Raw genomic sequence first — 57,671 nt, 5'->3', positions numbered from 1 at the left:
TATATGTCTTGAATAGGAGGGAGTTTGAAGTGCAAGCGAAAGCAGTGCAAATAAAAGAAATCTATCAAGAAATATTAGACGGTAAAAGAAGTAGGTTTCCACCGAATACATGGAAAGAAGATAGCAATAGAGAGCTATCTAAAAGGGTCACAAAATATTTAATTGAAACAATTTTAAAATAGAAATTAACAAAGTCTTGAAAGGAGAGAGTTTAAATGATGATTGTTCTTCAGGTAGTTTTAGCAATTTTTATTGTAGTAGGGGGATTCATAAAAATTTTCCGTATATCTTTTCAGGTAGAACATTGGCAACGATATCAATATTCATTATGGTTTATGTCTATAATTGGTTTTGTTGAAATTGTTGGAGCAATAGGTATAATCGGTGGTATTTGGAATCAATACTTAGCGATAGGAGCAAATACATTATTAGCAGTTCTCATGATCGGAGCCATTCATGCTCATATTTTTCGAGCAAAACAATCTATTTTAATGATAATTCCTGCATTACTTTGTTTCATACTATCTACGGCGATAATTATTTGGAACTTAAATACATTTTCTTAAGCGTAACTATAAATTTTGAAAATAAGTAATTATTAGAGGAATATGTAAGCTCTATTTAAAATGGTGAATAGTTAAAGAATATTAATTCCGAAAAATCATCACCATTTTACTCTTGTTTTTAATAGTTCTATGAATAGAAAGTCTCTACATTTTTTAAATGCATGCTTGTAAAGTACATACAAAAGTATAGCTCATTATAGGAAGGAGAATTTTTAAATTCTATTGATAAACCCAGTAATTGTAATAGCCCTAACTTAGAATAATAATTTCAAAATCAATAAAGTTTAGAATAAAAGGAGCAAGATCAAATTATTATGAATAAACAAATAGGATTTATCGGATGTGGAAACATGGGTATTGCTATGATAGGTGGGATGATTAATAAAAATATAGTGTCTCCAAATCAAATAATTTGTTCAGATTTAAACGTCAGCAATTTAAAAAATGCTAGTGATAAATATGGCATAACTATAACTACTAACAATAATGAAGTCGCTAACAGTGCTGACATTTTAATTTTATCAATTAAACCAGACCTATACACATCGGTAATTAACCAAATAAAAGACCAAATAAAAGATGATGTAATTGTTGTAACTATTGCTGCAGGAAAAAGTATTAAGAGCACTGAGAATGAATTTGATAGAAAGTTAAAGGTTATTAGGGTAATGCCTAATACACCGGTACTTGTTGGGGAAGGAATGTCTGCATTATCTTTTAATGAAATGGTTACAGAAAAAGATATAAAAGAGGTACTAAATATATTTAATATTTTCGGCCAGACGGAGGTCGTAAATGAAAAACTAATGGATGTTGTTACATCTATTAGTGGTTCTTCTCCAGCATATGTGTATATGTTTATAGAAGCCATGGCAGATGCTGCTGTACTTGACGGTATGCCGAGAAAACAAGCTTATAAATTTGCGGCTCAGGCTGTATTAGGTTCTGCAAAAATGGTATTGGCAACGGGAATACATCCAGGTGAATTGAAGGATATGGTTTGTTCTCCAGGTGGAACGACGATAGAAGCTGTAGCAACACTAGAAGAAAAAGGTTTAAGAACAGCTATCATTTCAGCTATGAAACGTTGTACGAAAAAATCTATGGAAATGTCTCGTTTAACTAGTAAGTGAGAGGCTTTGTTTAGGCGTAACTTCACATCCATTAATGTAAGTAGTTATTTAAATTGAAAATTTGTTGCTATTCTCTTATAGGGAGCGGGGGCATACATTGCCTTCCGCAACGGTGCTCTAGGATATAATTAAATAGATTGATATATAAATTATAGGAAAAATAAAAAGTGTATACAAATGTATAATCGGAGGAGTTGTTATGTCAAATAAAGTTCCTACTTCCTTTATCATTATTATAGGATTGATGCTGTTTGCATTGTTTTTTGGAGCAGGAAATTTAATTTTTCCACCTATGCTTGGTCAAATGGCTGGAAATAATGTATGGATAGCCAATGCAGGCTTTTTAGTTACTGGAGTTGGTTTACCATTGTTAGCAATAACAGCATTTGTTTTTTCAGGTGAAAATGATTTGCAATCTTTAGCTAGTCGTGTGCATCCGGTGTTTGGTATTGTATTTACGACCGTTCTCTATCTAGCGATTGGCCCCTTTTACGCCATCCCTAGATCTGGTAATGTATCGTTTGAAATTGGAATTAAACCTTTTTTATCACATGATGCAGGTCCTGTTGCCTTAACTGTATTTACAATCTTATTTTTTACAGTTACATGCTTGTTATCCCTTAATCCTACAAAGATTATTGACATAGTTGGGAAAATTTTGACTCCTATCAAATTGACTGTTATTGGGATGCTCGTAGTTGTGACTTTTATTCATCCAATTGGAAGAATTCAAGCGCCTATTGAATTGTATGCATCAGATCCATTTTTTAAAGGTTTTCAAGAAGGATATTTAACATTAGATGCCCTTGGAGCTTTTGTTTTCGGAATCATTATCGTGAATGCAATTAGAGAAAAAGGGGCTACGACTAAAAAGCAGCTTATGATTGTTTGTGTAAAAGCAACGGCTATTGCTGCTACACTTTTAGCTCTTATTTATACTGCCCTTTCCTATATGGGCGCTTCTAGTGTAGAAAAACTAGGTCGTTTAAATAATGGGGCTGAAGTTTTAGAAAAAGTTTCGGACTATTACTTTGGTTCGTATGGTGCAATTTTCTTAGGTGTAATGATTATAGTAGCATGTTTAATTACAAGCGTAGGACTTATCACTGCTTGTTCTTCTTTTTTTCATAAATTATTTCCAAAAATTTCTTGCAAAAAACTTGCTATTATTTTGTCTGTTTTCAGTACACTAGTTGCGAATATAGGGTTAACACAATTAATTAAGATTTCAATCCCTGTATTAATAACTATGTATCCAATTGCTATTACCTTAATATTCCTAATATTTTTACACTCTGTATTCAATGGTAGATTTGAAGTATATCAAGGGAGTTTGATATTGACATTTATTTTTAGTTCGTTAGATGGATTAAAAGCTGCTGGAATAGAAAGTGAAATAATACATAATTTTCTTGAACATTTTCTTCCTTTATATAGTGTAGGTTTAGGGTGGGGGGTTCCGGCTATTATAGGCGGTGTATGTGGGTATATTGTTAGTGTATTACGGAAGAAAAATAACTTAAGTTCTAGTGAAACTCAATTAAATAAATAAATTATTTTTGTTTATCATACCATTATCGAACATAAAAAACTAATTATCTCTTTGGAATGACAAAATCTTTTATTTATATCTTTGGAGGTAAATTGAATGAGTTATAACACATTATAGCTGATGTTTGTTGAACAGTGGAGGAAAGAGAAAAAATAGAATGTTACAAATTTATTTAACGTAAAAGAAATATTATAAGACTATGTAATAACTAAGTAAATTTATATACACCAATAATGAGAAGAGCAAACCTTATTTTAAAGGGGATACAGAGAATATGAGTAAGTTATTAAAAAAAAAATCCGTTACACAATTGTTAGAGCATAATCAAAGCAAGACCTTAACGAAAACATTAGGAGCATTTGATTTAATTATGTTAGGGGTAGGCTCAATAATTGGAACGGGCGTTCTTGTGTTAACTGGATTAGTAGCAGCAAGAGATGCTGGTCCAGCAGTTATTTTTTCATTTGTACTTGCAGCAATTATATGCGGATTTATAGCATTATGTTACGCAGAAATTGCTTCCACACTCCCGGCATCTGGTAGTGTATATACGTACTCATATGCAACAATTGGTGAGTTTGTTGCTCATCTAGTAGGTTGGTCTTTACTGTTAATATATATCGTGGCAACAGCGGCTGTCGCTGCTGGATGGACAGGCTATTTCCACAATTTAATAAAAGGATTTGGATTAGAGATACCTAAAGCTCTAGTAACGATCCCTTCACATGGTGGTATTGTAAATCTACCAGCAGTAATCATTACATTGATATTAGCATGGATGTTATCCCGTGGTACGAGGGAAAGTAAACGAATCAATAATATAATGGTATTGATTAAAATTGGTATGATTTTATTGTTTATTACAGTTGGTATATTCTATGTAAAACCAATGAACTGGGTACCAATTGCACCATACGGTTTAAGTGGGGTTTTTACGGGTGGAGCAGCTATTTTATTCGCTTTCACGGGTTTTGATATATTAGCAACTTCAGCAGAAGAAGTAAAAGATCCGAAACGTAATCTTCCCATCGGTATTATTGCATCATTAATCATATGTACAATTATTTATGTTATGGTATGCATTGTTATGACAGGAATGGTTTCCTATAAAGAATTAAATGTTCCTGAGGCAATGGCTTATGTAATGGAAGTGGTAGGACAAGGAAAAGTCGCTGGTGCAATTGCTGCAGGTGCTGTAATTGGCCTTATGGCTGTTATTTTTTCAAATATGTATGCGGCAACACGAGTTTTCTTTGCAATGAGTCGTGATGGATTGTTACCGAAATCATTTGCGAAAGTTAATAAGAAAACGGGAGCACCCACTTTTATAACTGGATTGTCAGGAATAGGGAGTTCTATAATAGCTGGGTTTATTGATTTGAAAGAATTGGTTAATTTAGTTAATATCGGTAGTTTGGTGACGTTTGCGTTAGTTTGTCTATCAGTTATTATTCTCCGTAAATCACACCCAAATTTAAAACGTGGATTTATGGTACCTTTTGTACCTGTATTACCAAGCGTTTCAATTGTTTGTTGTGTGTTTTTAATGCTAATTTTACCGTTAAGAACATGGATGTACTTTAGTATTTGGATTACTATTGGGGCAGTCATATATTTCTTTTATTCGATAAAACACAGTAATTTAAATGAGGAAACGATCTCGAAATTACATGATAAAATTGCGAGATAATAACGAGAGAAAATTGTATTAATAATCATATTGATAGTTGAGTAACATAGAAGCAGTTTTTTGATATTTAGCAAGAAATAAAATGAAAAATCCTAGGACAGCTGAGTGCCTTTTTTAGAAACCTTGCCTGTTTTTCATGATTTAAAACTAATAAGGAGAGGAAAGTATGAGTGAATTGCATTTTATGAGTCTAGAAGAACTGGATAATGAATTAGAAAAAGATGACAGTGGTATTTATTTTATTAGAGATTATAATGACAATATTATTTATATAGGTAAGGCTTTTAGTATAAAAAGTAGAGTATTAGCTCATTTTAATAGTTATTCCAATATTAAGGAATATGTACATTTATTTAATAAAGTAGCGTATCTTATTGAAGATAGCTTGTTAAAACGCTCATTGTTACAAGTTACTTATATGATTAAATATAAACCAGTATTAAACAAAGAAGTCCAAAAAGAATTCCCAGAGTTATATACTCAATACATTAAGCAAACAAATAAAAAATCCATGTTGTTAGAAATGGATGAAGCTAAAGAAAAAAGGAATGAGTTAAAGAATAGATTAGTAAAATTAGTAGGCGGAAAAACTATGTTTTATGACATAATTTCTCTGTTAAACAATGGATATAACTATCATGTTCTCGCAAAAGTATTGAGCATAGAACTTCAAACTTTAATTATAATGAAAGAACACCGAAACAAATTTCCGATACCACATAATTATAAGAGGACAATAAAGCATCAAGATATAATGTATGCTTTATCTGGAAAAAAGAATTTAAGTACTTCAAGGTTAAACACTTAACTTTAAAGTAGTAAATTCGTAGCTTTTGTAGCTTTTATTGTTATATTGAAATGCAATGTACATTTGTGTTTCAAATTCAATTGGTAGAATAAGGGGAGGGAAAGGGTTCCCATAAAAGTACTAGAAGAAATTAGGTTACTCATGCGTAAATAGCATAATTAGGCACATGTTATTTATAAATATTCAAAGATACGAAAGTAATACAAATGAAATTCTTATTTCTGCTACTACAAGTACTATTGAGCAAATGAAGTATGAAATTGCTTTTGAACTAGGAGTCACACTGGGACCTGATACATCACATCATCTGCAAATGGTTCGGATCGGTGGAGAGATTACAAAACGCTTAGTTCGAATGGCTGAAAAATAGTTAACAGGTCAATATAGATTACACTAAGAAAATAATCCGTATATATACGGATTATTTTCCTTTAATTTACAAAAAAACAAATTTCGAAATTGAAAAGACCTCTCAGATTACTTTGTAACAATCTTTTTTAGTTATGTTAATGACATAGGTATCTAAAGGTGATAAATTCGGTATGAACGATGTATGAGCCCTTAAAAGTATTTTGGTGTTATTTGCAATTTTAATTCTATAATACTTAAGCTGATATAATAAAATGTTTTATGTCTAAATCGATATAAAATAATAATTATTAAGTGATATTTCTTTTTTTATAGAATAAGTAAAAACTGATACTGTAGTAATTACTGTTTTGAGATCAATTTACTGTGTACCTTAATTATTGAAGTTTTTTGTTGATTAACAACTATTGTATTTGGAAATTAATAATAAGTTTATCCCGCTATTTGCCGGGCAGTAAGACCCCGATTGGTATGGGCTAATAATCAGTGGGGGATGAACAAAACCCCCACTGATTAAAGTTTCACTTTATGTGATACGGTAATAAAACTAGCTAGTTTGCTATTCTTAGTATTTGTAAAGTCTATATATTTTTTCCTCTTTTGTGGAAAGTAAAACTAATGTTACGACCAGTAATATAGTGTCATTTTTTGAATATTCCATTCGTTTTTTATTTTTAGTTGATGAAAAGACCTTTCTCTCAATTAAATGTTTAATTGAGTACTTGAATTTCCTCTACCTTGTATTTTTCAAAGCATAGTGCTTCAAAAATAGCCGTATCGCTTTCATCTGTTTCCAATTTCACAACTTCTTTATTATCTTTTTCTAAAATTTGGAGCAAAATAGTTTTTCAGTTTCACATTTAAATTAGCAGTATTTATTTTTTGAATTCAATTTGTATAAATGATTGAATTGGAACTTTGACTGTTATTTCTTGCGGTGGTACAGTATCTCCTGTAACTTTCGCTGCATTTTAAACCTTTTTCCAGCTTGGTCCTCGCATTGACTACCACTGTATTTTGTAGTACTTCACTGTTTTCTCAAGTTCAATAATTATATCTTGTAGAATTAAGAAAAGAACTTAGTGTATTTCATTTACTTATCTACTCTGATATTTAGATGCTAACTACAATTAAATAATATATGATTTTTATAAAAAAGATATAGTAATATTTTGTTGTGAATTGTACTAATTTGATATTTTATAGTATTATTTGTCATGAATTATATCTAACAGAATATATTTTATGGATCTATAAAGGAGAATGTAATGAATACTTCTATCGATATACAACACTTGTGTGATCTTGCACATAAAGCATTTAATGCCCCTGTACATATTTTATCTGCAGACAGAAAAATTTTATATCATTCTACATCTGATAATGTTTGTAGTCCTTTTTATTCTTCAAAAGAAGAACATCTTAGTGATATTTATCAAGAAAACGATCCCTTTAACTTGCCACTTTTTCGAAGTAACAACTATCTTGAAAATTTTGTTCTAATTCATATAGAAAATCATGATGATATTAAAGGGACTATTATAATCGGTCCTACTATACATCCAAAAGATTCAGATGATATGATCATAAAATTTCAGAAAGAATTTAAATCAAATGATAACATTCAAGAAAGACTTGCCTATTATCAGTGTTTATCTGAGATTAAAAAAACTACATTAATTGATATGGGAATTTTATTACATTACATGATTTTCAATGAAAAGTTAGATGTAGATATTGTCTTGGAAAAAAATAGAGTACTAGAGGAAATTCCTAATAAAAATGTGAAACCTGATTTATATATTTTAAAACGCCGACAAAACAAACCTAAAACGCACAATATGGCATTAGTAAATGATTTCTTTTCGACTATTAAAGAAGGAAATAAAAAAAAGTTAATACAGTATATGTATGCGGTTTCGCAAGAAGATGTTGAACTTATGCTAATAGAGGATCCGCTCAGGAATCAAAAAAACCTTGGAATTATTGCGATTACCTTAGCCACTCGATATGCAATAGAAGGAAACCTGCCACCAGATATTGCTTTTGCTCATAGTATTTTATATATACAAACCCTAGAACAATTAGATAATGTAGAATCTGTAAAGCGATTGTCAGGGGACGCTTTACGTACCTTTGCAGATCGTGTGAAAGAATACAATGCAAAAAAGTATTCTTACGCGGTTACTACATGTATAAAACATATTAATAAAAATGTTTACGATGGAATATCTCTGAATGAACTTGCTAATCAATTAGAAATTACGCCTACTTATCTGTCTAAACTATTTAAAAAAGAAATGGGAATCACTTTCAGCGAATATATTCAAAGGGAACGAGTGGAAGAAGCAAAAAAATTATTAACACTTACTACTTATTCTTTATCAGATATCTGTGCTTGGCTTAATTTTAATGACCAAAGTTATTTTATAAGAGTTTTCAAAAAAAATACTAGTATGACTCCTAGGCAGTACCGTGAAAAATATACAGTAATATAAGCTTGATATCTGCTGTCTCCAATGTAAAGACTTAAACATGGGTATAAGTATCCTAAAAAATAAAAATTCACTAACCATTATTTTGCTAAAGGAAACAAAAAGATAGAAGGCTGCAAAGTGTTTCAAGGAGGCTTTGCAGCTTTTTTGTAATTTAGAACCTACGTTTATAACGAAGATAAGTTTATAGATTAATATCTTCATATTAGATATTTAATAATGATGATATCAGGATGTTTTTTAAAAAAATCAACAATATAACATATATTACTAAATATATCTACATTTTATGCAATTATACATAACTAAATAAAGGTAAAAAAGTATAAAAAAACCTATTATATTATTCTATAAGTATTTTTTCTAAAATAAAATTTCTTGGTTGAGCTAAAATAGTTATTTTTAACCGTATACACATTAATTTGTAATCATTACAATTACAGAAATGAAATTTACGAATAACTATATTTATATAATTTTTTTGGTTCATATTTTTATTTAACAGTAAATTATCGAGCATAATCGACAAAATTTTTCTATTTACGCATTGAAAATTTAATGTTTTAATGAACAACATAACTGGTATGACCAGACAGAAAGGAGAAGGTTACGCTAATAGGAATTATAGTGAAGTTATAAGTAACATTATGTCTTTGATATTTTTCTGAATAGTAAATTTATTTACAAGAGGTCAAGAATCAAATTGGTAATAAACGTGTTCTAAGTTTCTGCATAACAAAAGTGAAGTTATTCCGCAATAAAAGTATAAGCAATGTACAATATAATTTCACCTTTTGTTGTCTAGTAAGGAGTTTGCTGACAAAACTAAGAGGGATATTATTAAATTGGAATTAAACAATGTTATGACAAGATTAACTGTAAGCATTGGTTTATTGATCCTCACGATTCTGTAAGTTAAACCGCAACTTTAGGAAAGAATTAATAATTTACTACTCATAAGGTGCCTGATTCAAATATAGTTAATAAATTTTTGTTATTTATATTTAAAAAAATAGAGTATCGAAATGAGAGATAAATAAAATCCTTACATCCTATTAGAAGTAAAAAACAACGATATTAACGTATCTGAAAGATTTCTCCTTCTTATCCAGTTTACAAAGAGAGCGGTCGTACAAGTTATATGAATTAAGTTATAAAAACAATGGTAAAGGAGTGTACGGAATGAAAACTAAAATAATGACAGGATTATTAGTCACATCCATTGTAACTGGAGCAACTATTCCTATCAATACTCTCGCAACACCAATCGTTCAAGCGGAAACTCAACAGGAAGGCATGGATATTTCCTCTTCATTACGAAAATTAGGTGCGCAATCTAAATTAATCCAAACGTATATTGATCAATCTTTAATGAGTCCTAATGTACAGCTAGAGGAAGTCCCAGCTTTAAATACCAATCAATTCCTAATCAAACAAGATATGAAGGAATGGTCATCGGAACTCTATCCACAGTTAATTCTATTAAATTCAAAAAGTAAAGGGTTTGTAACAAAATTTAATAGTTATTACCCGACATTAAAATCGTTTGTAGACAATAAAGAAGATAGAGAAGGGTTTTCGGATAGACTTGAAGTACTTCAAGAAATGGCTATGACGAATCAAGAAAATGCGCAACGACAAATCAATGAATTAACAGATCTTAAATTACAGCTTGATAAAAAATTAAAAGATTTTGATACTAATGTGGCAACTGCGCAAGGCATACTAAGTACAGATGGAACAGGAAAAATAGATCAGTTAAAAAATGAAATATTAAATACCAAAAAAGCAATTCAAAATGATTTACAGCAAATTGCATTAATACCAGGGGCTTTAAATGAACAGGGATTTGCTATATTCAAAGAAGTTTATAGTCTTTCAAAAGAAATTATTGAACCAGCTGCGCAAGCAGGGGTGGCAGCGTATAACAAAGGAAAAGAAATTAACAACTCTATTCTAGAAGCTGAGAAAAAAGCAGTGCAAGAAGCAACAGAGCAAGGTAAAACTGCTCTAGAGATTGAATCAGCAAAAAGAGCAGCTCGTGAAGCAATTGAGAAAAGCAAACAAGGTGAAATAGCAGCCGCAGCCGCAGCAAAAACACAAGAGTATGACCTGATGAAGGTCATTGATACCGAAAAGATTAAGAAAACATTTGGCGTTTTTGCTGAAGTAAATAAATTAACAGCAGAACAGCGAGCATATTTAGATGATTTAGAGAAACAAAATCAAAAAATATATGATTTAACAACGAAATTATCAATAGCTGATTTACAAAAATCAATGCTTCTTCTTACACAAAATGATTTGCATACGTTTGCAAATCAAGTAGATTTAGAACTTGATCTACTAAAGCGCTATAAAGAAGATTTAAATCTAATAAAAAATAGCATTACAAAATTATCTACTAATGTTGATACAACTAACGAGCAGTCTCAAAAAGATACATTAAGACAATTAAAAAATGTAATAAGTTACCTTGAAGAGCAAGTATATAAATTTTGATATTACGTTTTTGGAAATCTATAAAGAGTATAAGTATTTAGCGAAAGAAGGAGAATAGTCATGAAAAAATTTCCATTCAAAGTACTAACTTTAGCTACATTAGCAACTGTTATAACTGCTACTACCGGTAACACTATTCATGCATTTGCACAAGAAACGACCGCTCAAGAACAAAAAGTAGGCAATTATGCATTAGGCCCCGAAGGACTGAAGAAAGCATTAGCTGAAACAGGGTCTCATATTCTAGTAATGGATTTATACGCAAAAACAATGATTAAGCAACCAAATGTAAATTTATCTAATATCGATTTAGGCTCAGAGGGGGGAGAGTTGCTCAAAAATATTCACCTTAATCAAGAGCTGTCACGAATCAATGCAAATTACTGGTTAGATACAGCGAAGCCACAGATTCAAAAAACTGCTCGTAATATTGTAAATTACGATGAACAATTTCAAAATTATTACGACACATTAGTAGAAACTGTACAAAAGAAAGATAAGGCAGGTCTAAAAGAGGGTATAAATGATTTAATTACTACAATCAATACAAATTCAAAAGAAGTTACAGATGTGATTAAGATGCTACAAGACTTCAAAGGGAAACTATATCAAAATTCTACAGATTTTAAAAATAATGTTGGTGGTCCAGATGGGAAAGGTGGATTAACTGCAATATTAGCAGGTCAACAGGCAACGATTCCACAACTTCAAGCTGAAATTGAGCAACTTCGTTCTACTCAGAAAAAACATTTTGATGATGTATTAGCATGGTCAATTGGTGGTGGATTGGGAGCAGCTATTTTAGTTATTGCAGCTATTGGAGGAGCGGTAGTTATTGTTGTAACTGGCGGTACAGCAACACCGGCTGTTGTTGGTGGACTCTCGGCTCTTGGTGCAGCTGGTATCGGTCTAGGAACTGCGGCTGGTGTCACAGCATCTAAGCATATGGACTCCTATAATGAAATTTCTAACAAAATCGGAGAATTAAGTATGAAAGCAGATCGTGCTAATCAAGCAGTTCTTTCGCTTACTAACGCGAAAGAAACATTGGCATATCTATATCAGACTGTAGATCAAGCGATATTGTCTCTAACAAATATTCAAAAGCAATGGAATACAATGGGCGCAAATTATACAGATTTACTGGATAATATCGATTCTATGCAAGACCACAAATTCTCTTTAATACCAGATGATTTAAAAGCCGCTAAAGAAAGTTGGAATGATATTCATAAAGATGCAGAATTCATTTCAAAAGATATTGCTTTTAAACAGGAGTAGAACTGAAATTTAAAACCTAAATTGGAGGAAAATGAAATGATAAAAAAAATCCCTTACAAATTACTCGCTGTATCGACGCTATTAACTATTACAACCGCAAATGTAGTTTCACCAGTAACAACTTTTGCAAGTGAAATTGAACAAACGAACAATGGAGATACGGCTCTTTCTGCAAATGAAGCGAGAATGAAAGAGACCTTGCAAAAGGCTGGATTATTTGCAAAATCTATGAATGCCTATTCTTATATGTTAATTAAGAACCCTGATGTGAATTTTGAGGGAATTACCATTAATGGATATGTAGATTTACCTGGTAGAATCGTGCAAGATCAAAAGAATGCAAGGGCACATGCTGTTACTTGGGATACGAAAGTAAAAAAACAGCTTTTAGATACATTGAATGGTATTGTTGAATACGATACAACATTTGACAATTATTATGAAACAATGATTGAGGCGATTAATACAGGGGATGGAGAAACTTTAAAAGAAGGGATTACAGATTTGCGAGGTGAAATTCAACAAAATCAAAAGTATGCACAACAACTAATAGAAGAATTAACTAAATTAAGAGACTCTATTGGACACGATGTTAGAGCATTTGGAAGTAATAAAGAGCTCTTGCAGTCAATTTTAAAAAATCAAGGTGCAGATGTTGATGCCGATCAAAAGCGTCTAGAAGAAGTATTAGGATCAGTAAACTATTATAAACAATTAGAATCTGATGGGTTTAATGTAATGAAGGGTGCTATTTTGGGTCTACCAATAATTGGCGGTATTATAGTGGGAGTAGCAAGGGATAATTTAGGTAAGTTAGAGCCTTTATTAGCAGAATTACGTCAGACCGTGGATTATAAAGTAACCTTAAATCGTGTAGTTGGAGTTGCTTACAGTAATATTAATGAAATGCACAAGGCGCTTGATGATGCTATTAACGCTCTTACTTATATGTCCACGCAGTGGCATGATTTAGATTCTCAATATTCGGGCGTTCTAGGGCATATTGAGAATGCAGCTCAAAAAGCCGATCAAAATAAATTTAAATTCTTAAAACCTAATTTAAATGCAGCGAAAGACAGTTGGAAAACATTACGAACAGATGCAGTTACATTAAAAGAAGGAATAAAGGAATTAAAAGTGGAAACTGTTACTCCACAAAAATAGGGAAATATTAATTCTGTTGTAAAGTGAACTAAAACATAGAAAGTCTATGATTACACTGTTAAACAGAAAAGTAATAATTGATAAATCCTTATATAACAGAAAGGCGGAGTCTCATTAAAGACTTCGCCTTTCAATTATATATAAGTATGATTCTAATAAAAGAATAACCTTGTAGTTTAATTGCTTTTTTTAAATTTGCAACAGAATCGGTTAATTTGAAGCTGATTATATACATTTTCTTTAATACTTAATGATTTGAAGACTGCTAAAGAAAGTTCAAACGATACTGATAAAAGGTGTAGAACTTATTTTGAAAGACATCGCTTTTTAATAAGATTAGAACTTGAAACCATACCCTATAGAGGAGGAATACGAAATGATGAAAAAAATCCCTAATAAACTACTCGCTGTATCAGCGTTTTTAACTATAACAACTACTTATGCAGTCATACCACTAGAAACTTTTGCAATTGAAATTGAACAAACGAACACTGAAAATATGTCTCTTTCAGCAAATGAAGAACAGATGAAAAAAGCTTTGCAAGATGCTGGTTTATTTGCAAAAGCTATGAATGAATATTCTTATTTGCTAATTAATAATCCAGATGTGAGTTTTGAAGGAATAACTATTAATGGAAATGCAGATTTACCTAGTAAAATTGTACAAGATCAAAAGAATGCAAGAGCACATGCTGTGACATGGAATACACAAGTAAAAAAACATCTTTTTGATACATTGACAGGCATTATAGAATACGATACAAAATTTGAAAATCATTATGAAACATTAGTAGAGGCGATCAATACTGGAAATGGAGATACTTTAAAAAAAGGGATTACAGATTTACAAGGAGGAATTCAACAAAATCAAAAGTCTGCAAAAGCATTAATAGAAGAATTAATTCAATTAAAAAATGCTATTGGAGAAGATGTTAGAACATTTGGAAGTCATAAAGAGACATTGCAATCGATTTTAAAAAACCAAGGTGCTGATGTGGAGGCTGACCAAAAGCGTCTAGAGGACCTTTTAGGACAAGTAAAATATCAGAAAGACATAGAATCTAAGGGATTAGACATGGTGAAAATCCCCTTTATTCCAACCTTGATTGCTGGTGGCATAATGATAGGTGATGCAAGAGGTAAGTTAGGTTGGCTAGAACCTGAATTAGCAAAATTGCGTCAGACTGTAGATTATAAAATAACATTGAATCGTGTAGTTGGAGTTGCGTTTCATAATATTAGTGATATGCATAGTATGCTTGATAGTGCTATCACTGCTCTTACTTATATGTCTACGCAATGGGAGGATTTAGATTCTCAATATTCGGGTGTACTGGGACATATTAGTAAAGCTGATCAAAAGGCTGATCAAAATAAATATAAATTCTTAACCCCTAGCTTGAATGCAGCGAAAAACAGTTGGAAAACATTAAAAACAGATGTTGTCACTTTGCAAGAAGGGATAAAAATTGCAGAGAAAAAAGAACAGGATTTTTTGAATCAGCTTCGTCCATCAAACGTTTTCTACTTTTATAAAAAAATTCATAACGCATACACTTTTGAAATAAAGACTGGAACAAATGCGCCAAATGCGTCTTATAAAGTTATGAATTTAACTAAAAACACTGTTCATAATATGTGGAGTGGAGGGGCTAATACTAACATGTGGGCTGATTGGCTTTCATTCAATCCAAATGATGAATTTGCGGTAGTAGCAGTAGTGGATGGTAAGGAATATGTTGTGTATAAAGACAAAGTACAAAATATAATGAACTGAATCTGAAAGTAACGAAGTAATTGGAGCTGGAGAATAAACTAGACACCAAGTTAATTGAAAAATCTCCTTATATCCTAGAATATTTTGCTCAAGAAAAAGAATTTGTTCAGCGAAAAAGTAAATATTGAACCAAGGAGTTAGTTGTATTATGTGTATGGTTTTACCGAAATGTTTCAAGTACATTACTCATACAATTATGTAGTTATCCTGAAGCATCTACAGGTGTTCTTATCGACCTTGAAGAACTACTTAGCTTCCTAAGTGGAGTGACTTTATGCAAAATTAAGTGAACGTTTTTGTACATAGATTAGTTGACATTTATATAGATTTTTTCCATTTTCAAAGATAGTTTTGTTTTTTATGTTATTTTTCAAAAATTACTGTTGAAGTTTCTATATTCATGACTCAGCATATAATCATTGTTTGATGAAATGACATACCACGTCCCTTAGAGTTTCATACGTATTACGATAACTTAAAGAAAAAAGATAATAGTAGTCAACGGTTACTATTATCTTTTTTGAACTATTTTTCATTAAAATATCTCATCTGCTGTGCTCCTTATTTACTTTTCCAGATTTTATCCTAGTTTAAAATTTATGCATTTGAACTGTTTATACAATTTGTAGGATTTTTAGCTTTTTTGTCGAATACACTTAATTCAAGGAGGGACATTACATGATTATTAAAGATTATTTCATCAACCTTTCTATTTTTTCTTTATTAGTTAGCGCAGCAATATTTATTCAAGTGTTTACAATTAATTCTAGTCGATATTTCGAAAAGCTCTATGGAGGGATTATTGCAGTTACGTTAATGTTCTTTTCTTTTCCATACATGGGATTTTCCTACGATCTTCGAGTTGTTCCTCTTATTCTATCTTTTATTTACTTTGGTCGTATTGCTGGTTGGATTACGTTAATTAGCATAATTGTAATGCGTATCTTTTACACTGGAGGGTATTGGGAACCTCCTGTGATTGCTTATTTAGGTATGGGGATTCTATTTTCTACCTTTAAAACTTATTTTAAAAAACTACGTCCTTTTAAAAGTGCATCGTTATATTTTTCTGTTTTTATTGGAATAAAGTGGTTAGTTGGCGTATTATTTAATACTACATTACTTTACACAGGAGGCCTATTATATATAGCGTTAGGACTTTTAATTGGGCTATTCCTTATGGAAGCCTACCAGAGATTGTATTATTTAACACAGGACTTATCTAAAATGAATCGAGAATTAAAAAAATCGAAGCAAGAACTTGCAGATACCGTACATGAGCTTCAAGGAGGAATTTTTAAATTTAAAAAAGTGGATAAGCACTTTATACACACTTTATGTGATGGACAGTTTTATTATCAAAACGGATTTTATTCTGAACAGGTGGTAGGAAAAAGCTTACGTACTATTGATGCTTCTATTGTTCCTCCACATTTAGTTCCACAATTGATGAAGTACTATCTTCAGGCATGGGAAGGAAAAGAAATTATATTTGAATTACCTTGGCCAAATGATAAAACTATTATTCTTATTGCGCTTAGGCCAATTAAACGAAATGGACAAGTTATTGAAGTTGTTGGTTCTACAGTTGATATAACCGAAAGGAAAAAGGTAGAATCAGAATTAAGCGCTACCAAAGAATTATTGGAATCATTTATAAAGCACAATCTAGATGCTATTACCATTTCTGATCGAGAAGGGCATATTTTACAAGCCAATAAAGCTTATGAAAAGATATTTGGGTGGTCATCACAAGAAATCATAGGTAAGAGATTACCTTGTGTACCAGATTTTTTAATGGAAGAATCGCTCAAAAATATTCAGAAAATTCTAACAGGTGAATCTGTGGTTACTAAATTAGAAACTGTTAGACAAAGGAGCGATGGGAGTCTTCTTGATGTTAGTCTGACAGTTTCTCCTATACTAGATGTAAGAGGAAATGTGATAGCTTTATCAGCAATATGTAGAGACATCTCTGAAAGAAAACAAGCAGAAAGAGAACGGCATCGATTACACCGGCAATTAAGAGATAGTGAAATGAAGTACCGTGCACTAATCGAACAAGCAACTGATGCGGTATATGTAGTAGAGCTGAATGAAGATAATGCTCCAAGTCGATTTATTGAGGTGAACCCTGTTGGGTGTAGAAGATTTGGATATAGTAGAGAAGAGTTGCTCTCATTATCATTTTCAAATATAGTACCACAAGATTCTCAAATGATCGTAAGGCTATTAGAAAAAATTAAAAAGGGACAAACTTCCTTCACTTTGCAAGATGAATATGTTTTTCCAACAGGAAAAGTAATAACAACTGAGTTTAGTGTTCGTGTTTTTAACTTAAATGGTAAAAAGGTTTTCCTAAGTATTTCTCGTGATATCACTGAACGGCTAAAAACAGAAGAATTATTACGAAAATCTGAAAAACTTGCTGTTGTAGGACAATTAGCGACTGCAATGGCTCATGAGATTAATAATCCATTAACTGCAATGAAAGGGTTCATGCAATTACTAAAATCAACAGAAAATGAGAATAATCAGGGTTATATTAATATAGTATCATCAGAGATTGAGCGTATAGAGAGCATTACAACTGAATTTATGGCGGTAGCCAAACCACAGGTGGTAAAAATACAACATAATGACATTAGTGTGCTAATGGATCAAGTTTTAATGCTACTACAACCTCAAGCAATGATGCATAATATAAAATTTAGAATCGATCTTAACCCTGGTATTCCATTGATTTCATGTGAAGGAAATCAATTAAAACAAGTATTTGTTAATATATTAAAAAATGCAATTGAATCTATGCCGATGGGAGGAGAAATTCTCATTCAATTAAATATACTTGATAATAATCAAGTAAGCATTCGTTTTATCGACGAAGGGTGTGGGATTCCAAAAGAACGTATACCATACCTCGGAGAACCTTTTTATAGTATTAAAGAAGAGGGGATTGGCTTAGGGTTAATGATCTGTTATAAAATCATTGAAACACATCAGGGAAAGATATTTATTGAGAGTGAAATGAATAAGGGGACTATAGTTGAAGTCACTCTCCCTATTTGTACACTTCAAAATTAAGATATTCTCTTACTGAAATTTTTTAAGAAACCATACAGAATGTAATGCTAATGTTACTTAATGAAATAATAAAGAGAAGAACACTGGTAAATGTACCCTATAGAATAGACACTTGAAAAAGCCTGTTATAAAAACATCCTTTCTTTAGAACCAAAAGAAAGGATGTTTTTAATATTGTAATTTTTCTTGGGGACATTTAAAATTTTTACTCGTAATACATTTTTTAACTAATTTTGGTTAAGTTAGTTAAAAAGGTATTATTTTTAATGAGCATATTGACATATAAATATCCCTCATTTTTAAAATAGAAATTTCTAAAAACTATATATAGGTTCTTTTTGAAAGGAAGGGTATTATCAATTGAAACCACATGAAAAAGTACCTGTTCACTCTATAAAATCTTTGCAGGAATTAATGCAATTACTAAAAAAATCTAAAGATTTTATAACGTTGGAGATCGCTTCAAACAAATCCTCTATAGTCATTTCATATTTTAGAACCTTAATCGATGTAAATATATTTCATGAAGAGGTTTTAACTTATATAAAAGAGAAGAGCTTCGATTCATTACAAGATATTCGGTCTGTCTTACCCTTTGAAAATTCAAAAATAACAAATCAAATGGAAGATATTCAGGATAGTATTTTAAACGGCTATATACTTATTCAGTTCGATACAGATAAATTAAATGGCTTGTTAATTAATGTGGCAAAGAAAGAAAAAAGAGATATTACAAAAGCTGAAATTGAATACAATATTGTGGGTCCACAAATCGCGTTTGTTGAAGATTTAGATGTAAACTTAAATTTAGTACGTAGAAAGCTTCCAACACCTTATTTACAAATGAAGGAATTGAAAGTAGGCGCGCTATCTAACACAACCGTTGCGATTGTATATATTGAGGGAATTGTAAATGATCAAAATCTACAAGAAATTATAAAACGGGTGAGTCTAATAAAAACAGACCACGTTTTGGATAGCACGTATTTGATTCAGTTAATTGCAGACAACCCGAATTCTATATTCCCTCAATTTTTGAATACAGAACGTCCGGACCGTGTGGCAGCTGTATTAGCAGAAGGGAAAATTGCACTTTTTGTAGATGGCTCGCCTTATGCTATCACTCTTCCAACAACATTAATTGACTTTTTTTCTACGACAGAAGATTACACCATGCCTTGGATTATGGCCTCATTTTTTCGACTGTTAAGGATTTTTGCTTTTATCTTTTCTGTTTTAACGACTCCATTATATGTTTCGATCTTAACATATCATTATGAGCTAATTCCAAAAGAACTTCTTGAAACGTTGATTATATCGAGAAGTAAAGTACCTTTTCCTCCAGTCATTGAAGCACTTTTTTTAGAAATAACGATTGAATTACTGAGAGAAGCGGGGACACGTTTACCAACTAAAGTGGGTCTAACTGTCGGTATAGTAGGGGGTATTGTTATTGGACAAGCATCGGTAGAGGCAAGTCTTACAAGTAACGTACTTATTATCATTGTTGCACTTTCAGCTCTTAGTTCATTTACAGCACCAATATATCGAATTGGTAATACAATTCGAGTAATTCGTTTTCCTTTTATAATAGCTGCACACCTGTTGGGCTTATTAGGAATTGTTTTAACAAGTTCTTTACTTTTAGCACGCTTATTACGTACAGAATCATTAAAACGTCCTTATTTGTTTCCTTTTTATCCTACACGCCCTACAGATTGGAAAGACAGCATTATCCGTTTGCCAATCTCAGCGATGTTCCGACGCCCAATTTTTTCAAGATCTAAACAGCGTTTTCGTTTTAATCCAGAAGAGGTAGAGAAAAATAAAATCAAATCACGAAATGATTTTGATGATTGAAATTAACAGGGAGGAGCATTATGAAACAGGTCCCAATTGAGTATCAAGTCTCTCCATATATGGTGTTTTTTTTAATTATTACTATACAGATGGGGGTTGGTATGCTTGGTTTTGAAAGGATTAGTGCAAAATTAGTTGGAAATGATGCGTGGATTAGTACGCTACTTTTTGGAATATCTGTTAATCTTATGATTTGGATCATATATCAGATTTTAAATCAGGGTAATGGAGACATCATTGCAATCAATCAAGACGTACTTGGAAAATGGATTGGTGGATTGTTCAACTTCATTTTTTTATCCTATATTGTATTGTTAGGTGCAACAACACTACATACTTATATCGAAGTAGTACATGTTTGGATGTTTCCTTCCATTTCATCTTGGGTTATAGCTGGGGCTTTTTTAGGCTTATGTTATTACATTGTGACTGGAGGATTTCGTGTAGTTGCCGGAATTGGCTTCTTTGGAATCGTTATCCCAAGCATTCTAATCTTCACATTTTTTTATCCTTTGCAGTATGCAGATTTTCGAAATTTATTTCCAATTGCACAGCATTCATTCCTAGAAATTATGAAAGGAATGAAAGGAAATATGTTTAGTTTTTTTGGATTTGAAATGTTATTGTTGTACTACCCATTTATTAAAAAGGCAAGAAAGTCTCAAAAATATGCGCACTATGCAAATTTAGTAACGACTATTGTCTACACATACCTTATGATTTTAACTCTTGCGTTTTTTAGTGAAAAACAACTCGCGAGCGCGATATGGGCATATTTAAGTATGATTAAAATTATACAATTTCCCTTTATAGAGCGGTTTGAATACATTATTGTTTCTGTTTGGGCTTTTTTTATATTACCTAACGTTTCCTTTACATTGTGGGGAGTAAGTCGTGGTATAAAAGAGGCGCTGGGGATAAAGCAAAAATATGTTTTGCCAGTTATCATCGTATTCATCTTCGTTTTATCATTTTTCTTGAATAACCGTAATAAAATTAACTTATTAAATACTTGGACAGGTCAAATTGGCTTTATATATATATATGTATACTTACCTGTACTATGGCTAATTCAAACCGCCAAAATAAAGTTAAGGAGATAAACATGAAGCGATGGATACTTTTCATTATAGTAAGTGTCTTCTTAATAGGTTGTGCTAAAACGAAAATTGTGGATGACATTGATTTAGTTCAAGTTGCGGCATATGATACTGAAGCAGAAGGTAAGCTAAAAGGAACCTTTGCGATTTCAGCTTATAAAGGAGGGGGGGAAGGTGAAACGAAAATCTATTCAGCATCAGGCCAGACTGGTAGAGAAGTTCTTGCAAGAGCATCCGAAAAATCTTCTGGACCTCTAGAGTTGGGTCAATTGCGTGTGATTATATTTAATGAAAAAATAATTGAAAAGGGAATGCAGGAAATTTTAGAGACTTTGAACCGAAATCCTAGTGTAGGAAATGCAATTTATTTAGCAATTACAAATGTAAAAGGGGAATCACTATTAAAGGGGAACTATTCTAAAGAAAAAGAAATTTCTTCCTATCTATCCTCTTTACTGGAGCAAAATATGGACAACGGAACGCAGCCAAAAACAAATTTTTTTATGTTTTTAAACCAACTTAATGATGATGCGAGAGATTCATATTTACCGATGATATCTAAAAAAGGTAACGTGTTGGAGTTAAATGGAATAGCACTTTTTAAAAGATGTAAAATGGTTGATAAAGTGAACCCTAAAGATTTATTTGTATTTAAATTGTTGACAGATAATTTTAAACAAGGTACATACCAATTCAAATTACCTGGTTCTTCAAATACTTACGCCACGATAGAGAATATAAAAGCTAGAACAAAATATAAGATGGAGGGGAATAGTAAGCATCCATTCGTAAATGCTCATATTCAAGTTAAAGCTGAAATTCAAGAATTTACAAAAACAAAAAATCTAGATAATCCTAAAGAAATAAAAAAATTAGAAAAAATTATGGAAACAGAAATAGAAAAAAAGGCAACTACATTGATAAAGAGATTTATTAAAAAAGACACAGATCCTATAGGACTTAGAAAGCTTGGTAGAACTCACGTAAGAAAATGGAACAGCCAAGAATGGGAAGAATCCTATAAACATTTACGTTTTCGTGTAACAGCTGATGTAACAGTAACCCAATCTGGTGTTACAGAATAAATAAATCAAATAAGATATGGAAAATTTCAATAAAAAAATATAGTCTCGCAGGAGATTAGGGAGAAGAGAAACTATTAACAAAGTATTTCATAAACATTAAGATGCTTTGTTAATAGTTTTTATACTTTTATAGCCAATATCACCTATGGTAAACATTAGCATTCCATCACGTATAACTTCATAAGCTTTAGATTGATGACAATGTATGACGTCCCCAGGAAGCTATCTTATTTGTTGCACATACATAAAATGTTACTCCACTGTCTTTCAAATATATGTTTATTGTATAAAAGACACATGCCGAAATGGAACTGAAATGAATGATAATTAATAAAGCATATAACTCTCGTATCTATCCAAATAAAACACAAGCAACTCTAATTGTAATACTATATGGGAACATTATTAAATTTGAACGATATTAACAGAAATTTGTTGATAATTAGTTAAAAAAGTATTGTACGATTAAATGTAGTATGTTACAGTTGTGTTACAAAATTATTACTCAGTGTTAAAAATATTTCTGTTTTGTTTCTTGTAATTTCTGTATTGTTACAAAAAACTATAGATGTTTTTATGTGTATAGGAGTGTGTGTAGTAAAGAGTCTGAGTAAAAATACGTGCACACTTTAAATTTCCTTTCTGTCTGAATGAAGAAGACTACCAACTAATTAAGGGGGTTAAAGTAACAACTTTAAATACAATGTGCTTCCTTTCCCACACACAATTTAGTACATATTTAAAGTACAGCCTAGTTGCTACACAGACTCTTGTACATATAAACATTAAGGTGAAATAGAGATAAGGATTTATTACATAATAAGCATTACTTAGCTAAACGTAAAAATATTATCTGTGCATTTTTATGAAATGTTAAAATGCCTAGATGATATTTTTTGAAGATTTCTTGGATATGTTTATGAATAACAATTTCTAATACTTAATGATTCTCTACAACTAAAATATCCGATAATTTATGTAATTGGATTTACAAGGTGTATGTACATTCACTTATATAGGGAAAATGAGGTTTTTCATATGAAGTATAGTTATAAAGTGTTTATATTTATTTGGACAATTATTTTATTGTTTTTTCTACTTTATTATGGTTACAGTGAAATTTCCGAAACTGAGCAAGTGCCAGTCATAACAATCAAAAAATAGAAGTAAAAAATATTGAGAAAACCAAATGAGATAAAAGCAGATACAGTAGAAAGACTACTACAGGAAGTAATTAATCGTACGAAGTTAGATGAAATATTGGAAAGAAAAACTTTAATGGAAAATAGGTTGATTGCTGCTTGGGGAGAAAATTATAAATTTCATAATCGGTATAAAGATATTCGTGAATTATTCAGAGGTTACCATTTACACTACCTTAGGAAAAAAAGGATGTGTTAACGAGACACCCTTTATATTTAAGTAACGATTTAAGCCAATAGATTACATAAAACCAGAGCGGATTATGTATCGTCTTATTCGAACTACAAGAAACCATGAACGAACAAGTAAAGCGGGACTTACAGCAAACTGTAATGGTGAACCAGGAGGGGACGCATGGGTGTGGTGTTCAATTTGTCATGAAGAACATCCCGTTCTTTTCTGATATGTTTCAATATGATCAAGGAAACCCCTATCATTCCTTACCATTATGTCAGCACACATATATGGTATACGCTCATTTAACAGAGAATTATGTAGGGGAAGATTTATTTCTTCTGCAAAGTCCTGCAGCACTCCATGATACAGGTAAACCGTTTGCTGTGTATTTAAAAAGCTCAAAGGGTACTATTCGTATTACGGTCATGAATAGTACCCTTTGAGCTTGCCACTTTTTAATGGAACTTGGTTTCGAGTGGGAGTTTATTGAGAAAGTATTAATGATTACAGAGTTTCATATGAAGGTGTTACATGGGGGGAAAGAGGCAGCACGTGAAATCTATCATTACTGCGGTGATGAGATGATTACGAAATTATATTTTTTCCGAGATGCATTTGCAAAGTAGAGAGGTGAAAAAAAGCTTGTAAAATATCCACGAATATTGCACGTTCCTTGGTCGATAGGGGTACGATAAGGGTAACAAGTGATGACCGTGTTCTACAAAATATGGACGTATTTGAAACTCAAGATGTGGTCGCACTAGAAAAGTTAGATGGTGAAAATACATTCCTTTATAAAGATGCTATTCATGCAAGGTCGTTATCAAGTGATCATCACCCATCGAGAACATGGGTAAAAACGTTACAAGGAAGTCTGGGATATAGAATTCCAGAAAGACGAGCTCTCTAAGAAAGCAAAAGAAAAACTAAGTGTAAAATAATCAGTTATTTGTGATGGTGGATTCTCCTAGGTGGAGGGTTTACCGTTTTTTATTATATGTTACGTTGTAGTTTTTATATAAAGCATATTGAAAAGATAGGTTAATTCTTCTGGAATGATATCTCCATAATTAATAACTTGTACAATAACTTTTCAATTATCACTAAATCCATTCATATCAACAAATTGTCCCACATATCCCTTTGTAGCAATATCTTTTAAAGTAGGCTAAAAAATACCCTTTATTTTATCTTTATCTTATCTTTACCTTATTTTTAAATTTTTATATTAAACTTGAAACCTTAAAGTATTGATGTATAAGTCTAAAAGGGCGGGAGATAGATGTTCATTACATAGTTTATGTATAACCAATTACCTTTGAAAAAATTGAATTTCTTATACGAGGAGGAATATATGAAGGATACAAGTAAAAAACAAATTATAAAAGTGTTCCTTATTAGTATTTTAGGTTTAGGAACAATACTTGGAATGCTATATTTTAATCATAAAACCAATATTCAACAAAATAAAGCGCTAGCCACCGAGAAACGTGTATTGCAATATGAGTCTACCTTAAAAAAAGAATTAGAAAAATATAATTTAGGAGAGAAAACACCAATTTTATTAGGAATTATGTATCAAGAGAGTAGAGGTGAGGGAAACGACCCTATGCAGTCATCCGAATCACTTGGATTAAAGCCAAATGAAATTCAAGAGACAAGCTTGAGCATTAAACAAGGGGTAAAGCACTTTGTTAAAATGTACAAGTATGGAACGGAAAAAGATGTTAGCATGGATACAATTATTCAAAGCTATAATATGGGGCCAGGGTATATTGATTTTATTGCTAGTCAAGAAGTTAAACAACACTCGGAGGATTCGGCCAAAAAATTTTCTAAGATGAAAGTTGATCAAAATCCAGCAATGTACACTTGTGGTGGAAATAAAAATAATTTTAGGTATCCATATTGTTATGGTGATTTCAAATATGCCACAAAGGTAAATGAAAAAACAAAACTTATTGAAGAACTTCTTCGAAATGTACATAGCTCTTCTAAATAAGTTGCAGAATGAAATATAATGATACCCAGTTATTAACAATAATATCTAAGAAAAAACTATTTTATTTATTAATTCACATAATTTTCAAAAATAAATTCTGTAGATGTTAATATTTGTTATATAATATATTTGTCAAAGCATTACCCTTGAAGTTTCTACGGTCAATTTGTAAGATAGTTTGTTTGGTCCTTATATTCGCCTTAAACTAAAAAGAACTTGTAGAGATTCCTACAAGTTTTTTTGTTTTAAGGGTTAAATGTGAATTTCAAATATAGTTGTAATTTTTTGAGGGGGAAAAGTAAATGTTTATAAAAACAGAAAGGTTATTAATACGGAGATTTGAGTTCAAAGATTGGCAAGCTGTTCATGAGTATACATCAGATATCAATGTTATGAAATACATAACTGAAGGGGTTTTTACTGAAGAAAATACAAGAAACTTTGTGAATGAAAACATTGGTGAAAATGCTAAGAACTTTCCTGTAGTATTAATAGATAGGGATATCCTGATTGGTCATATAGTTTTTCATAAATATTTTGGTGAGCATACATATGAGATTGGTTGGGTGTTCAATCCTAAATATTTCAATAAAGGATATGCTTCTGAAGCAGCACAAGCTACATTGAAATATGGCTTTAAGGAAATGAAATTACATAGGATTATAGCTACATGTCAGCCACAAAATACCCCATCATATCGAGTAATGGAGAAGATTGGAATGAGAAGAGAAGGCTATTTCAGGAAGTGTATACCACATGGGAATGAATGGTGGGATGAATATTATTACGCTATTTTAGAAGAAGAGTAGTGTTTCAGAATGCATCATTTAAATTGACACTCTTATTCCTAAATAGGCAAGTTGACTATCTTTATTGGGGATTCTTGCTACTAAAGGCGAAGTTTATTTTCAGTATCGCTGACGTGCAAAACTTTGTATAATCTGATCTTATCTCTAAATCACAACTGTTACCCCATCACCATCAAGTTAAAGTTTCATTTTATTTTGCTAACTTGATCGTGATGTGACGTAACCTTAATTATTTAAAAATTTTAAAAAGGCCCCTTAGTCATGTTAAAGGGACCTTGATCACGCAAATGATCTGTAAACCAATTCATTTTTTATATATAGATCATTTGTATGATAATTTTTATAAATAATTGCTAAATAGTGAATTTACATAAATGCTTTTAGTAGTTCTTGAATTAATGGGATTGCTCCACCTATAAATTTTAAAACTGCCATTGCGATTTCCATATTATTCTCTCCTCTTTTTCGTATTAAGATGTAATAAATCTTTATAACCTTATTATAGTAAGCGCTTACAATTATAACAATACATTTTCGTATGCAATATTGCATATTTATACATTAGATCTCTATTATTCATTTTTTAATGGTACTATAGCGAGGTGAGAGTCTTTAAGGGTTCTGCTTAATAGGAGGAAATATGGAAAGAGTGCAAGCGATTTACAGTAATCAAAAATTTAAGAGTTGGGTTAAACAGGTATTAGCTGTAGGAGGAGTAATAGGGTGCTGTTATTTGGTGTTATATGTTTTCTGTTTCTTAGTTATCATGTAAATAGTATACAACTAAACTAGTAGAGTCTTGCCTAGAAAGGTAAGGCTCTTTTATTGTAGTACCTGGAGATGAGCAAACTACATACAATATCTCTCAGGTTTTTCAGATCACTTTGTACGGTTTCTTGTTTAGAACACTAATTCCTATCATTGAAAACAGAATTCTATGGATAAAAAATATGTTTTTACTAGATACATATTAAAAAGACAAGCATAAATTATATTAGATTTTGACAAAGTCTTTTTGATTTCGAAAAGGATTTAAATCTTACTTATAGATTTGATTCCTTTTTATATAATATAATCCTTATATTGATACGTAAATATAATACAGTAATAATGATTTAGAAGCAAGAATTTTAGTAGCGGTACGTTCGCACATCCATCAACTTAAGATTTTAAAGTAGCTCTTAAACAAAAAAATTCTTTTTTTAATTAATTAATAATAAACAAGAAAGATTGGCAAATTAACAACTAAGAGATTTCTTCAGGTAAGCTAATAAGGAGTTATTACAGAACAGTGCAGTAGATTTTGCATTAACGGCTGAGGATGCAAAAAAGGCCCTTGAAAGAAAAGGGGAATATATGAAAGCTCTACAGCTTACAAGGTGAAAAATAAACTCATTTTAAAACTGTTTTTAATATTTTATTCTTGTACCGGAAAAACATGGGAGGTTAAGGGTGGTAGTTTACATTTAATGAGGGATAAGCAAAAATAATTGTTAACAATATTAAGTGCAGCATCTTAATTGTAAAATCTTTTATATCCCTACCTTTGATTTTATTGAGTTTAGCATCTATGATCTAAATATCACAGAAGGTAGTTTTCTTTTATACTTCTATATCTTTCCCTTCTGCTACTACTGTATCTCGCCACAACACAAGTAGTTTTCTAAATTCAGAGGTCTCAATTTTACATTGGTTATTTGGAGCACTCATAAATAAGTTAATAGCACTGGTGTAATTAGGTTCAATGTAGACTGCTGCTACGTTCCCTTCTATTTCATATTGCGGAACTTTTTTGTCTACTACATTATCTAAAATTTGTATATACTCATCTGCTTCATCATCTAAAATATCTTCCAAGAAATGAGAAATTATAGAAATTTCTTTTGGCAAACGTATTCTTAATCCGCCAAGCCCATCACGATAAAATTCGTATGTATATTTCATTTTTTACCTCCTAGTATAAACAGGATATGCTGTTATTATCTCATTATTTTGTATAATCATTTCTACTTTAAATCAGTGGGATGTTTGTCCTACATATCTAACTGTATCGACTTGAATCTTATTATCGTATGCTTCTTTGATAGAATCAAGTATCTGTACTCTATCCCAATCCTTAGGGAAAAATGAAGAAAGCGCATTTTTTGTTTCTCTTGAATTAATATTTCCTTTTGTTCTTCTAATTTATAAGAAAGGCTTCTTTCAATTTGTTGAGTGTCTAATTGTATATTGGTAAAAAAGCGAAAGAGTTCTTTATCACCATGCCATGTTTCTAAAATACGATGAAAAAAGCGATGGCTGCGTATTTTTAATTCTTGAAAGTCTGCTTCTGCTTGTTCTTGTATTTGTATTGCGCGTTGATTTTGGTATTGTTCCTCGGATAGATTCATTAGATTTCGACTCAAGACCTTCATTTTTTGTTCTATTTCTTGATTCATTTTTTCCGCCTACCTTTTTGCTTATATATAAGTTAATAGAAGGGATAAAGGAAAAATTCTTAAAAAAGCTAAAAATTCTTCTGTAATTCGTTGTCCATTCGTTCAAACTCTGTTGCTACAGACTGTATATTGTCAATGGATTGCTGAAAGGCAGCAAGAAATTGTCTAGTTAATTCTAAGGCTTGTTGGTTTGCTTCCTGTGCTTTGGAATTAACGGTTAAAGTTGTACGCGTTGCGTGCGTTATTGATTTACCTGTTGCATTTTGAATTGCGTCAGAAGCTGATCTCATTTGAGTAGCAATTTGTTCAACTTTTAGAACATTACTTTGAAAGATTGCCATTATAATATAACTCCTTACTTCAATATGTTTTTTAATAGTAAAAAGAAAGGGCTATGTATTTTATTATGTTTAATATTAAATTAGCAGTATTTTCATATGTTTTAAAACATAGCCTTATATTAATTTGTTTATCCATAAAATGGAATACGATATTGATTATACCAATAAATCACTAGATTTATTTAGGCTAATTTTAGCTTTCATACAAAATAATTCATTTTATAATGAATTATTTTGTAGCCTAGAAGGATAGTAGAGCTGTGGAAATACAAAAATTAATGAAAGAGTTTGAAATAGCCCCTAACTCTGCTGTTGCAGCAATTCACAAAATCAGAATAGAGTTATTGGAGAGCAGTATAAAAATAAATCAACCAAGGAATGGAACTTGAGTAAATAACAGAGCATATAAGAGGGAAAGTATGAAGATTTGGCAATAAAACTTTCTGATTTATACATAAGTCAATTATAAATCAATGCAAATATTATGCATTTTTGTAAAATAAATTCATTGACACTTGTGTATATAAGTAACTATACTCGTTACATCAAATTGAATGAGTGATAATACGATTTTATTTTTATTACAAACATGTAAATATAAAAATAGAAAATCTCAATTTGATAAATACAATGGTAGAGGTGTTTATTTTAATGAAGCACAAATTAATTGCAACAGGTATCCTTGCAGGAGCTATATTATCCTATTCTTCTAATATTTTAGCAGATACTCATAAATTCCCTGATGTTCCTGCCTGGGCTGATAAATCTGTTAATTATTTAGTTAATAAACAGGTATTGAATGGTTATCCAGATGGAACTTTTGGTTCAAATGACTCATTAGACAGAGCTTCGGCTACAAAAATTATGACAAAAGTTTTAGGGATACAAATTGATCCTAATGCAAAACCATCTTTTACAGATTCACAAAACCACTGGGCTACTCCTTATATTGCTGCTGCTGAAAAAGCCGGTATTGTTAAAGGGGAAGGTAATGGAATCTTCAATCCATCCGGAAAAGTAACTCGCGCTGCTATGGCTACGATGCTAGTAAATGCATATAAACTACAAAGCACACCAAATCATAACGAGCAGGTTAAATTTGAAGATTTAAAAGGGCATTGGGGAGAAAAATATGCTAATATTTTAATCGGTTTGAAAATTTCTAATGGTACTGAGAACGGTTGGCAACCAAATAGATTTATAACACGTGCAGAAGCTGCTCAACTTACTGCAAAAACAGATATGTTACAACAAAATTTAAACGATGAAAAAGAGGTTATTACTGCTACGTCATATGAAGATCTAAATTTAACAGTAGCTTCGAAAATTACAGCTCAAGAGATTGATAGTTTTATTGCAAAATATCATTCAGATAGTCCCTTAGTTGGACATGGGCAAGATTTTATCAATGCGCAAAATCAATATGGCGTGAGTGCTCATTATTTAGCGGCGCATGCGATTTTAGAATCTGGATACGGAAAATCAGAAATCGCATATCAAAAACATAATTTATTCGGTCTACGTGCATATGATGGAGATCCGTTTAAATATGCGAAATATTTACCAAGCTACGGCGATAGTATTGCTTATAACGCTAATTATGTACGAGAAAGATATTTAGAAGAAAGTGGTATGTATTATAACGGGCCAACATTAACTGGCATGAACGTGAAATATGCATCAGATAAAGGCTGGGCTAAAAAAATTGCGGGTATTATGGAACGTATTAAACCGTTTCGTGCAGAAGACTATACATATGCAAAAAAATTACCAAAGAATGCTGAAACATTAGATGTCGACGCGTTATCTAATGAAATTCCGTATAAAATGTATGCAAACGGTTCAAGCTCAAATGTTGTATCATCAGCTACTTACTATCAGGTACCTTATCCATTTAATTTAAAAATTAAAAGTAGACCAGATGTAGCTGTCGAGGAGAATAAAGTTGGTACAGTAACTCCTGGAACAACCATCTTTATTTATCGTGAAGATCCAAATGGATGGGTAGAATTCTCTTTTGAAGCGAATGGAGAAAAATACTGGACATTAAAAAATAAATTAAGTATGTAATTAAAAAGATATATTTCACTACTTTTAATCTCATATAATTATGAGACAAGTTTTTTACTTTCTTACAATAAAGTTATTTATACAAGAAAAGTTAGAGAATTATTTTCTCTAACTTTTCTTTGCTAGTATTTGAAATTAAAAAGATGGTGGGGTTACTCCAAATATAACAGTGACTTTGTTTAAAGAAGTGTTTTCCCATTTATGTTTTGCATAAGGTGGGATTTTAACGCTATCACCTGTATTGAGAAGTAAAACCTCATCATTTAGATGTAGTTTTACTTGTCCTTCCATAATAAATGCTATTTCTTCCCCTTTATGCGCCACAGGCTGCATAGATGAAGCAGTTTGAGGTAACAGATTCATTAGAGCCAATTCTAGTGATCCATCTAGATTAGGAGATAATAGCTCATACGAAACATTGCCGCTTTCAGGAAAAGTTATTTTTTTTCTTTGGTTAGCTCTTACAACTAATTCTTCTGTATTGGTATCCTCTAAGAAAAAATTAAACAATGGAATATTTAATGCTACAGAAATTAATTTTAGTGTTTGTAATGATGGATTTGTGATTCCTTTCTCAATCTGACTTAACATGGAAGGTGTTATATCAGCTAACTCTGCTAAACGTTTACTGGTTAATCCGGCACCTTTTCTAAATGCCATAATTTTTTGACCAACATTAATATTGTTCATATATGTAACCCCCTTTAAATAAGTAATAAAATTAAATTTTAATTAATTTTATTTACTTATACTTAATATATTGTTAATATATACTTAATTATAATAAAGTATGATTAATTTTAAAACATCATATGTACATATGTCAGCAGCTGCTTCTCGTTTGAATAATACATATGCAAATAAAAGTTGCTGAATCTCATCCTCTATTTGTATATCTACTATGTGGAGTAGGATATGGTGATGTTTATTGTATGAAGATCATGTACATGTATTTTTTGCTGTAATTCCCCATTCTTCGTATATGCTATTAGGTATGATGACCGGATTATTTGATGGTATTTCCATACAAGATTCTGAATGAAAAGAATTCTAATAAGTAAAGAACAACTTAAGAGTAAACATCAATGCTGTATTATAAAATTTTTAAGGAAGTGAAAATATTATGAAATCAGCTTTAAATAGTATTATGATCTCCTTGATTCTTGCAGTAGGAGGGATCATTGCGTTTTTGTTTAATTTAATGGGAAATCAAGATTGGGTCTTGAATTGGGTAGGGGTATTGCTGGCATATCTATCTTTAAGTATTTTAATAGATTTATATAATGAAACTGTGAATTATAAAACATTTTCTAAAATACTAAAAAGAACTTTGTTTATTTCCTTTAATGTTACAGTATTAGGAATAATAATAGGGATAACATACCAACTATTAGGAAAGTGGAATCTTACTATAATGATGTATTATTGGTTGATAATCTTATTACTACATTTAATTACTGTAATAACATTGGTCGTCCTGGTATTTGTAAATCGAAATGATAAAAATTATAGCTTACTATATAAATTTATTATACTTTTAAACATTTTCCTTACCTTAGGACCAGTATTATATCCTGTGGTTCTAACTATTATAGGAAATGGCATGAACGCTAGTGCAGGCCACTAACTTTCACCTAAATAGATTATTAAAACGATTAGTCCAAAAGTGAGTTTGGTTAAGCTAATGAATCTATAAGCAAATAGAATAATAAAAATAACAACATAAAGTGGGATAATAAGATAGGAAGAGAATTATAATATGAAAATTAAGCTTAAGAAAAAGAGAATTATAAGTGTATTGTTGTCTATTACATTAGTAGCAATAGGATATTACATGTTTCAATCTATTACGAATCCTAAGCTGGTAAACGCGGAAGAGGCAAGTAGTGTTCAACAAGTGAGCAGTCTACCTAAAAATGAATTGAAAAAATCCATACCTAATCGTTTTGATGGTAAAGAAAGAAAAGTTGCATATTTAACTTTTGATGATGGACCAGGAAAATATACAGCTAATCTATTAGATGTATTAAAGAAAAATGATGTGAAAGCAACATTCTTTTTAATTGGCGATAATGTGAAAAGGTTCTCAGATTTAGTGAAACGAGAGCATGTAGAGAACCATTATGTGGGCATGCATAGTATGACACATAATTTTAAAAAGCTATATACCAATCAGGAATATGTGAAGGAAATGAAAGAGGATCAATCTTTAATTAGAAATGTTATTGGAAACTCCCCGAAATTAACACGCCCACCATATGGATCAATGCCTGGATTAAATGAATCACTTCGAAATGAGGTGGTCGGAAATAATTTAAAAGTATGGGATTGGACAATTGATTCTCTAGATTGGAAATACAATAAATTACCTGTGGATGTAGCAGCCGCAAAAATTGTTCAAAATGTCTTAGCAGGTGCGACGTCTTCAAAGGAAATTGTTTTAATGCACGATATTCATCCACAATCTGTTGCGGCTGTTCCAGCAATTATAAAAGGATTAAAAGAAAAAGGGTATGAATTTGAAGCTTATGATGAGAACAATCATCTTCCAATAAACTTCTGGCATGATAGCCGGATATAAAAGTATTATCTGGTATCATTAAACAGAAATTGCAGATCTAGTCTGGAAAGATATGTTTGTTCGTCTGGAAAAACATTAGTTTGAAGTGAAGAAGTCCTACGAAGAAATAGTAACAGAAGCGGTATTAAATCATAATTGGTTCCATTTCAACAGGCTCCAAATCCGACAGTAATTTTGTTCTGTTTATTTATGAGGTAACGGAAGGGAATTTAGAAGAACTTGCTACAATTGCTCATTAGTATACATACAATCACGGCATTGTAGAAGAAATAGGATAACAGAAGAACACATACGGTTCTAAATTAATATTACGTGTGTTTTTATACATACATTCCTCATTTAAATGTATATGTTGAATATATAGATATATAGTGATATAATGTGAATTAGAAACTCGCGTGTTTCAAATACAACATTTTTATCTTCTTGATGACCTCTTATCTTTCCGTAAGAGGTCTTTTTTTATGCCTCCTTATTGCATAGCCGTTAAAATACTATGAAAAGATACTAGAGACTACTACACTATGACATTCATGTTGAAATCTTATCAAACGTTATCTCACTTGTATGCATTAGGACTAGGCTGGAGACTTTGGAATAGAGAGGATGTAATTTCATGGTGTGATAGGTTGATCGAAGCAACTGATTACCCACCATATGAAATTATAGAGATATCCTTAATGTCTAAAGAAAAACGGATATATATAGAATCGGCTTTACTATCATATAGCCGCATAGTTGATGAAAAACACTCGGTAAACATCCTTCTTTCAGTCTTAAATGAAAAGTTAGTAGCTCAGAAATGGAATGTAAAACAAGCTCTTACCTGCTCCACTCGTTTACTAGTAAACAGTGGCCTGTATTGGGATGAGGAATATTTTAATTTATACAGTCTGGATGATAGCTATGATATAGTACAGAAAGGGCTCCATTTTAATAAAGAAGATGTGATTTCTGCTTATATCGATACATTAGGTGCTTTTCGCGTCCATTTTAACGAGTTTGAAGATCTCTATTTACAAGTCATGAAACAGAAGTGGCAAGTGTAGAAGGCAGGAAAAGGAATCATTGAATCGTAAGAGTTACTTCCTGTATTTATCACCAAATTTATCTAGCTAAGACAAATCTGTCTTGGCTAGATAAATTTTTGTCTCTTAATAACTTAATTCTATCATCTTTAATTTTTCCGACAGCAAGCAAAGCTAGCGGTTTTTATGCATAATCAGACGCTTGTAAAGGAGAATCACTATATAAATTTTTACCAGAGAGTAATTTATTTAACTAGTAGAAAAAGGAAGGGGCCTATTTGGCTCCTTCCTTTTTCTCATACATAAAGCTTGTTGACAACTTATGAAATAATAGCATTCATCGCTATTAAAATATAGCACTAAAAGCAATTAAGCGGATATGTAATTATACATATCCGCTTAATTACATGGATGGGAACAAAACTATTTATCTCTTCCGGTATGGAAACAAATAGATTTAGGTTTACTTAGGGTAAGAGGACCTGATCACTGATTGATGGTTAAACCATATTTCTACATATCTGAAACAAATTATTTTATTGGATTGTATGTTAATAGGGTGAGGGCTTTATAAAAGTTAGATTGTTCCTTGGTTTCATGCTCTTGATTTTACTTGAAGTACGCATTGGAAAACTACACTTAGCATCATTAATACAGAAACCGATAAGATTATAAAGACAAAATTATTTTCAGATTTAATTACCCCGGTTCATGTAACGAATGATGGGAAAGTATTGATAGGGCATACATGTTTCCAGAATAAGAATGGAGAGAGAACAAGAAATATGTTTTCTCCATCACCAGGGTATGTTTCTGTTCTTGATGGAGAATCGTTAAATGTGTTAGGTACAATAGAAGGAGATTTACTCCCAATTATAATGCGTTCTTTTACGGACGTAACGGTTAGATACGTTTCTAACCTTAGATCAAGGACAATAAGTATATTAGATTTAGTTGATTATAAGAATGTTCATACCATTAAAGTTAATCCAGGAGATCGAAATGCAGATCCTTCTGTAAATCAAGGAGCTCACGGTATAGCATATATAGAAAGATAAGATAAAATAAGAAAACACTATACTTTCTGTAGAAACTGACAGAAAGTATAGTGTTTTTTTGTATCTATTGATTACTGATGAATTCCAATTAGGTCTATTTTTTGTAAATATGGAACAATGTCATTACTTACACTGTCTATTAAGCGTTAAAACATTTTTTATTAAATAAATTAAGAAAGGAATCATCATTTTTAACTAAGGGAGAGATTGAATTGAAAAAATTATGGATGCTGCTTTTCGTTTGTTTCGCGGTTATGTTGGTAGGATGTAATAAAAACGAACCGCCAAAACAAGCATTTGAAGAATATATTAATTTATGGAATGATAGAAAATTTGCAAATATGTATGATCAATTATCAGATCATGCTCAAAAATCGATTTCTAAAAAAGAATTCACAGAAAAATATCAAAAAATCTATGAGGGGATTGGAGCTAAGAATTTAAAAGTTAAAATGAAAGGAGAGAATACGAAAGATAAAGAGCTTTTTCTTTTTGAAGTTAAGATGGATACGGATGTAGGACCAGTTTCATTCATCCATGAAGCAAAACTTGTGAAAGATAAAGAATCTTGGAAAATAGATTGGACACCGGACTTCATTTTTCCAGGAATGAAAAAAGATTACAAAGTACGTATGCAAGTAGAGCAAGGAAAACGCGGAGAAATATATGATCGAAATGGAAAAGGGCTTGCAACGAATGGTAAAGCGACTGAGGTTGGAATTATTCCAGAGAAACTAGGCAAAACAGCAGCGCAAACGAAAGAAATAGTAGCACAATTACTTGATATGTCTATAGAAGAGGTCGAACAAAAGCTCACAGCGAAATGGATAAAACCAGACTCCTTTGTACCAATTGGAATTTTAAAAGAGGGAACCAGACAGAATGATTATATTGAATTAGAAGGAGTTTCATCTCGCCCAGTAAATATTCGTACGTATCCATTAGGTGAAGCAGCGGCACACTTAACTGGATATATAGGAAAGGTGAATGCGGAGGAGTTAAAATCACTTCAAAAACAAGGTTATCAAGCAGATGATTTAGTAGGTAAGACCGGTTTAGAGAAAGTGTTAGAAAATAAATTGCGTGGTGAAAAGGGTGGACGCGTATTTATAGAGGATGAGAAGGGGAAAGAGATTAAAAACGTAGCAAAAAAAGAAGCAAAAGAAGGAGAAACTGTTACGTTAACAATTGATGCTGCAATTCAAGAAAAAATCTTTAATGAGATGAAAACTGAAGCAGGATCTAGTGCAGCGGTCAACCCTAAAACGGGTGAAACAATCGCACTTGTAAGTAGCCCTGCTTATAATCCCAATATAATAGTTAGAGGAGCATCGAAAGCCCAACGAGAAGCATGGAGTAACGATTTGAAACTACCAATGATGAATCGCTTCACGCAAGCATTTGTACCAGGTTCCGTATTTAAAACGATTACAGGTGCAATTGGTTTGGAAACAAAAACAATAAATCCAAAGGAAGAATTTAAAATTCAAGGATTGAAGTGGACAAAAGATTCATCTTGGGGAAATTACTATGTCACGCGTGTAAAGGATGCAAGTCCAATTAATTTTGAGAAGGCAATGAAGTACTCTGATAATATTTATTTTGCTCAACAAGCTTTGAAAATGGGAAAAGATCAGTATGTAAATGAATTTAAAAAGTACGGATTTCATGAAAAATTACCAATCGAATACGAATTTCCTATTTCAATCATTGCAAAAGATGGGATAAAAAACGATATTCAACTAGCAGACACGGGCTATGGACAAGGACAAGTATTAATGACGCCACTTCATTTAGCATTAACATATGCACCGATTGTGAATGAAGGGAATATTCCGTGGCCACACCTTTTAAAAGAAGCAAAAGTAGCGGGGAATTGGAAAGAAAATGTGGTTTCTAAAAAGAATCAAGAGATATTAAAGAGTGCATTAATCAAAGTCATTAATGACCCTGATGGCGCAGGGAGAATTGCACAGGTTGATGGTGTGACGCTTGCTGGTAAAACCGGTACGGCAGAACTGAAAGAGTCTAAAGAAGCAGACGGAAAAGAACTGGGATGGTTCGCAGCTTTCGATGCAAATGCGCCAGACATGATTGTTACCATGATGATTGAAGGTGTAAAAGGAAGAGGAGGAAGTAACGTTCCAGGTGAAAAAGTAAAACATGTATTTCAGAAATAAAACTTAATTATAAGGTGAATTTTTTTCACTACATTTATCCCGCTATTTGCCCGTAAAAGCCCGATTGTTGAGGGTGGATTAAAGTTTCACTTTATTATATGTTTGCTTAACTCAAAGATATAAGTTGGGGAAAATATAGAACAATTAAATTTCAAAAAAGCATTCTTTCTAATCGAGAATGCTTTTTTGCTGCGACTATAGAAAATTGATACCTTATCTTTATTTTCATTTCTGAAAAGTTGGCATTGCTAATGGTAAATAGAAGGGAATAGCAAATTGAAATGGACAAGTAGAGTGTTACGTTAAATTCAAAAAATAGATTATTGTGAGTGGATTTTTATCATTGTATGCTTTACTTGTTTTTTAGTAGTATTATTCTGCCTGAAAAAAGATAAACAATGGAACAAATGAAACTTGTATCTTGTATATATATTGAAACCATAATAAAAGTGAGGGCAGTTTTATGTTTATTCAAATAAGTTTGAGGTGTGGAAATGGAACAGACGTTTATTGAAAAGTGTAATCATGATGAGCTGGACTATGTTATAAAAGACTATTGGCAAGATGTATGGAATTATTCATTTATTATTACGAAAGATCCACACTTATCAGATGATATCACGCAAGATGTATTTATAAAGGTGTTTAAAAATTGGAATTCATTTCGAAAGGAGTCATCTATTAAAACGTGGATTTTAAAAATCACAAGAAATACGGCAATAAACTATTTGAAATCCTCCTATTTTAAAAGGATATCTTTAATAGGATTTTTTAGTGACGATAAGCAATCCCTGTCAGCAGAACAAGAATTTTTTAAGCAAGAAGAAATGAATGATGTGTGGAAGGTGGTATTAGAACTACCTAAAAAGCACCGTGAAATAATTATATTGGATGCAAAATATGAATTATCTTATGAAGAAATGGCTGAAACATTAGGAGTATCCATTGGAACTGTAAAATCGAGATTAAGTAGAGCGAGAAGTAAGGTTTCAAAATTAATAGGGGAGGGTAGTAGTGATGAACAATAAACAAAATCCTGACTGGTATAGAAAAATAAAAAAAGGCCCAATGGAGAATCGTAAAGATGAAGAAGAATTTATTTCTAAAATAAAGCAGTCTATATACGAAAATAATGAAGTGGATTTTGTAAAACATAAAAGACCATTTCGTAAAAAAGCATTACCTATTGTAGTTGTTTTGGTTTGTACGATGTTATTTTTCATTGTTCAACAACCTTGGCTTGATGATAATAAATCACCGGTACAAAGTAGTACTCAAATTAAGCCTAAAACAAAAGATGAGTCTGCTCAAGATTCATCATTAAAACAATTTATGAACGAACTATATCAAAGTACGAACTCAAAAAATGAAAATGAATTGTACAAAGCGTTAAATGATGAAGTTCTATTTAAAGGGAAGAGTTATAAGAAGGATGAACTGAAGTTTGATGAAGATATCTTTCATGAGTTGCAAGTCGCCCTTACAATGGGAGGAGAGTTTGCCAAAGATACAAAGCAAGTATATAAAGTACCAAGTGGATTGACAGAAAGTAATCAACCGAACCAAGCGCATTTTATATATGCGACTGTTACTGGAAATAAAACAAAAATTTTAGCTGAACCAAAGCGAGAATCACAAGTTTTATATGAAGTATCTAATGAAATGGTAAAAGCTTGGATTCCAGAAAAAGTACAGAATAATGGATATATAAAAGTTTCGACAATTAACGGTAATACTGGATATGTACAGAAAGAGTACGTTTTAACTGATATTAAATATTCATTTACATTCGAAAAGAATAATGAAGGTATATGGAAAATAATAAATATAAATTCTATATGGTAAAAGAGGAAGGTTCACTTAAATGAACCTTCCTCTTTGTTTTTATTGTCTTTTTGAAGAGTATTCCAGTACTCTAAAATTTCTGATGTAACGAGAGCGGCAATGTTTTTTTCTGAATTACTACCAAGGATAACGACAGAAACGGCAATTTGTGGATCTTCCGTAGGAGCATACGCAATGAAAAGAGAGTGATTTATCATTCTTGCTTGCTCATTTGGAAAACCTGTAATACCTGTTTTACCTGCGACGTCAAAGGGCAACTTTTTAATTTCCTCTATATTTTGACTCATCCCACCTTGCACGACACTCCAAAAGTTCATCGGGTAACGATTTGAACTTTCTAAAATGGGTTTAAACTTTTTGGTTTCCTTACCATCTTGACCAATAATCGCACTTACGATTTGAGGTTTATATTTGTCGCCTTTACTTGCCAAAGTTGCTGCATATTGAGCGAGTTGAAGAGGAGTATGCACTTCATTTCCTCCCCAAGAGGCATTTAATAATGCTGAAATCCCATTTTCAAATTTATTAGATGGATGGAATTCATATTGTCCGTCTTCTTCAAAGGGTAAATCAATCCCAGTTTTAGAACGTAGGCCGAATTGCATTAAATAATCTGTCCATATATGTGCCACTTTTTCTATATTTCCATTATTTTGGTTGAATAAGGGCAGAGCTACTTTTGCTGTCATAAATGTGTTAGATGAATTAATGATAGCCTGCCTCGGTGTAATCTCCCCTGTTGGTGTTTCAGGCGCATTCGTAATGTTATTTTGATTATCATACTGAAAAGTACCTTGATCTAAATAAGTATCTTCTGGTTGAAAAAGCTTTTCGTTTAATCCAATTAAAATAGTAAGTGGTTTTATAGTAGAAGCCATATTTACATAAGATTCACCATACTTTAATTTTTGAATTGCTTTATTTTGCGAAAGAGATTTAATGTTTTCTTTTCTAGAAGATACATGTGTATTTAATATATTTGGATCAAAAACTACCGAGTTGGCCATAGTTAAAATTGCGCCAGTTTTTGCATCGCTCACTATAGCATAACCAGCTTTAGCATCAGGTGTTTTCTTAATTTGAGATTTTAATGCTTCTTCTGCCTTTTGCTGCAACTCAGAGTCTAAAGCTAGCCGCACGTCTTTTCCTTTTTGTACTTTTTGAATGTTCCATAAGAACTTTTTATTATTCAATTTAAAAATAAGAGTTTTGCCTGGTTTTCCTTTTAAATCATTTTCATATTGCAGCTCAATCCCGTTTTTTCCAACAGCCATATGCTTTGAATTAAGGTCATTTTCTACATACCCAATTACTTGTGAACCAATTTCGTGTTTAGGGTAATATCGAATCCATTCATCTTTAATTATTACATTATTGGGTTTGTTTTTGTTTATGAATGCAAGTTCATTCTCATTTATATCAGAGTATAACGGTATATCATTCATAGTCTGCTTTTTACAAGATTGTTGTAATTGAGATTTTATGTTCTCTGTAGAAATATCATGTTGAAACTCGCTTGAAAATTGGTTGAAAAAAGCTAATGTGTTTGATGTATCTTGTTTCGATAGCTTTTCATCATTAGAAGTGCAATATAGAGACTTAACTTTCTTATTTGTAGCGAGCATTACACCATTTTTATCAAAAATCTTTCCTCTTTCAGCTGAAGAAGTTGCGATAGTAATTGAAATGAAGTTGATTTTTAATAAAATCAGTAAAATCAAACCTACAATAGAAAGAATCGCAAAAAATCTCCATCTTCTTGTATGTAACATATAACCCTCCCTTATGTAGCCTATTTCATCTTATATTTAATTATTTTTTTTGTAAATGTGGAACAACTTTATTGTTTAGGTTGTCTATTAAGTATTACAGCATGAAGAAAGGAATAATTAGCATGAAAATTTACTAGCAAGTTTATATGTAAGATTAATAAGAGTCATTATACAGTTTAGCACTTCTAATGTAAGTGGCAAAAAAAATAGAGAGAAAACAAGAAGGGAGAGTTATTAATTCCGTAGCTAAACGAAAAGGAATGGTTGCTTACAAGGATTAAGCAAAAAATTGAGGCGATATTTATAACCGATTATCGGTATCTAATATATAAGGAATGCTTTTAGTATTTGTAGCAATTCCTGAAAGGATTAAATGGAGGATTTATGAAAGAACAAAAAGGCAAGAAGCAGAAGACATATATATCTATTCGATTAAATATAATGTTCCTTTGCATATTTGTACTATTCTCAGCTATTATTATGCAGCTAGGAAAGGTACAAATCGTTGAGGGAGAGGCTTATAAGAACCAAGTGGAAAGTAGTCAAAATGCAATAACTAGTATTCCAGTTCCACGTGGACAAATTTTAGATCGAGAAGGGAAAACAGTTGTTAATAATAAATCTCTTCGCACAATTACGTATACAAGGGTGAAGGGAATTACGAGTGAAGATACTTTAAAAACAGCAAAAGACTTGGCGAAAGTACTTGAAATGCCTGAACAAGATATAAATAAATTAACAGATATCGATAAAAAAGATTTTTGGATGCAGTTGAATTCGAAACGTGCGGAGGCAAAGATTACTAAGAAAGATATAGAAAAGTTTAAAGAAAAGGGTATAGAGGGAAAAGAGTTAGATAAAAAAATAGAAGACTTAAGACGAGGTCGTGTTACAGAGGTAGAATTAGCAGAATTAACAGCACAAGATTTAAAGGTGTTAGCTATTAAAAGTAAAATGAGTTCAGGTTATCAACTAACACCACAAATCATTAAAAAAGATGTAACAGATGAAGAGTATGCGCGGATAAGCGAAAATCTTGCGGATTTTCCAGGAGTAGATGCAACTGTTGATTGGGAACGTAATTATGTAAACGGTAATTTATTTCGTTCTGTATTAGGAAATATTACGAGTAGTGAAGAAGGATTACCGAAAGAAAATTTAGATTCTTATTTAGTACGTGGATATAACCGTAATGATCGTGTTGGAAAAAGTTATATTGAACAACGATATGAAGATGTATTACACGGCACAAAAGAAGAAGTGAAAAATATTACTGATAAATCAGGAAACATTGTTAACACAGAAATAATCTCTAAAGGAAAAAGTGGTAATAGTTTAACATTAACGATTGATATGGAATTACAAAAGAAAGTTGAAGAAAGTATAGAGAAAAACTTGAGAGCTTTTAAGAGTTCAGAGCCACTGCTCGATCGAGCTTTTGTTGTCATGACGAATCCAAATAACGGACAAATTTTATCAATGGCAGGCAAAAAGATTGTAGAAAAAGAAGGGAAAATAGAGGTTGAGGATTTGGCATTAGGAAACATGACAACTTCGTATGAGCTAGGGTCAGCTGTAAAAGGTGCTACTTTATTAACTGGATATGAGACAGGGGCAATACATCCAGGAGATCAATTTTATGACGCACCGATGAAATTTAAAGGTACACAAGTTAAGAAATCGTGGAATGTATCCGGATTTGGTAATATTAATGATTTACGGGCTTTACAAGTATCTTCGAATGTATACATGTTCCAGACAGCTTTAAAAATTGCGGGAGTCAATTACGTACCAAATGGCTCATTAGATATTAAACAAGGAGCATTTGATACGATGCGCTATTATTTCAAGCAATTTGGTTTAGGTGTCCCAACAGGTATTGATTTACCGAATGAAATAATTGGACAAACGAGAAAAGTAGATAGTCAACCTGGTTTTTTACTAGATTTTTCTATCGGTCAGTATGATACGTATACGCCGTTGCAATTAGCGCAATATATTTCAACGATTGCGAATGGTGGTCATAGAATGCAACCTCAAATTGTACAAGAAATACGAGAACAATCAATAAAAGAAGAGGTTGGCAAAGTTATACGTTCCATAGAGCCTGTCGTATTAAATCGAATTGATATGAAGAAAGAACATATTGATCGTATAAAAGAAGGGTTTAGATGGGTATTCCAAGAAGGTGATGGAACTGGCGTGAAATATTTCAAAAACGCGCCATATAAACCAGCAGGAAAGACAGGAACAGCCCAAACTGTATATGGTGGAGATGACCCGATTGGCAGAAATGCAAAAGGAGAACGTATGGAATGTTACAACTTAACGTTAGTTGGATATGCTCCATATGATAATCCGGAAGTAGCATTTTCCGTAGTAGTTCCATGGCTTCATGATGATAAAAATGGAATTAATTCTATAATTGGAAAGGAAGTTTTAGATGTATACTTTGATTTGAAACAGCAACGTATACATGCTGAATCTACTAGTACAGGTAGTTCTAAGCAAAATTAGAATACTTTTCTCAGGGAAGAGAACCTGTTTATATAAAGCCATTTATAAGTAAAAAAATGAAATATGAAATAAGAGATAGTGGCGATCATAGCTACTATCTCTTATTTTGTTAATAACTCTCATACTAGCTATAAATTTTTTTCAGTTTATGGAACAAATTTGGTTCGGTGATTGTCTATTATGTGTACGTATAAAAAGGTGCTAAAAATTTGGAAGGAATGATGATTTTGAAAAATAAGAGGATGCTAAAAATAGGAATATGCGTTGGTATATTAGGTTTAAGTATTACAAGCCTAGAAGCTTTTACAGGAGAGTCACTGCAAGTTGAAGCGAAAGAAAAGACTGGACAAGTGAAACATAAAAATCAGGCAACGCATAAAGAGTTCTCTCAACTTGAGAAAAAATTTAATGCTCGATTAGGTGTATATGTGATTGATACTGGTACAAATCAAACAATCTCTTATCGACCTAACGAAAGATTTGCCTTCGCATCAACTTACAAGGCTTTAGCCGCGGGAGTATTACTACAGCAAAACTCAATTGATTCATTAAATGAAGTAATCACATATACGAAAGAAGACTTAGTGGATTATTCACCTGTTACAGAGAATCATGTAGATACTGGAATGAAACTAGGAGAAATTGCTGAGGCAGCTGTTCGTTCAAGCGATAATACTGCAGGGAACATTTTATTTAATAAAATAGGAGGACCGAAAGGATATGAAAAAGCGCTTAGGCATATGGGGGATCGGATTACTATGTCTGATCGCTTTGAAACAGAATTAAACGAAGCTATTCCAGGAGACATTCGTGACACTAGTACAGCGAAAGCTATTGCTACGAATCTTAAAGCTTTTACGGTCGGAAATGCACTTCCAGCTGAAAAACGTAAAATTCTTACAGAGTGGATGAAAGGAAATGCTACAGGGGACAAACTTATTCGTGCAGGCGTACCAACTGACTGGGTAGTTGGAGATAAATCAGGTGCTGGTAGTTACGGGACAAGAAATGATATTGCTATCGTTTGGCCTCCAAATAGAGCACCAATTATCATCGCAATTTTATCTAGTAAAGATGAGAAAGAGGCAACCTATGATAATCAACTCATTGCAGAGGCAACTAAAGTTATAGTTAAGGCTCTTAGGTAATAGTATTTTAGTTTTCGCATTTTTAACATGAAAGTATTAAAAGTATAAAGTTAGAAAACGACTCTTTTCTTGTGATAAGAGTCGTTTTTGTATTCTTATTATTAAAAAGGTAAAAGTAAAAATATAACGAATATATATGACATATCTCATACGAAATTTCATGTACTGTATTATTTTATTAATTTAAATAAATTTCAAGAAAGTATAATATAATTCAGTTAGCATATAGAAGTGTTTGATGAGAATGTAAAGGAGAAAATATGAAAAAGAAAATTAATAGAATTGTAATGATTATTTGTATATTAGTAGGTTTTACAATCTTTTTATATTTACAGAACAATTTAATAAGTATAACTGAGGTTAAAATAACCTCTAGTAAAATACCATCCTCTTTTAAAGGGTATAAAATTCTACAAATTTCAGACTTACACAATAAAAAATTTGGCGATAATCAAGATGTGTTAATTCAAAAAATAAAAAGTATAGACCCAGATATTATTGCGATTACGGGTGATTTAATTGACAGTAAATCATACGATGCAGAAGTTAGTATGCAATTAATACGAGAAATGGTAAAGAAGTATCCTGTATATTTTGTGACAGGAAACCATGAACAATGGTCTGGAAAGTATAACAGTTTAGAAAAAGAGTTGAAGAAATATGGTGTCAATATTTTAAGAAATGAACATGTAGGTATTCGAAAGGGTGAGCAAGAAATAAACTTGCTAGGTATTGATGATCCAGAGTTTGGTACTGGAAACCGTGATGAAGGAAATATTATAATAGATGAAATTAAAAAAGCAAAAATTGAAATGCAGCCAGAGAGATATAATGTATTATTATCCCATAGGCCTGAATTTATAAAGGAATATACGAATGAGAGGTTGGATTTGGTTTTATCGGGACATGCTCATGGAGGGCAAGTTAGATTGCCATTTATCGGTGGATTAGTTGCTCCAAATCAAGGTGTTTTACCTAAATATACAGCAGGTTTATATGTAGAACAAAATACATCAATGGTAGTGAGTAGAGGATTAGGAAATAGTATCATTCCGCAAAGAATTTTGAATAGGCCAGAGATTGTAGTCGTGCAGTTAAATTAAGCTGTACGATTTTTTATACAAAAGTGAGTAAAGAGATTTTATGTATTTTGCAGGAGTTAACATTACAATTTTGTTAAAAATTTTCTACGTTACATAAAGTAACAAAATTTGACCCTGATTGTTTGTTATAGTGTAAATAATCAAAAAACTTAAAAATTGTCGAGTGAAAATTGTGATAAGTAATTCATGTAAAAAACTTAAAGGGGTGTACACATGCATAAAGAATATGAAATTGAAGAATACACGGCGATTGAGGAACAAATACATTATTATTGTAAATGTTTATTAGTAAGTCATCCTGATCAAATAATAAAGTATTTAGAAAAAAGATTAGAAAAATATGCAGAAACATTACAATATGCACATTTATATCCTGACACAGTTATTTTACCGTTACAGCAATTAGTTATTGAATATTCTTTAGATGTTGCTAGAATTCGGAAGTATATGAATTTAAAAACGTAAAGTGAAATTTATAGTTTAAATGAAACAGAGTCGGCTTTAGGAAATGAAATTCTAATGTCGACTCTGTTTCATTGTTTAATATCGTTGATTGAACATACATACTAATCAATGAAGTTTGACATATAATTAAGCAAGGGTAAAATAAAAGTGAGTACTCACTCATTTCATTGGAAAAGGAGGATGAAACGTGCAACAACCTTCAATTATTTTACGGACTGTATCAAAAAGTTTTGGAAAAAAAGAAGTGTTACACAATCTTTCATTGCAAGTTGAAAAAGCAGAAATTTTTGGTTTTGTTGGACCTTCTGGATCGGGGAAAACAACGCTCATTAAAATGATTGCAGGTATTAATGAGGCAACGAAAGGTGAAGTGCTTGTTAATAATACTAATATGCCTAATTTAAATGAAATGAAAAGAATTGGTTATATGGCCCAAGCGGATGCATTATACGAAGAATTGTCAGCATATGAAAATGCAGATTTTATAGCAACGATGTATGGACTAAAGGGAAAACGTAAAAAGACAAGAATTGCACAGGTTTTTGAACTTGTACAATTGTCACAGTATATGAAAAAGCAAGTACAACAATTTTCAGGTGGAATGAAAAAACGCTTATCATTAGCGATAGCACTCCTTCACGAACCAGAAATATTAATTTTAGATGAGCCTACAGTGGGGATAGATCCACTTCTTAGAAAAACAATTTGGGAAAAATTTTATGACCTTAAAAAGAAAGGTACAACGATTATTGTAACGACGCACATTATGGATGAAGCTGAATTTTGTGAGCGTCTAGGGTTAATTAGAGAAGGGAAACTAGTTGCGGTTGGAACAACTGAAGAATTGAAAAAACGCGTGTCATCTGGACGGATTGAAGATGTCTTTTTGTTGGAAGAGGTGGCTCCGTCATGAGAGTTACTGGTGTAATCATTCGTATTATTCGTCAATTTTTTCGAGATAAGCGTTCGTTAGCAATGATGTTTGGAGCACCGATGTTATTACTTTGGCTTTTGTCACTAGTGTTTACACAGAAAGACTATGTACCGCAAATTGCTGTTGTTGATATGCCCGCTCAAATAGTAAAAGTGATGAAAAATCAAGAAGCGTCAATTTATGAATACAGTAAGGAAAAGGCGATTTCTGAGTTGGAAAAACAAAAGGTAGATGCAGTATTTCGTATAGAGAATGGAAAAATGAAACTTCTGTTGGAAGGTAGTGATTCGTCAAAAAATCGTGCTGTACTTCAAGTATTGCAAAAAAGCACAGAGAAGAATGATGTATCGATTATGAAACCTGAAGTAAATTATTTACATGGCTCTAAAGACTTTACGATGTTTGATGGGCTTGGTCCTGTATTAATTGGTTTCTTTATATTTTTCTTTGTATTTATATTATCAGGTGTATCTTTCGTAAGAGAACGTTTAAGTGGTACGCTAGAAAGGTTATTATCCACCCCAGTAAGAAGATGGGAAATAGTCGCAGGTTATATTATTGGTTTTGGATTCTTTGCCTTTATACAATCCATTATTATCGTAAGCTTTTCCGTTTATATTTTAGATTTATACGTAGCTGGCTCCATATGGCTAACGCTACTTATTACATGTATGCTCTCTTTAACTGCACTAACATTAGGTACGTTTTTATCGACATACGCAAATAATGAATTTCAAATGATTCAATTTATACCGCTTGTTATTGTGCCACAAATCTTCTTTTCTGGATTATTTCCAATGGAATCTATGAACAAGTGGCTACAAATGTTAGGGAAAGCATTTCCACTCACATACGGCGCTGACGCAATAAGACAAGTGATGATTCGGAATCAAGGGTTTACAGAGATTGCATTAGATCTTACTGTGTTATTACTTTTTTCACTATTATTTGCAGTAGGAAATGTATTTGCTTTAAAGAAACATCGCAAAATATAATAATGACAAAAAGGAGCTTTATAAATGCAGAAAGATTGGCTGGAGGAATTAATAGCTGCAACTAATACGGATAAACGAAATGAACGTCAAATGCGAATATTAGAGGCGGCTGTTGATATGTTTGGAGAAAAAGGATACGCTTCAACTTCAACAAGTGAAATTGCAAAGCGTGCTGGTGTAGCGGAGGGAACCATCTTCCGCTACTATAAGACGAAAAAAGATTTATTACTAGCGGTCGTAATGCCAACTTTAACTAAGTTCGCTGCACCATTTTTCGTACAAACCTTTGCAAAAGAAATATTTAAATCGGAGTATGAATCGTATGAAGGACTTTTAAGGGTTGTAATTCATAATAGATTTAAATTTGCTCAAAAACACTTTCCTATGATAAAAATATTAATTCAAGAAGTACCATTTCAACCAGAACTGAAAAATGAAATACAGCAATTAGTAGAAACAGAACTGTTTTCACATTTCAAAAAGTTGATTGTGAAATTTCAAGAAGAAGGGGAAATAATTGAGATACCACCATCTTCCGTATTACGTCTTACTTTATCAGCTGTATTAGGTTTATTATTAACACGATTTTTATTATTGCCTGAAGAAAAATGGGATGATGAAGCGGAAATTGAAAATACGATTCAATTTATATTGTATGGATTAACTCCACGAATTTAATCGTTGAAGTGTGAATTACATACATTACTTTTAAGTGAAAATAAATCGCCTTTAAAAAGGCGATTTATTTTCATTATATATTTTTGATAAATAAGTACTTGTTTAATAAAAACATTCTAAATCAGCGTGTTTCTTTGTCTCTTCTTCTAAGACCTAATAATCCTGCTAGTCCTAATAAACCAAGCCAAGCCCAATTATTATTTCTATCACGATTATCATTTAAATCATTTGTTGTATTTACATTTCGAGTTCTCACATCATTATTAACTCTGTCTAAATTATTGTCATTTACTCGAGTTGAAATATCAGTGTTATTAACTCTGTTCATATTATTTCCATCGTATTCAGCTTGCGCAGATGTACCTAAAAACATAATAGATAGTGCTAAAACACTTAAGATTGATGATAATTTCTTTTTCATAACAATCCCTCCTTTCTTAATAATTAAGTTCTCCGAAGCATGTGTGTATTATTCATTTCACAATATCTAAACCCTCATTAAATAGAGCGCACATTTATAGAAAATAGAGTTGAATGATTGTTAATATTTCATTGGATATATATTTCGCATAAAAATAAATGCATCAAACTTTGCTTAAAATGTTAATCTTAGTACAATTTATATTATACGGACTAGCAATAAGGAGGTAATGAGATGCGACAATTTGCAAAACCTACAATCGTCGTAAGTAAATGTTTAGAATTTGATGCTTGTCGTTATAATGGAGAGATGATTCCAGATGTAACAATACGAAATTTGCAGCCATTTGTTACATTTATACCTGTTTGTCCAGAAGTCGAGATTGGATTGGGGACTCCTCGAGAAACGATACGAATTGTAGAAGAAAATGGTGAGAATAGACTTGTGCAACCGTCGACACGAGAAGATGTAACTGAAAAAATGGAACAGTTTTCAAATGACTTTTTACAAACGATACCGGATGTGGATGGTTTTATTTTAAAGAATCGTTCGCCAAGTTGTGGTACGCGCGATGTGAAAATTTATTCTGGTTTTGAAAAAGCACCAGCAAAGGGAAAAGGATCAGGCTTATTTGGCGGAGCAGTAATAAAAAAATTTTCGCATCTTCCTATTGAAGAGGAAGGCAGATTGTCGAATTTTATTATTAGAGAGCATTTCTTTACAAGGCTATTTACAATCGCATATTACAAAATGATTAAACATAATAAAAATATGAAAGACCTTGTATCGTTTCAGTCGGACAATAAATATTTATTTATGGCATATAATCAGGTGAAACAAAAGGAATTAGGGCGTATAATTGCAAATCACAAAAATGAAAAGATTGAAGTGGTATTTGAAAACTATGAGAAGACTTTATATGAATTATTTATGCGCACACCCCGTTATACATCGAATGTAAATGTATGCGAGCACATTTTTGGATATTTTAAAACAAAGCTAAAAAAACAAGAAAAAGATCATTTTATAGAACTGTTACAAAAGTATGCAGAAAAGAAAATACCACTTAGTAGTTTACTTACAATTTTAAAATCATGGGCCATTCGATTTGATGAGAAGTATTTATTAAGACAGACGTATTTCGAACCATATCCTGAAGCATTAGTAGAAATTTCTGATTCAGGAAAAGGTAGAGATTATTAAACAATAAATTACATAATTCGACACAAAATCTCCTATGTTGTTGTAGAACAATGTAGGAATTTTTTTGTGCATTAGTACAGAATCTGTTTTAAAATTAAATTATGACAGAATTATAGCAATTGTCTAACTAATACTTTTGTCTTTTAAGTTGTTATGTTTGTAGTAGAAACTCGCACGCTGTCGAAACTCAATATTCGATAAGGGGTGTGTAGCGGAATGGAATTTACTCTAACTCGCGAAAAACAAATGATTAAAGAAATGGTACGTGACTTTGCTGAAAAGGAAATCGCACCGAAAGCTGTATATTATGACAAAACTGCAGAGTTTCCATATGAAACATTTCAAAAAATGGGCGAACTAGGATTACTAGGCATCCCATTCCCAGAAGAGTATGGAGGTTCAGGTGGCGATACGGTATCGTATGCGTTAGCAGTTGAAGAAATTGGTCGCGCTTGTGGTGGCACCGGTTTAAGCTATGCTGCAACAATTTCATTAGGTGCTTCTCCAATTTATTATTTCGGTACAGAAGAACAAAAACAAAAGTATTTAGTTCCAATGGCGTCAGGAAAAACATTAGGTGCCTTCGGATTAACGGAGCCGAATGCTGGATCAGATGCAGGTGGTACTCAAACGAAAGCGGTACTAGATGGCGATGAGTATGTAATCAGTGGTGAGAAGTGTTGGATTACAAACGCAGAGTATGCAAATACCATTATTGTAACCGCTGTCAACGGTGTTGAAGAGAATGGTAGAAAACGCATTTCAGCATTTATCGTACCTACTACTAGTGAAGGATTAACGATTTCTAGTCCTTACGATAAAATGGGCGTTCGCGCTTCTAATACTTGTGAAATCGTACTTGATGGTGTTCGTGTACCGAAAGAAAATATTCTTGGTGATGTAAATAAAGGTTTTAAACAATTTTTATATACACTTGATGGAGGACGTATTTCAATCGCAGCATTGGCAGTTGGTATTGCGCAATCAGCCTTTGAACGTGCATTGCAATATGCGAAAGAACGTCAACAATTTGGAAAGTCAATCTCTAATTTCCAAGCGATTCAATTTAAATTAGCTGATATGGCGACTGAAGTAGAGCTAGCACGCAATTTAGTACATAAAGCAGCTTGGTTAAAAGATAACGATAAACCTTTCGGTAAAGAAGCGGCAATGGCAAAACTATTTGCATCGGAAGCGGCAAGCCGTATTGCGAATCAAGCAGTACAGATTCATGGTGGATATGGCTATATGCGTGAATATGAAGTTGAACGACATATTCGTGATGCGAAACTATTAGAAATTGGTGAAGGAACTTCTGAAATTCAACGTCTCGTAATTGCTAGACATTTAGGATGTAGATAAAAGGGAGGAATCACTATGTTTCAAAAAATATTAATTGCAAATCGCGGAGAAATCGCAGTTCGTATTATGAAAACTTGTCAAAAACTTGGCATTCGCACTGTTGCTATTTATTCTGAAGCAGATGAAAATGCTCTTCATGTGAAAATGGCAAATGAAGCCTACTTAGTAGGTGGACCGCGTGTTCAAGAAAGCTATTTAAACCTTGAAAAAATTATTGAAATAGCTAAGAAGACAAATGCAGAAGCAATTCATCCGGGTTATGGTTTATTATCAGAGAATCCGTCTTTTCCGGTTCGCTGCAAAGAAGAAGAAATCGTATTTATCGGTCCTTCAGAAGAAATCATTACGAAGATGGGAAGTAAAATCGAATCACGTATCGCAATGCAAGCAGCAGATGTCCCAGTAGTCCCAGGTATTACTACAAATATTGAAACTGCTGAAGAAGCAATTGAAATTGCAAAACAAATTGGTTATCCATTAATGCTTAAGGCATCCGCAGGCGGCGGAGGCATTGGTATGCAGTTGATGGAAACTGAGCAAACGCTCACCAAAGCGTTTGAAAGTAATAAAACAAGAGCGCAAAACTTCTTCGGTAACGGAGAAATGTATTTAGAGCGATATATAGCAGACGCGCATCATATTGAAATTCAGCTTTTAGCAGATACACATGGTAACACAGTGTATTTATGGGAGCGTGAATGTTCGGTACAGCGCCGAAATCAAAAAGTAATCGAAGAAGCACCTTCACCATTTTTAGATGAAGGTACACGAAAGGCGATGGGAGAAGTTGCTGTACAAGCTGCCAAAGCACTTGGCTATACAAATGCAGGTACAGTTGAGTTTCTTGTAGATGATCAGAAGAACTTCTATTTCTTAGAGATGAATACGAGATTACAAGTAGAGCATCCAGTGACAGAAGAAATTACGGGATTAGACCTTGTAGAACAACAACTTCTGATTGCAAGTGGAGAGAAACTATCATTTACTCAGGATGATGTAAAACGTAGTGGTCATGCCATTGAAGCTCGTATTTATGCAGAGGATCCGAAAACATTCTTCCCGTCACCTGGGAAAATTACAGATTTAACACTACCGTCAAATGTACGGATCGATCACTTTTTAGAAAATCATGTAACGATTACACCTTTCTATGATCCAATGATTGCGAAAGTCATTGCACATGGCGAGACTCGTGAAGAAGCAATTTCAAAATTACATGATGCTCTAGAGGAATTAAAAGTAGAAGGTATTAAAACGAACACACCAATGCTACTGCAAGTTTTGGAAGACGAAGTGTTCAAAGAGGGTATTTATACAACAGGCTTTGTAACGAAACAACTCGTTAAAAAATAAGATTTAACAATATTAAGGGGGAAAAAATGATGACGAAAGTATACGCATCGATGGCAGGAAACGTTTGGAAGATTGTTGTAGGAGTAGGAGATACAGTAGAGGAAGAGCAGGATGTCGTCATTTTGGAATCTATGAAAATGGAAATTCCAATCATTTCAGAAGAAGCTGGCACAGTTATGAAAATTAATGTGCAAGAAGGCGATTTTGTAAATGAAGGAGATGTATTATTAGAAATTGAATAGGGAGATATAGGGGGAAGCGAATTGAAACTACCTAATTTTGCTGTCATTAAAGAAGTCGGGCCACGTGATGGCTTACAAAATGAAAAAAAGATTGTTGGCACAAAAGATAAAGTAAAATGGATTCAACTACTTACAGAAGCAGGATTGTCGTATGTTGAAGTTTCCTCATTCGTTCACCCAAAATGGGTCCCTGCATTAGCGGATGCAAATGATGTATTTTCTGAGCTGAAAAGGGATCCAAATGTTACATATGCTGCGCTTGTTCCGAATCAAAATGGTTTGGAACGAGCTTTTTTGCAAAATGTAGATGAGGTGAATGTTTTTTTATCAGCAAGTGAATCTCATAATAAAAGTAATATTAATAAATCGATTAAAGAAGCATTAGTTGTAATTGAAGATATAACAAAACAGGCATTATTCGAAGGGAAAAAGGTAAGAGGCTATGTTTCTACTGTATTTGGATGTCCTTATGAAGGGGATATAAGTGTCGCAGCAGTTGACGAATTATGTAATCAACTATTTTCATACGGCATTTATGAAGTTTCTCTTGGGGATACAATCGGTGTAGCGAATCCATTACAAGTAGAACAAGTATTAGAACACCTATTAAAGAAGTATGATGCTTCGCAGTTTGCCATGCATTTTCATAATACGTATGGAATGGCTCTAGCGAATGTAGTTAAATCATTAGAATACGGTATTACAACGTTTGATAGTTCTTGTGGTGGACTCGGGGGCTGCCCTTATGCACCAGGAGCATCAGGTAATGTTGCTACTGATGACCTAGTACATATGCTCCATAAATTAGGAGTCCAAACGAATATAGACGAAGAAAAGTTATTGAGAGCTAGTCAATTTATTCAAAGTAAGTTAAATATCCAATTACCGAGTCATGTGTATAGAGCGCTTCAACATAAAACGATAAGTAGGTGAGTAGATGCTACAATTACAAAACATTTCCGTTGATTACGTAACACCTCACGTAGTAAAGGTTTCGTTAAATCGTGCAAGACAAGCAAACTCATTATCTTTGGCATTATTAGATGAATTACAAACGATATTAACTCAAATAAGTGAAGATTCAAACGCGCGTGTAGTTATTTTGACTGGTGCTGGTGAAAAAGCATTTTGTGCTGGTGCAGATTTAAAAGAGCGTGCCGATATGAATGAAGAACAAGTTCGCCATGCTGTTAGTATGATTCGTACTACTATGGAGATGGTTGAACAATTACCACAGCCAGTTATTGCGGCTATAAATGGAATCGCACTTGGTGGTGGCACGGAATTAAGTTTAGCTTGTGATTTTAGAATTGCTGCTGAATGTGCAAGTCTTGGTCTTACTGAAACGACACTTGCAATTATACCAGGAGCAGGTGGTACACAGCGCTTACCGAGATTAATTGGTGTTGGTAGAGCGAAAGAATTAATTTATACAGGTAGACGTATTTCAGCGCAAGAAGCAAAAGAATATGGTTTAGTAGAATTTGTTGTACCAGCTAATTTACTTGAAGAGAAAGCGATTGAAATAGCAGAGAAAATTGCTAGTAATGGACCTATTGCTGTTCGATTAGCAAAAGAGGCAATTTCAAATGGTATTCAAGTTGATTTACATACCGGATTACAAATGGAAAAACAAGCGTATGAAGGTGTAATCCATACGAAAGATCGCATAGAAGGATTACAGGCATTCAAAGAAAAACGCAAACCGATGTATAAGGGGGAGTAAATATGTTAGACCAAAAACAACAATCTAATTCATTTGAAGAACGAGTTGAAACAATTAAACAAGGCGGGGCACCGAAATATCATGAGCAAAATAAAGCAAAAGGAAAATTATTTGTTCGAGATCGTTTAGCGCTTCTATTTGATAATGGGGAATATTTAGAAGATGCATTATTTGCTAACTGTGAACAAACAGGCTTACCTGCGGACGGCGTTGTAACGGCAACGGGTAAAATACATGGTCGTACTGCGTGTGTAATGGCCAATGATTCTACTGTAAAGGCTGGATCATGGGGATCACGCACAGTTGAAAAGATTTTACGTATTCAAGAAACAGCTGAAAAACTACGTGTTCCATTATTTTATTTAGTTGACTCTGCTGGAGCGCGTATTACAGATCAAGTAGAAATGTTCCCTGGGCGCCGCGGTGCAGGAAGAATCTTCTATAATCAAGTGAAATTATCAGGTAAAGTTCCTCAAGTATGCTTATTATTTGGACCTTCTGCAGCTGGTGGTGCCTATATTCCAGCCTTTTGCGACGTTGTAATGATGGTAGAAGGAAATGCATCTATGTATTTAGGATCTCCTCGTATGGCTGAGATGGTTATCGGTGAGAAGGTAACTTTAGAAGAGATGGGCGGAGCTCGTATGCATTGCTCTGTATCAGGATGCGGAGATGTTTTATGTAACACAGAAGAAGATGCGATTACACAAGCAAGACAATACATTTCATATTTTCCAAACAACTACTTAGAAAAGACTCCATTGGTTACACCTCAAGAACCGAAACAATTCGATAAAACGTTAGAACAAATCATTCCAGAAAATCAAAATGCTCCTTTCAATATGAAAGATCTCATTAATAGAGTTATTGATGAAGGTTCATTCTATGAAGTGAAAAAATTATTTGCTCAAGAGCTAATTACAGGCTTAGCACGTATTGATGGTAAGCCAGTTGGTATTATTGCAAATCAGCCGCGTATGAAGGGCGGCGTATTATTCCACGATTCAGCTGATAAAGCTGCTAAGTTTATTAATTTATGCGATGCATATCATATTCCATTATTATTCCTTGCGGATGTACCAGGATTTATGATTGGTACAAAAGTAGAGCGTGCCGGTATTATTCGCCACGGTGCAAAAATGATTTCTGCAATGAGTGAAGCAACTGTACCGAAGATTTCTATCGTTGTTCGTAAAGCATATGGCGCTGGTTTATATGCGATGGCAGGTCCAGCATTTGAACCAGATTGCTGTCTGGCATTACCGACAGCCTCTATTGCGGTAATGGGTCCAGAAGCTGCGGTTAATGCTGTATATGCAAATAAAATTGCAGCTTTACCAGAAGAAGAGCGTGCTAGCTTCATTGCTGAAAAACGTGAAGAGTATAAGAAAGATATTGATATTTATCATTTAGCATCAGAGATGGTGATTGATGGTATTGTTCATCCAAACAATTTACGTGAAGAGTTAAAAGGACGTTTCGAAATGTATATGAGTAAATATCAAGTATTCACAGATCGTAAACATCCTGTATATCCAGTTTAAAAGCCCTATT

The 57,671-nt window shown here is 32.4% G+C and carries 52 protein-coding genes and 5 pseudogenes; 47 read left to right on the top strand and 10 right to left on the bottom strand.

Features of this window, described 5'->3' with window-relative positions; all coding sequences use genetic code 11:
• Window positions 1–29: 29 nt before the first annotated feature.
• The 7 genes and pseudogenes from F3I02_RS20670 to F3I02_RS20640 form a co-directional block, all read left to right on the top strand.
• Window positions 30–179 (top strand): annotated as a pseudogene (locus F3I02_RS20670) (DUF4046 domain-containing protein); the annotation flags it as partial.
• Between the two features lie 36 nt (window positions 180–215).
• Window positions 216–566 (top strand): DoxX family protein, encoded by a 351-nt coding sequence (locus tag F3I02_RS20665; RefSeq protein ID WP_074593634.1) that lies wholly within the window; start codon window positions 216–218, stop codon window positions 564–566.
• Window positions 567–880: 314 nt separating this feature from the next.
• Window positions 881–1,699 carry a pyrroline-5-carboxylate reductase gene (proC, locus tag F3I02_RS20660; RefSeq protein ID WP_001041304.1) on the top strand — a complete coding sequence of 273 codons (819 nt, stop codon included), beginning with the start codon at window positions 881–883 and terminating at the stop codon, window positions 1,697–1,699.
• Between the two features lie 199 nt (window positions 1,700–1,898).
• Entirely contained in the window at window positions 1,899–3,251 is a 1,353-nt protein-coding gene (gene brnQ5 / locus F3I02_RS20655; protein ID WP_196478349.1) for a branched-chain amino acid transport system II carrier protein BrnQ5, read from the top strand.
• A 274-nt stretch (window positions 3,252–3,525) separates the two neighbouring features.
• A complete protein-coding gene (locus tag F3I02_RS20650; RefSeq protein WP_131251326.1) occupies window positions 3,526–4,941 on the top strand; it encodes an amino acid permease in 1,416 nt (471 codons plus the stop codon).
• Window positions 4,942–5,107: 166 nt separating this feature from the next.
• Entirely contained in the window at window positions 5,108–5,749 is a 642-nt protein-coding gene (locus F3I02_RS20645; RefSeq protein ID WP_001292181.1) for a GIY-YIG nuclease family protein, read from the top strand.
• A gap of 166 nt (window positions 5,750–5,915) precedes the next feature.
• Window positions 5,916–6,119 carry an alpha/beta-type small acid-soluble spore protein gene (locus F3I02_RS20640; protein WP_000897402.1) on the top strand — a complete coding sequence of 68 codons (204 nt, stop codon included), beginning with the start codon at window positions 5,916–5,918 and terminating at the stop codon, window positions 6,117–6,119.
• A gap of 709 nt (window positions 6,120–6,828) precedes the next feature.
• Here the strand turns inward: F3I02_RS20640 and F3I02_RS20635 are convergent.
• Window positions 6,829–6,957 carry a hypothetical protein gene (locus F3I02_RS20635; RefSeq protein ID WP_000939299.1) on the bottom strand — a complete coding sequence of 43 codons (129 nt, stop codon included), beginning with the start codon at window positions 6,955–6,957 and terminating at the stop codon, window positions 6,829–6,831.
• A gap of 429 nt (window positions 6,958–7,386) precedes the next feature.
• On the opposite strand from F3I02_RS20635, the gene F3I02_RS20630 reads away from it, so the two are divergent.
• From F3I02_RS20630 to F3I02_RS20565, 15 genes and pseudogenes are all read left to right on the top strand, one after another.
• Window positions 7,387–8,616: a helix-turn-helix domain-containing protein gene (locus tag F3I02_RS20630; protein WP_001097908.1), complete on the top strand. Its 1,230-nt coding sequence runs from the start codon at window positions 7,387–7,389 to the stop codon at window positions 8,614–8,616.
• Window positions 8,617–9,795: 1,179 nt separating this feature from the next.
• Window positions 9,796–11,115, top strand: coding sequence for a hemolytic enterotoxin HBL lytic component L2 (gene hblC, locus F3I02_RS20625; RefSeq protein ID WP_000850238.1), 1,320 nt, complete (start codon window positions 9,796–9,798; stop codon window positions 11,113–11,115).
• A 60-nt stretch (window positions 11,116–11,175) separates the two neighbouring features.
• Entirely contained in the window at window positions 11,176–12,396 is a 1,221-nt protein-coding gene (gene hblD / locus F3I02_RS20620) for a hemolytic enterotoxin HBL lytic component L1 (protein WP_000714435.1), read from the top strand.
• A gap of 36 nt (window positions 12,397–12,432) precedes the next feature.
• Window positions 12,433–13,560 carry a hemolysin BL binding component B gene (gene hblA / locus F3I02_RS20615; RefSeq protein WP_000591969.1) on the top strand — a complete coding sequence of 376 codons (1,128 nt, stop codon included), beginning with the start codon at window positions 12,433–12,435 and terminating at the stop codon, window positions 13,558–13,560.
• A 376-nt stretch (window positions 13,561–13,936) separates the two neighbouring features.
• Window positions 13,937–15,337, top strand: a complete 1,401-nt coding sequence (gene hblB / locus F3I02_RS20610) for a hemolysin BL regulatory component HblB (protein WP_000976162.1) — start codon at window positions 13,937–13,939, stop codon at window positions 15,335–15,337.
• Window positions 15,338–15,357: 20 nt separating this feature from the next.
• Window positions 15,358–15,585, top strand: a pseudogene (locus F3I02_RS34090) (hypothetical protein); the annotation flags it as partial.
• A gap of 430 nt (window positions 15,586–16,015) precedes the next feature.
• Window positions 16,016–18,421, top strand: coding sequence for a PAS domain S-box protein (locus F3I02_RS20605; protein WP_000584308.1), 2,406 nt, complete (start codon window positions 16,016–16,018; stop codon window positions 18,419–18,421).
• 360 nt (window positions 18,422–18,781) lie between these two features.
• Complete coding sequence (locus F3I02_RS20600; protein ID WP_196478348.1) at window positions 18,782–20,281, top strand: spore germination protein; 1,500 nt, start codon at window positions 18,782–18,784, stop codon at window positions 20,279–20,281.
• Between the two features lie 20 nt (window positions 20,282–20,301).
• Entirely contained in the window at window positions 20,302–21,384 is a 1,083-nt protein-coding gene (locus F3I02_RS20595) for a GerAB/ArcD/ProY family transporter (protein WP_000815829.1), read from the top strand.
• A gap of 2 nt (window positions 21,385–21,386) precedes the next feature.
• Window positions 21,387–22,466, top strand: coding sequence for a Ger(x)C family spore germination protein (locus F3I02_RS20590; RefSeq protein ID WP_000832856.1), 1,080 nt, complete (start codon window positions 21,387–21,389; stop codon window positions 22,464–22,466).
• A 320-nt stretch (window positions 22,467–22,786) separates the two neighbouring features.
• The gene (locus F3I02_RS34995; protein ID WP_131251330.1) at window positions 22,787–22,891 is read left to right on the top strand and encodes a helix-turn-helix domain-containing protein; all 105 of its coding nucleotides are present in this window, start codon (window positions 22,787–22,789) and stop codon (window positions 22,889–22,891) included.
• A gap of 751 nt (window positions 22,892–23,642) precedes the next feature.
• Complete coding sequence (locus F3I02_RS20580) at window positions 23,643–23,867, top strand: hypothetical protein (RefSeq protein ID WP_196478373.1); 225 nt, start codon at window positions 23,643–23,645, stop codon at window positions 23,865–23,867.
• Window positions 23,868–23,962: 95 nt separating this feature from the next.
• On the top strand, window positions 23,963–24,289 hold the full coding sequence (locus F3I02_RS20575) for a tRNA nucleotidyltransferase (RefSeq protein WP_230876873.1): 327 nt from the start codon (window positions 23,963–23,965) through the stop codon (window positions 24,287–24,289).
• A 15-nt stretch (window positions 24,290–24,304) separates the two neighbouring features.
• Window positions 24,305–24,472, top strand: a complete 168-nt coding sequence (locus tag F3I02_RS20570) for a metal-dependent phosphohydrolase (RefSeq protein ID WP_230876872.1) — start codon at window positions 24,305–24,307, stop codon at window positions 24,470–24,472.
• A 101-nt stretch (window positions 24,473–24,573) separates the two neighbouring features.
• Complete coding sequence (locus F3I02_RS20565) at window positions 24,574–24,756, top strand: hypothetical protein (RefSeq protein ID WP_003301766.1); 183 nt, start codon at window positions 24,574–24,576, stop codon at window positions 24,754–24,756.
• 108 nt (window positions 24,757–24,864) lie between these two features.
• Here F3I02_RS20565 and F3I02_RS34085 read toward each other — a convergent pair.
• Window positions 24,865–24,987, bottom strand: a pseudogene (locus F3I02_RS34085) (vancomycin resistance histidine kinase VanS); the annotation flags it as partial.
• A 213-nt stretch (window positions 24,988–25,200) separates the two neighbouring features.
• On the opposite strand from F3I02_RS34085, the gene F3I02_RS20560 reads away from it, so the two are divergent.
• Both F3I02_RS20560 and F3I02_RS20555 read left to right on the top strand, forming a co-directional pair.
• Window positions 25,201–25,848: a lysozyme family protein gene (locus tag F3I02_RS20560; RefSeq protein WP_000655732.1), complete on the top strand. Its 648-nt coding sequence runs from the start codon at window positions 25,201–25,203 to the stop codon at window positions 25,846–25,848.
• A 302-nt stretch (window positions 25,849–26,150) separates the two neighbouring features.
• Window positions 26,151–26,657, top strand: a complete 507-nt coding sequence (locus F3I02_RS20555) for a GNAT family N-acetyltransferase (RefSeq protein ID WP_196478347.1) — start codon at window positions 26,151–26,153, stop codon at window positions 26,655–26,657.
• 366 nt (window positions 26,658–27,023) lie between these two features.
• Here F3I02_RS20555 and F3I02_RS20550 read toward each other — a convergent pair whose 3' ends face one another.
• The 5 genes and pseudogenes from F3I02_RS20550 to F3I02_RS20530 form a co-directional block, all read right to left on the bottom strand.
• On the bottom strand, window positions 27,024–27,209 hold the full coding sequence (locus F3I02_RS20550) for a hypothetical protein (protein ID WP_001987408.1): 186 nt from the start codon (window positions 27,207–27,209) through the stop codon (window positions 27,024–27,026).
• 1,050 nt (window positions 27,210–28,259) lie between these two features.
• Window positions 28,260–28,601, bottom strand: a complete 342-nt coding sequence (locus F3I02_RS20545) for a hypothetical protein (RefSeq protein ID WP_000878115.1) — start codon at window positions 28,599–28,601, stop codon at window positions 28,260–28,262.
• A gap of 72 nt (window positions 28,602–28,673) precedes the next feature.
• A complete protein-coding gene (locus F3I02_RS34695; RefSeq protein ID WP_225989213.1) occupies window positions 28,674–28,820 on the bottom strand; it encodes an EndoU domain-containing protein in 147 nt (48 codons plus the stop codon).
• Window positions 28,796–29,095, bottom strand: a pseudogene (locus F3I02_RS34690) (DUF3958 family protein); the annotation flags it as partial. The pseudogene F3I02_RS34690 and the gene F3I02_RS34695, both read right to left, overlap by 25 nt.
• A gap of 68 nt (window positions 29,096–29,163) precedes the next feature.
• Complete coding sequence (locus tag F3I02_RS20530; protein WP_196478346.1) at window positions 29,164–29,436, bottom strand: TIGR04197 family type VII secretion effector; 273 nt, start codon at window positions 29,434–29,436, stop codon at window positions 29,164–29,166.
• A gap of 651 nt (window positions 29,437–30,087) precedes the next feature.
• Here F3I02_RS20530 and F3I02_RS20525 point away from each other — a divergent pair.
• Window positions 30,088–31,506 carry an S-layer homology domain-containing protein gene (locus tag F3I02_RS20525; RefSeq protein WP_000680973.1) on the top strand — a complete coding sequence of 473 codons (1,419 nt, stop codon included), beginning with the start codon at window positions 30,088–30,090 and terminating at the stop codon, window positions 31,504–31,506.
• A 135-nt stretch (window positions 31,507–31,641) separates the two neighbouring features.
• Here the strand turns inward: F3I02_RS20525 and F3I02_RS20520 are convergent, their stop codons facing one another.
• Window positions 31,642–32,196: a helix-turn-helix domain-containing protein gene (locus F3I02_RS20520; RefSeq protein ID WP_001059813.1), complete on the bottom strand. Its 555-nt coding sequence runs from the start codon at window positions 32,194–32,196 to the stop codon at window positions 31,642–31,644.
• Window positions 32,197–32,360: 164 nt separating this feature from the next.
• Between F3I02_RS20520 and F3I02_RS34070 the strand changes: the two are divergent.
• The 8 genes and pseudogenes from F3I02_RS34070 to F3I02_RS20485 form a co-directional block, all read left to right on the top strand.
• Window positions 32,361–32,539 (top strand): annotated as a pseudogene (locus F3I02_RS34070) (D-serine ammonia-lyase); the annotation flags it as partial.
• A 90-nt stretch (window positions 32,540–32,629) separates the two neighbouring features.
• A complete protein-coding gene (locus tag F3I02_RS20515; RefSeq protein ID WP_046946283.1) occupies window positions 32,630–33,133 on the top strand; it encodes a DUF3902 family protein in 504 nt (167 codons plus the stop codon).
• A gap of 132 nt (window positions 33,134–33,265) precedes the next feature.
• On the top strand, window positions 33,266–34,087 hold the full coding sequence (locus F3I02_RS20510; protein ID WP_000694608.1) for a peptidoglycan-N-acetylglucosamine deacetylase: 822 nt from the start codon (window positions 33,266–33,268) through the stop codon (window positions 34,085–34,087).
• A 536-nt stretch (window positions 34,088–34,623) separates the two neighbouring features.
• Entirely contained in the window at window positions 34,624–35,136 is a 513-nt protein-coding gene (locus F3I02_RS20505; RefSeq protein ID WP_033673011.1) for a hypothetical protein, read from the top strand.
• Window positions 35,137–35,900: 764 nt separating this feature from the next.
• Window positions 35,901–36,173: a hypothetical protein gene (locus tag F3I02_RS20500; protein WP_000492688.1), complete on the top strand. Its 273-nt coding sequence runs from the start codon at window positions 35,901–35,903 to the stop codon at window positions 36,171–36,173.
• Window positions 36,174–36,385: 212 nt separating this feature from the next.
• The gene (locus F3I02_RS20495; RefSeq protein ID WP_196478345.1) at window positions 36,386–38,353 is read left to right on the top strand and encodes a penicillin-binding transpeptidase domain-containing protein; all 1,968 of its coding nucleotides are present in this window, start codon (window positions 36,386–36,388) and stop codon (window positions 38,351–38,353) included.
• A gap of 494 nt (window positions 38,354–38,847) precedes the next feature.
• Window positions 38,848–39,381, top strand: coding sequence for an RNA polymerase sigma factor (locus F3I02_RS20490; protein ID WP_000438327.1), 534 nt, complete (start codon window positions 38,848–38,850; stop codon window positions 39,379–39,381).
• Window positions 39,371–40,198: a hypothetical protein gene (locus tag F3I02_RS20485; RefSeq protein WP_001060765.1), complete on the top strand. Its 828-nt coding sequence runs from the start codon at window positions 39,371–39,373 to the stop codon at window positions 40,196–40,198. The genes F3I02_RS20490 and F3I02_RS20485 overlap by 11 nt, the downstream gene beginning before the upstream one ends.
• 11 nt (window positions 40,199–40,209) lie before the next feature.
• On the opposite strand, the gene F3I02_RS20480 is transcribed toward F3I02_RS20485, so the two are convergent.
• The gene (locus F3I02_RS20480; protein WP_196478344.1) at window positions 40,210–41,970 is read right to left on the bottom strand and encodes a peptidoglycan D,D-transpeptidase FtsI family protein; all 1,761 of its coding nucleotides are present in this window, start codon (window positions 41,968–41,970) and stop codon (window positions 40,210–40,212) included.
• Window positions 41,971–42,354: 384 nt separating this feature from the next.
• On the opposite strand from F3I02_RS20480, the gene F3I02_RS20475 reads away from it, so the two are divergent.
• The 7 genes from F3I02_RS20475 (at window position 42,355) to F3I02_RS20445 (ending at window position 49,810) form a co-directional block, all read left to right on the top strand.
• Window positions 42,355–44,487, top strand: coding sequence for a peptidoglycan D,D-transpeptidase FtsI family protein (locus F3I02_RS20475; RefSeq protein WP_196478343.1), 2,133 nt, complete (start codon window positions 42,355–42,357; stop codon window positions 44,485–44,487).
• A 221-nt stretch (window positions 44,488–44,708) separates the two neighbouring features.
• Window positions 44,709–45,635, top strand: a complete 927-nt coding sequence (gene bla / locus F3I02_RS20470) for a class A beta-lactamase Bla1 (protein WP_196478371.1) — start codon at window positions 44,709–44,711, stop codon at window positions 45,633–45,635.
• Window positions 45,636–45,895: 260 nt separating this feature from the next.
• Complete coding sequence (locus F3I02_RS20465; protein ID WP_000727192.1) at window positions 45,896–46,738, top strand: metallophosphoesterase; 843 nt, start codon at window positions 45,896–45,898, stop codon at window positions 46,736–46,738.
• Window positions 46,739–46,951: 213 nt separating this feature from the next.
• The gene (locus F3I02_RS20460) at window positions 46,952–47,203 is read left to right on the top strand and encodes a hypothetical protein (protein WP_000548621.1); all 252 of its coding nucleotides are present in this window, start codon (window positions 46,952–46,954) and stop codon (window positions 47,201–47,203) included.
• Window positions 47,204–47,390: 187 nt separating this feature from the next.
• Entirely contained in the window at window positions 47,391–48,116 is a 726-nt protein-coding gene (locus F3I02_RS20455; protein WP_001187072.1) for an ABC transporter ATP-binding protein, read from the top strand.
• Window positions 48,113–49,132 (top strand): ABC transporter permease, encoded by a 1,020-nt coding sequence (locus tag F3I02_RS20450; RefSeq protein WP_196478342.1) that lies wholly within the window; start codon window positions 48,113–48,115, stop codon window positions 49,130–49,132. The genes F3I02_RS20455 and F3I02_RS20450 overlap by 4 nt, the downstream gene beginning before the upstream one ends.
• 24 nt (window positions 49,133–49,156) lie before the next feature.
• On the top strand, window positions 49,157–49,810 hold the full coding sequence (locus tag F3I02_RS20445; RefSeq protein WP_001168190.1) for a TetR/AcrR family transcriptional regulator: 654 nt from the start codon (window positions 49,157–49,159) through the stop codon (window positions 49,808–49,810).
• Between the two features lie 121 nt (window positions 49,811–49,931).
• Here F3I02_RS20445 and F3I02_RS20440 read toward each other — a convergent pair whose 3' ends face one another.
• Window positions 49,932–50,231 (bottom strand): WGxxGxxG family protein, encoded by a 300-nt coding sequence (locus F3I02_RS20440; protein ID WP_000728151.1) that lies wholly within the window; start codon window positions 50,229–50,231, stop codon window positions 49,932–49,934.
• A gap of 234 nt (window positions 50,232–50,465) precedes the next feature.
• Between F3I02_RS20440 and F3I02_RS20435 the strand changes: the two genes are divergently transcribed.
• The 7 genes from F3I02_RS20435 to F3I02_RS20405 all read left to right on the top strand — a co-directional run bounded on the left by F3I02_RS20435 (window position 50,466) and on the right by F3I02_RS20405 (window position 57,661).
• Window positions 50,466–51,434, top strand: a complete 969-nt coding sequence (locus F3I02_RS20435) for a YbgA family protein (RefSeq protein WP_001248641.1) — start codon at window positions 50,466–50,468, stop codon at window positions 51,432–51,434.
• 216 nt (window positions 51,435–51,650) lie between these two features.
• Window positions 51,651–52,796 (top strand): acyl-CoA dehydrogenase, encoded by a 1,146-nt coding sequence (locus F3I02_RS20430; RefSeq protein WP_000397282.1) that lies wholly within the window; start codon window positions 51,651–51,653, stop codon window positions 52,794–52,796.
• 15 nt (window positions 52,797–52,811) lie between these two features.
• Window positions 52,812–54,149, top strand: a complete 1,338-nt coding sequence (locus tag F3I02_RS20425; RefSeq protein WP_070758143.1) for an acetyl-CoA carboxylase biotin carboxylase subunit — start codon at window positions 52,812–52,814, stop codon at window positions 54,147–54,149.
• Window positions 54,150–54,175: 26 nt separating this feature from the next.
• Window positions 54,176–54,391 (top strand): acetyl-CoA carboxylase biotin carboxyl carrier protein subunit, encoded by a 216-nt coding sequence (locus F3I02_RS20420; RefSeq protein ID WP_001987345.1) that lies wholly within the window; start codon window positions 54,176–54,178, stop codon window positions 54,389–54,391.
• A 21-nt stretch (window positions 54,392–54,412) separates the two neighbouring features.
• On the top strand, window positions 54,413–55,324 hold the full coding sequence (gene mvaB, locus F3I02_RS20415; RefSeq protein WP_000775433.1) for a hydroxymethylglutaryl-CoA lyase: 912 nt from the start codon (window positions 54,413–54,415) through the stop codon (window positions 55,322–55,324).
• 4 nt (window positions 55,325–55,328) lie between these two features.
• Window positions 55,329–56,117, top strand: a complete 789-nt coding sequence (locus F3I02_RS20410; protein ID WP_074593661.1) for an enoyl-CoA hydratase — start codon at window positions 55,329–55,331, stop codon at window positions 56,115–56,117.
• Window positions 56,118–56,119: 2 nt separating this feature from the next.
• Window positions 56,120–57,661, top strand: coding sequence for an acyl-CoA carboxylase subunit beta (locus F3I02_RS20405; protein ID WP_074593662.1), 1,542 nt, complete (start codon window positions 56,120–56,122; stop codon window positions 57,659–57,661).
• Window positions 57,662–57,671: the final 10 nt, after the last annotated feature.

The sequence above is a fragment of the Bacillus sp. SRB3LM genome, assembly GCF_015712745.1.
GTDB classification, from domain to species: domain Bacteria; phylum Bacillota; class Bacilli; order Bacillales; family Bacillaceae_G; genus Bacillus_A; species Bacillus_A thuringiensis_K.
Note: the sequence above shows the minus strand (reverse complement) of the source record. Positions and strands in the feature narration are given on the sequence as shown.

Coding starts and splice junctions, on each gene's coding strand:
- F3I02_RS20500 (WP_000492688.1), top strand. CDS start 35,901: ATGTTTTCTCCATCACCAGGGTATGTTTCTGTTCTTGATGGAGAATCG.
- F3I02_RS20605 (WP_000584308.1), top strand. CDS start 16,016: ATGATTATTAAAGATTATTTCATCAACCTTTCTATTTTTTCTTTATTA.
- bla (WP_196478371.1), top strand. CDS start 44,709: ATGATTTTGAAAAATAAGAGGATGCTAAAAATAGGAATATGCGTTGGT.
- F3I02_RS20430 (WP_000397282.1), top strand. CDS start 51,651: ATGGAATTTACTCTAACTCGCGAAAAACAAATGATTAAAGAAATGGTA.
- hblC (WP_000850238.1), top strand. CDS start 9,796: ATGAAAACTAAAATAATGACAGGATTATTAGTCACATCCATTGTAACT.
- F3I02_RS20490 (WP_000438327.1), top strand. CDS start 38,848: ATGGAACAGACGTTTATTGAAAAGTGTAATCATGATGAGCTGGACTAT.
- F3I02_RS20630 (WP_001097908.1), top strand. CDS start 7,387: ATGAATACTTCTATCGATATACAACACTTGTGTGATCTTGCACATAAA.
- F3I02_RS20650 (WP_131251326.1), top strand. CDS start 3,526: ATGAGTAAGTTATTAAAAAAAAAATCCGTTACACAATTGTTAGAGCAT.
- F3I02_RS34995 (WP_131251330.1), top strand. CDS start 22,787: ATGATAATTAATAAAGCATATAACTCTCGTATCTATCCAAATAAAACA.
- F3I02_RS20525 (WP_000680973.1), top strand. CDS start 30,088: ATGAAGCACAAATTAATTGCAACAGGTATCCTTGCAGGAGCTATATTA.
- hblB (WP_000976162.1), top strand. CDS start 13,937: ATGATGAAAAAAATCCCTAATAAACTACTCGCTGTATCAGCGTTTTTA.
- F3I02_RS20480 (WP_196478344.1), bottom strand. CDS start 41,970: ATGTTACATACAAGAAGATGGAGATTTTTTGCGATTCTTTCTATTGTA.
- F3I02_RS20420 (WP_001987345.1), top strand. CDS start 54,176: ATGATGACGAAAGTATACGCATCGATGGCAGGAAACGTTTGGAAGATT.
- F3I02_RS20595 (WP_000815829.1), top strand. CDS start 20,302: ATGAAACAGGTCCCAATTGAGTATCAAGTCTCTCCATATATGGTGTTT.
- proC (WP_001041304.1), top strand. CDS start 881: ATGAATAAACAAATAGGATTTATCGGATGTGGAAACATGGGTATTGCT.
- F3I02_RS20435 (WP_001248641.1), top strand. CDS start 50,466: ATGCGACAATTTGCAAAACCTACAATCGTCGTAAGTAAATGTTTAGAA.
- F3I02_RS20530 (WP_196478346.1), bottom strand. CDS start 29,436: ATGGCAATCTTTCAAAGTAATGTTCTAAAAGTTGAACAAATTGCTACT.
- F3I02_RS20410 (WP_074593661.1), top strand. CDS start 55,329: ATGCTACAATTACAAAACATTTCCGTTGATTACGTAACACCTCACGTA.
- hblD (WP_000714435.1), top strand. CDS start 11,176: ATGAAAAAATTTCCATTCAAAGTACTAACTTTAGCTACATTAGCAACT.
- F3I02_RS20445 (WP_001168190.1), top strand. CDS start 49,157: ATGCAGAAAGATTGGCTGGAGGAATTAATAGCTGCAACTAATACGGAT.
- F3I02_RS20405 (WP_074593662.1), top strand. CDS start 56,120: ATGTTAGACCAAAAACAACAATCTAATTCATTTGAAGAACGAGTTGAA.
- F3I02_RS20560 (WP_000655732.1), top strand. CDS start 25,201: ATGAAGGATACAAGTAAAAAACAAATTATAAAAGTGTTCCTTATTAGT.
- brnQ5 (WP_196478349.1), top strand. CDS start 1,899: ATGTCAAATAAAGTTCCTACTTCCTTTATCATTATTATAGGATTGATG.
- F3I02_RS20450 (WP_196478342.1), top strand. CDS start 48,113: ATGAGAGTTACTGGTGTAATCATTCGTATTATTCGTCAATTTTTTCGA.
- F3I02_RS20460 (WP_000548621.1), top strand. CDS start 46,952: ATGCATAAAGAATATGAAATTGAAGAATACACGGCGATTGAGGAACAA.
- F3I02_RS20510 (WP_000694608.1), top strand. CDS start 33,266: ATGAAAATTAAGCTTAAGAAAAAGAGAATTATAAGTGTATTGTTGTCT.
- F3I02_RS20645 (WP_001292181.1), top strand. CDS start 5,108: ATGAGTGAATTGCATTTTATGAGTCTAGAAGAACTGGATAATGAATTA.
- F3I02_RS20555 (WP_196478347.1), top strand. CDS start 26,151: ATGTTTATAAAAACAGAAAGGTTATTAATACGGAGATTTGAGTTCAAA.
- F3I02_RS20515 (WP_046946283.1), top strand. CDS start 32,630: ATGAAATCAGCTTTAAATAGTATTATGATCTCCTTGATTCTTGCAGTA.
- F3I02_RS20550 (WP_001987408.1), bottom strand. CDS start 27,209: ATGCAATATTGCATACGAAAATGTATTGTTATAATTGTAAGCGCTTAC.
- F3I02_RS20520 (WP_001059813.1), bottom strand. CDS start 32,196: ATGAACAATATTAATGTTGGTCAAAAAATTATGGCATTTAGAAAAGGT.
- F3I02_RS20440 (WP_000728151.1), bottom strand. CDS start 50,231: ATGAAAAAGAAATTATCATCAATCTTAAGTGTTTTAGCACTATCTATT.
- F3I02_RS20575 (WP_230876873.1), top strand. CDS start 23,963: ATGAACGAACAAGTAAAGCGGGACTTACAGCAAACTGTAATGGTGAAC.
- F3I02_RS20485 (WP_001060765.1), top strand. CDS start 39,371: ATGAACAATAAACAAAATCCTGACTGGTATAGAAAAATAAAAAAAGGC.
- F3I02_RS20590 (WP_000832856.1), top strand. CDS start 21,387: ATGAAGCGATGGATACTTTTCATTATAGTAAGTGTCTTCTTAATAGGT.
- F3I02_RS20425 (WP_070758143.1), top strand. CDS start 52,812: ATGTTTCAAAAAATATTAATTGCAAATCGCGGAGAAATCGCAGTTCGT.
- F3I02_RS20640 (WP_000897402.1), top strand. CDS start 5,916: ATGTTATTTATAAATATTCAAAGATACGAAAGTAATACAAATGAAATT.
- F3I02_RS20565 (WP_003301766.1), top strand. CDS start 24,574: ATGGACGTATTTGAAACTCAAGATGTGGTCGCACTAGAAAAGTTAGAT.
- F3I02_RS20570 (WP_230876872.1), top strand. CDS start 24,305: ATGGAACTTGGTTTCGAGTGGGAGTTTATTGAGAAAGTATTAATGATT.
- hblA (WP_000591969.1), top strand. CDS start 12,433: ATGATAAAAAAAATCCCTTACAAATTACTCGCTGTATCGACGCTATTA.
- F3I02_RS20665 (WP_074593634.1), top strand. CDS start 216: ATGATGATTGTTCTTCAGGTAGTTTTAGCAATTTTTATTGTAGTAGGG.
- F3I02_RS20545 (WP_000878115.1), bottom strand. CDS start 28,601: ATGAAATATACATACGAATTTTATCGTGATGGGCTTGGCGGATTAAGA.
- F3I02_RS20465 (WP_000727192.1), top strand. CDS start 45,896: ATGAAAAAGAAAATTAATAGAATTGTAATGATTATTTGTATATTAGTA.
- F3I02_RS20475 (WP_196478343.1), top strand. CDS start 42,355: ATGAAAGAACAAAAAGGCAAGAAGCAGAAGACATATATATCTATTCGA.